Source organism: Candidatus Babeliales bacterium (assembly GCA_040879965.1).
GTDB lineage: Bacteria > Babelota > Babeliae > Babelales > JACPOV01 > JBBDJI01.
This window is the reverse complement of sequence record JBBDJI010000007.1, coordinates 1-57,671: the sequence shown is the minus strand read 5'-3', so window position 1 is coordinate 57,671 and position 57,671 is coordinate 1. Positions and strand designations below refer to the sequence as shown.

56 protein-coding genes and 2 pseudogenes (1 of these 58 running past the window's edge) are annotated in these 57,671 nt (G+C 31.9%); 20 read left to right on the top strand and 38 right to left on the bottom strand.

The features are described from left to right. The 7 genes from WDZ41_00830 to WDZ41_00800 form a co-directional block, all read right to left on the bottom strand. A protein-coding gene (locus WDZ41_00830; protein ID MEX0939885.1) for an EndoU domain-containing protein crosses the window boundary here: on the bottom strand, window positions 1-115 show its start. The gene continues 479 nt to the left of window position 1, outside the view; only the first 115 of its 594 coding nucleotides appear in the window; the start codon lies at window positions 113-115; the stop codon falls past the left edge of the window. Between the two features lie 15 nt (window positions 116-130). Next, window positions 131-1,993, bottom strand: coding sequence for a transketolase (locus tag WDZ41_00825; GenBank protein MEX0939884.1), 1,863 nt, complete (start codon window positions 1,991-1,993; stop codon window positions 131-133). 1 nt (window position 1,994) lies between these two features. Beyond that, entirely contained in the window at window positions 1,995-2,222 is a 228-nt protein-coding gene (locus WDZ41_00820) for a hypothetical protein (protein ID MEX0939883.1), read from the bottom strand. 82 nt (window positions 2,223-2,304) lie between these two features. Then, on the bottom strand, window positions 2,305-3,012 hold the full coding sequence (locus WDZ41_00815) for a hypothetical protein (protein MEX0939882.1): 708 nt from the start codon (window positions 3,010-3,012) through the stop codon (window positions 2,305-2,307). A gap of 66 nt (window positions 3,013-3,078) precedes the next feature. Then, on the bottom strand, window positions 3,079-3,264 hold the full coding sequence (locus WDZ41_00810; GenBank protein ID MEX0939881.1) for a hypothetical protein: 186 nt from the start codon (window positions 3,262-3,264) through the stop codon (window positions 3,079-3,081). Between the two features lie 150 nt (window positions 3,265-3,414). Next, entirely contained in the window at window positions 3,415-3,600 is a 186-nt protein-coding gene (locus WDZ41_00805) for a hypothetical protein (GenBank protein ID MEX0939880.1), read from the bottom strand. Between the two features lie 28 nt (window positions 3,601-3,628). Further along, complete coding sequence (locus WDZ41_00800) at window positions 3,629-4,243, bottom strand: hypothetical protein (GenBank protein MEX0939879.1); 615 nt, start codon at window positions 4,241-4,243, stop codon at window positions 3,629-3,631. A gap of 423 nt (window positions 4,244-4,666) precedes the next feature. Here WDZ41_00800 and WDZ41_00795 point away from each other — a divergent pair, with 423 nt between their 5' ends. Both WDZ41_00795 and WDZ41_00790 read left to right on the top strand, forming a co-directional pair. Beyond that, window positions 4,667-5,653: a hypothetical protein gene (locus WDZ41_00795; protein MEX0939878.1), complete on the top strand. Its 987-nt coding sequence runs from the start codon at window positions 4,667-4,669 to the stop codon at window positions 5,651-5,653. A 48-nt stretch (window positions 5,654-5,701) separates the two neighbouring features. Continuing rightward, entirely contained in the window at window positions 5,702-6,262 is a 561-nt protein-coding gene (locus tag WDZ41_00790; protein MEX0939877.1) for a DJ-1/PfpI family protein, read from the top strand. Between the two features lie 5 nt (window positions 6,263-6,267). Here WDZ41_00790 and WDZ41_00785 read toward each other — a convergent pair whose 3' ends face one another. From WDZ41_00785 to WDZ41_00760, 6 genes are all read right to left on the bottom strand, one after another. Then, window positions 6,268-6,894: a cyclase family protein gene (locus WDZ41_00785; protein MEX0939876.1), complete on the bottom strand. Its 627-nt coding sequence runs from the start codon at window positions 6,892-6,894 to the stop codon at window positions 6,268-6,270. A gap of 212 nt (window positions 6,895-7,106) precedes the next feature. Beyond that, the gene (locus WDZ41_00780; GenBank protein ID MEX0939875.1) at window positions 7,107-7,616 is read right to left on the bottom strand and encodes a hypothetical protein; all 510 of its coding nucleotides are present in this window, start codon (window positions 7,614-7,616) and stop codon (window positions 7,107-7,109) included. 39 nt (window positions 7,617-7,655) lie between these two features. Next, window positions 7,656-8,549, bottom strand: coding sequence for a decarboxylating 6-phosphogluconate dehydrogenase (gnd, locus tag WDZ41_00775; GenBank protein ID MEX0939874.1), 894 nt, complete (start codon window positions 8,547-8,549; stop codon window positions 7,656-7,658). Next, on the bottom strand, window positions 8,546-9,949 hold the full coding sequence (gene zwf, locus WDZ41_00770; GenBank protein MEX0939873.1) for a glucose-6-phosphate dehydrogenase: 1,404 nt from the start codon (window positions 9,947-9,949) through the stop codon (window positions 8,546-8,548). The genes gnd and zwf overlap by 4 nt, the downstream gene beginning before the upstream one ends. After that, entirely contained in the window at window positions 9,946-11,259 is a 1,314-nt protein-coding gene (locus WDZ41_00765; GenBank protein ID MEX0939872.1) for a hypothetical protein, read from the bottom strand. The genes zwf and WDZ41_00765 overlap by 4 nt, the downstream gene beginning before the upstream one ends. 111 nt (window positions 11,260-11,370) lie before the next feature. Next, the gene (locus WDZ41_00760) at window positions 11,371-12,423 is read right to left on the bottom strand and encodes a glucokinase (protein ID MEX0939871.1); all 1,053 of its coding nucleotides are present in this window, start codon (window positions 12,421-12,423) and stop codon (window positions 11,371-11,373) included. 129 nt (window positions 12,424-12,552) lie between these two features. Between WDZ41_00760 and WDZ41_00755 the strand changes: the two genes are divergently transcribed. Next, the gene (locus tag WDZ41_00755) at window positions 12,553-13,569 is read left to right on the top strand and encodes a M50 family metallopeptidase (protein ID MEX0939870.1); all 1,017 of its coding nucleotides are present in this window, start codon (window positions 12,553-12,555) and stop codon (window positions 13,567-13,569) included. 320 nt (window positions 13,570-13,889) lie between these two features. Here the strand turns inward: WDZ41_00755 and WDZ41_00750 are convergent, their stop codons facing one another. Further along, window positions 13,890-16,601, bottom strand: coding sequence for a cation-translocating P-type ATPase (locus tag WDZ41_00750; protein MEX0939869.1), 2,712 nt, complete (start codon window positions 16,599-16,601; stop codon window positions 13,890-13,892). 171 nt (window positions 16,602-16,772) lie between these two features. On the opposite strand from WDZ41_00750, the gene WDZ41_00745 reads away from it, so the two are divergent. The 4 genes from WDZ41_00745 (at window position 16,773) to WDZ41_00730 (ending at window position 21,421) form a co-directional block, all read left to right on the top strand. After that, window positions 16,773-17,465 carry a hypothetical protein gene (locus tag WDZ41_00745; protein MEX0939868.1) on the top strand — a complete coding sequence of 231 codons (693 nt, stop codon included), beginning with the start codon at window positions 16,773-16,775 and terminating at the stop codon, window positions 17,463-17,465. Window positions 17,466-17,792: 327 nt separating this feature from the next. Then, complete coding sequence (locus tag WDZ41_00740) at window positions 17,793-19,139, top strand: sodium:solute symporter family protein (GenBank protein MEX0939867.1); 1,347 nt, start codon at window positions 17,793-17,795, stop codon at window positions 19,137-19,139. Window positions 19,140-19,254: 115 nt separating this feature from the next. After that, window positions 19,255-20,241, top strand: a complete 987-nt coding sequence (locus WDZ41_00735) for a hypothetical protein (protein ID MEX0939866.1) — start codon at window positions 19,255-19,257, stop codon at window positions 20,239-20,241. 604 nt (window positions 20,242-20,845) lie between these two features. Continuing rightward, window positions 20,846-21,421, top strand: coding sequence for a hypothetical protein (locus WDZ41_00730; protein MEX0939865.1), 576 nt, complete (start codon window positions 20,846-20,848; stop codon window positions 21,419-21,421). A gap of 322 nt (window positions 21,422-21,743) precedes the next feature. Here WDZ41_00730 and WDZ41_00725 read toward each other — a convergent pair. Next, window positions 21,744-22,220 (bottom strand): annotated as a pseudogene (locus WDZ41_00725) (IS1595 family transposase). A 90-nt stretch (window positions 22,221-22,310) separates the two neighbouring features. On the opposite strand from WDZ41_00725, the gene tnpA reads away from it, so the two are divergent. Beyond that, a complete protein-coding gene (gene tnpA, locus WDZ41_00720) occupies window positions 22,311-22,769 on the top strand; it encodes an IS200/IS605 family transposase (GenBank protein ID MEX0939864.1) in 459 nt (152 codons plus the stop codon). 35 nt (window positions 22,770-22,804) lie between these two features. Here the strand turns inward: tnpA and WDZ41_00715 are convergent. The 6 genes and pseudogenes from WDZ41_00715 to WDZ41_00690 all read right to left on the bottom strand — a co-directional run bounded on the left by WDZ41_00715 (window position 22,805) and on the right by WDZ41_00690 (window position 29,206). Beyond that, window positions 22,805-22,951: pseudogene (locus tag WDZ41_00715) on the bottom strand (IS1595 family transposase). Window positions 22,952-22,984: 33 nt separating this feature from the next. Next, window positions 22,985-23,572, bottom strand: coding sequence for a hypothetical protein (locus WDZ41_00710; protein MEX0939863.1), 588 nt, complete (start codon window positions 23,570-23,572; stop codon window positions 22,985-22,987). A gap of 78 nt (window positions 23,573-23,650) precedes the next feature. Then, the gene (locus tag WDZ41_00705; GenBank protein ID MEX0939862.1) at window positions 23,651-24,820 is read right to left on the bottom strand and encodes a glycoside hydrolase family 57 protein; all 1,170 of its coding nucleotides are present in this window, start codon (window positions 24,818-24,820) and stop codon (window positions 23,651-23,653) included. A gap of 20 nt (window positions 24,821-24,840) precedes the next feature. After that, window positions 24,841-26,055 carry a glycosyltransferase family 4 protein gene (locus tag WDZ41_00700; protein MEX0939861.1) on the bottom strand — a complete coding sequence of 405 codons (1,215 nt, stop codon included), beginning with the start codon at window positions 26,053-26,055 and terminating at the stop codon, window positions 24,841-24,843. Continuing rightward, window positions 26,052-28,073: a glycoside hydrolase family 15 protein gene (locus WDZ41_00695; protein ID MEX0939860.1), complete on the bottom strand. Its 2,022-nt coding sequence runs from the start codon at window positions 28,071-28,073 to the stop codon at window positions 26,052-26,054. The genes WDZ41_00700 and WDZ41_00695 overlap by 4 nt, the downstream gene beginning before the upstream one ends. 2 nt (window positions 28,074-28,075) lie before the next feature. Beyond that, the gene (locus WDZ41_00690) at window positions 28,076-29,206 is read right to left on the bottom strand and encodes a fructose 1,6-bisphosphatase (GenBank protein MEX0939859.1); all 1,131 of its coding nucleotides are present in this window, start codon (window positions 29,204-29,206) and stop codon (window positions 28,076-28,078) included. 204 nt (window positions 29,207-29,410) lie between these two features. Between WDZ41_00690 and WDZ41_00685 the strand changes: the two genes are divergently transcribed. From WDZ41_00685 to WDZ41_00670, 4 genes are read left to right on the top strand one after another with little or no spacing between them, the layout of a single operon-like run. Then, window positions 29,411-29,953 carry a hypothetical protein gene (locus WDZ41_00685; GenBank protein ID MEX0939858.1) on the top strand — a complete coding sequence of 181 codons (543 nt, stop codon included), beginning with the start codon at window positions 29,411-29,413 and terminating at the stop codon, window positions 29,951-29,953. After that, window positions 29,934-30,191, top strand: a complete 258-nt coding sequence (locus WDZ41_00680) for a hypothetical protein (GenBank protein ID MEX0939857.1) — start codon at window positions 29,934-29,936, stop codon at window positions 30,189-30,191. The genes WDZ41_00685 and WDZ41_00680 overlap by 20 nt, the downstream gene beginning before the upstream one ends. 41 nt (window positions 30,192-30,232) lie before the next feature. Then, window positions 30,233-30,970, top strand: a complete 738-nt coding sequence (locus tag WDZ41_00675; protein MEX0939856.1) for an ABC transporter ATP-binding protein — start codon at window positions 30,233-30,235, stop codon at window positions 30,968-30,970. Window positions 30,971-30,974: 4 nt separating this feature from the next. Further along, a complete protein-coding gene (locus tag WDZ41_00670; protein ID MEX0939855.1) occupies window positions 30,975-31,757 on the top strand; it encodes an ABC transporter permease in 783 nt (260 codons plus the stop codon). 72 nt (window positions 31,758-31,829) lie between these two features. On the opposite strand, the gene WDZ41_00665 is transcribed toward WDZ41_00670, so the two are convergent. The 4 genes from WDZ41_00665 to WDZ41_00650 form a co-directional block, all read right to left on the bottom strand. After that, entirely contained in the window at window positions 31,830-32,009 is a 180-nt protein-coding gene (locus tag WDZ41_00665; protein ID MEX0939854.1) for a DUF1328 domain-containing protein, read from the bottom strand. 35 nt (window positions 32,010-32,044) lie between these two features. Further along, window positions 32,045-32,620 (bottom strand): hypothetical protein, encoded by a 576-nt coding sequence (locus WDZ41_00660; GenBank protein ID MEX0939853.1) that lies wholly within the window; start codon window positions 32,618-32,620, stop codon window positions 32,045-32,047. Window positions 32,621-32,755: 135 nt separating this feature from the next. Then, on the bottom strand, window positions 32,756-33,760 hold the full coding sequence (locus WDZ41_00655; GenBank protein ID MEX0939852.1) for a ribonucleotide-diphosphate reductase subunit beta: 1,005 nt from the start codon (window positions 33,758-33,760) through the stop codon (window positions 32,756-32,758). A gap of 20 nt (window positions 33,761-33,780) precedes the next feature. Beyond that, complete coding sequence (locus tag WDZ41_00650; protein MEX0939851.1) at window positions 33,781-36,255, bottom strand: ribonucleoside-diphosphate reductase subunit alpha; 2,475 nt, start codon at window positions 36,253-36,255, stop codon at window positions 33,781-33,783. A 436-nt stretch (window positions 36,256-36,691) separates the two neighbouring features. Between WDZ41_00650 and WDZ41_00645 the strand changes: the two genes are divergently transcribed. Then, on the top strand, window positions 36,692-37,801 hold the full coding sequence (locus WDZ41_00645) for a thioredoxin domain-containing protein (GenBank protein ID MEX0939850.1): 1,110 nt from the start codon (window positions 36,692-36,694) through the stop codon (window positions 37,799-37,801). Between the two features lie 47 nt (window positions 37,802-37,848). On the opposite strand, the gene WDZ41_00640 is transcribed toward WDZ41_00645, so the two are convergent. The 7 genes from WDZ41_00640 to WDZ41_00610 all read right to left on the bottom strand — a co-directional run bounded on the left by WDZ41_00640 (window position 37,849) and on the right by WDZ41_00610 (window position 47,722). Next, window positions 37,849-39,105, bottom strand: a complete 1,257-nt coding sequence (locus WDZ41_00640) for a hypothetical protein (GenBank protein ID MEX0939849.1) — start codon at window positions 39,103-39,105, stop codon at window positions 37,849-37,851. A gap of 176 nt (window positions 39,106-39,281) precedes the next feature. Further along, entirely contained in the window at window positions 39,282-40,649 is a 1,368-nt protein-coding gene (locus WDZ41_00635) for a family 1 glycosylhydrolase (GenBank protein ID MEX0939848.1), read from the bottom strand. Window positions 40,650-40,765: 116 nt separating this feature from the next. Further along, window positions 40,766-42,739: a sodium-translocating pyrophosphatase gene (locus WDZ41_00630; protein MEX0939847.1), complete on the bottom strand. Its 1,974-nt coding sequence runs from the start codon at window positions 42,737-42,739 to the stop codon at window positions 40,766-40,768. 157 nt (window positions 42,740-42,896) lie between these two features. Next, complete coding sequence (locus WDZ41_00625; protein MEX0939846.1) at window positions 42,897-43,883, bottom strand: hypothetical protein; 987 nt, start codon at window positions 43,881-43,883, stop codon at window positions 42,897-42,899. Window positions 43,884-43,916: 33 nt separating this feature from the next. After that, window positions 43,917-44,840, bottom strand: coding sequence for a hypothetical protein (locus WDZ41_00620; protein MEX0939845.1), 924 nt, complete (start codon window positions 44,838-44,840; stop codon window positions 43,917-43,919). Between the two features lie 143 nt (window positions 44,841-44,983). Next, window positions 44,984-46,390: a UDP-N-acetylmuramoyl-L-alanyl-D-glutamate--2,6-diaminopimelate ligase gene (locus WDZ41_00615; protein MEX0939844.1), complete on the bottom strand. Its 1,407-nt coding sequence runs from the start codon at window positions 46,388-46,390 to the stop codon at window positions 44,984-44,986. 12 nt (window positions 46,391-46,402) lie between these two features. Further along, window positions 46,403-47,722, bottom strand: coding sequence for an amino acid carrier protein (locus WDZ41_00610; GenBank protein ID MEX0939843.1), 1,320 nt, complete (start codon window positions 47,720-47,722; stop codon window positions 46,403-46,405). 101 nt (window positions 47,723-47,823) lie between these two features. Between WDZ41_00610 and ruvX the strand changes: the two genes are divergently transcribed. From ruvX to WDZ41_00585, 5 genes are all read left to right on the top strand, one after another. Beyond that, window positions 47,824-48,273: a Holliday junction resolvase RuvX gene (gene ruvX, locus WDZ41_00605; protein MEX0939842.1), complete on the top strand. Its 450-nt coding sequence runs from the start codon at window positions 47,824-47,826 to the stop codon at window positions 48,271-48,273. 496 nt (window positions 48,274-48,769) lie between these two features. Then, on the top strand, window positions 48,770-49,450 hold the full coding sequence (gene tsaB, locus WDZ41_00600) for a tRNA (adenosine(37)-N6)-threonylcarbamoyltransferase complex dimerization subunit type 1 TsaB (protein MEX0939841.1): 681 nt from the start codon (window positions 48,770-48,772) through the stop codon (window positions 49,448-49,450). A 21-nt stretch (window positions 49,451-49,471) separates the two neighbouring features. Next, window positions 49,472-49,891: a hypothetical protein gene (locus WDZ41_00595; GenBank protein MEX0939840.1), complete on the top strand. Its 420-nt coding sequence runs from the start codon at window positions 49,472-49,474 to the stop codon at window positions 49,889-49,891. Between the two features lie 17 nt (window positions 49,892-49,908). Further along, window positions 49,909-50,592: a DUF2608 domain-containing protein gene (locus WDZ41_00590; protein ID MEX0939839.1), complete on the top strand. Its 684-nt coding sequence runs from the start codon at window positions 49,909-49,911 to the stop codon at window positions 50,590-50,592. A 148-nt stretch (window positions 50,593-50,740) separates the two neighbouring features. Further along, the gene (locus WDZ41_00585; GenBank protein ID MEX0939838.1) at window positions 50,741-52,117 is read left to right on the top strand and encodes an FAD-binding oxidoreductase; all 1,377 of its coding nucleotides are present in this window, start codon (window positions 50,741-50,743) and stop codon (window positions 52,115-52,117) included. Here the strand turns inward: WDZ41_00585 and WDZ41_00580 are convergent. Then, window positions 52,114-52,881 carry an RsmE family RNA methyltransferase gene (locus WDZ41_00580; protein ID MEX0939837.1) on the bottom strand — a complete coding sequence of 256 codons (768 nt, stop codon included), beginning with the start codon at window positions 52,879-52,881 and terminating at the stop codon, window positions 52,114-52,116. The two genes, WDZ41_00585 and WDZ41_00580, sit on opposite strands and share 4 nt — an antisense overlap. A gap of 6 nt (window positions 52,882-52,887) precedes the next feature. After that, a complete protein-coding gene (locus WDZ41_00575; GenBank protein MEX0939836.1) occupies window positions 52,888-53,559 on the bottom strand; it encodes a hypothetical protein in 672 nt (223 codons plus the stop codon). Between the two features lie 87 nt (window positions 53,560-53,646). On the opposite strand from WDZ41_00575, the gene gpmI reads away from it, so the two are divergent. Next, a complete protein-coding gene (gene gpmI, locus WDZ41_00570) occupies window positions 53,647-55,185 on the top strand; it encodes a 2,3-bisphosphoglycerate-independent phosphoglycerate mutase (protein MEX0939835.1) in 1,539 nt (512 codons plus the stop codon). Then, entirely contained in the window at window positions 55,178-55,384 is a 207-nt protein-coding gene (locus WDZ41_00565) for a hypothetical protein (protein ID MEX0939834.1), read from the top strand. Before gpmI ends, WDZ41_00565 begins: the two co-directional genes overlap by 8 nt. A 12-nt stretch (window positions 55,385-55,396) precedes the next feature. Here WDZ41_00565 and WDZ41_00560 read toward each other — a convergent pair whose 3' ends face one another. The 4 genes from WDZ41_00560 to WDZ41_00545 form a co-directional block, all read right to left on the bottom strand. Continuing rightward, on the bottom strand, window positions 55,397-56,116 hold the full coding sequence (locus WDZ41_00560; protein MEX0939833.1) for a hypothetical protein: 720 nt from the start codon (window positions 56,114-56,116) through the stop codon (window positions 55,397-55,399). 46 nt (window positions 56,117-56,162) lie between these two features. Further along, window positions 56,163-56,729, bottom strand: coding sequence for a GNAT family N-acetyltransferase (locus WDZ41_00555; GenBank protein MEX0939832.1), 567 nt, complete (start codon window positions 56,727-56,729; stop codon window positions 56,163-56,165). Continuing rightward, window positions 56,722-57,459, bottom strand: a complete 738-nt coding sequence (truA, locus tag WDZ41_00550; protein ID MEX0939831.1) for a tRNA pseudouridine(38-40) synthase TruA — start codon at window positions 57,457-57,459, stop codon at window positions 56,722-56,724. Before truA ends, WDZ41_00555 begins: the two co-directional genes overlap by 8 nt. Then, a partial coding sequence (locus WDZ41_00545; protein MEX0939830.1) for a translational GTPase TypA occupies window positions 57,460-57,671 on the bottom strand: 212 nt, incomplete at its 5' end.

Sequence of the window (57,671 nt, the reverse complement as noted above, 5' to 3'; positions counted from 1 at the left end):
GTTTTTTAAAATAATGCTCAGTAGCACGAATATGCTCTATTACATTACTACTTCGGCCATGGAGCCCAATTGAACACAAAAGAATAAAAATTGATACAATTTGAAAATAACCCATAGAAACCATCCATATTTATAGTTTTTTCTTTACTGCTTCTATTATAGCAGCTGAATCAATTTTTTCCCAGTGCATCAATATTTCTGGCAAACCAGACCGTGGGAGCTTTTCTACCGCTAAGCACTGAATATCTAAGTTATCATTCCGTAAATCATAGGTTACGGCTTGACCAATGCCCCCTTCTAGATAATGATCCTCTACGGTAATAATCCTTTTTTTTGCCTGTTTTCCAACCCGTAAAAGCACTTCATGCGCGAGTGGTTTAATCGAATATAAATCGATCACTGCAATATAAATATTTTCCATTTTTAACTGATTATATGCTTTTAACGCTTCATGCAAGGTGACACCAGCACCTATAACACAGGCAGCATCATGATCGCTCTGATGCAACACTTTACAACTGCCTATTGAAAATTGCTCGTCATTTTTATATAAAATCGGAGTTGCCATTCGAGTAGTCCGTAAATAGGTAATCCCATCATTACGATTTGCCATAAGCTCAACCAATTTATAAGTACTTACCGCATCACTAGGATAAAGTACTACAGAATCTGGTAGCGTACGCATGATGGCAATATCTTCAAGGGCCATCTGAGAAGGGCCATCTTGTCCTATCGAAACACCGGCATGTGAACCAGTTAATCGTAAAGGTGATTGGCCAATAGCAGCCATTCTTATTTGATCAAAAGCACGCGTGAAAAATGCACCAAACGTTGAAGCAAATGGAATTTTGCCAAGTCTAGCCATGCCAACTGCCATACCAATCATATTTTGTTCTGCAATAAAACACTGCACAAATCGATCGGGGTGTTTTTCTTCAAAAATTTCCGCATAAGTAGAATTTTTAACTTCCGCATCCAAACTTACAGCTTGCTTGCTTACATCACCCACTGCTGCAATTGCTTGCCCATAAGCCTTACGTGTCGGCTGTTTATCATCTTTTTTGTAATCGGATACTGGTAAAGTAATTGGCTTATGTTTTGGTATTGAATCCATTTCAGGCAATGTTGGTTTCCATTCAAATCCACCGGTGTAATGTGCAGCCTCTTTAAAGTGTTGTTCTAAACTATTTAAAACCTTATCTAAGTTTTCCTTTTTGAATGGCTTGCCATGAAACCCTTCTTCATCTTCTGCTTTTGTAACGCCATATCCTTTAATAGTTTTTGCTATGATAATTGATGGTTTATTTTTAACTGTTTTCGCTTGATCTAAAGCTTGCATTAATTCTTGCATATTATGGCCATCCACAATCAGCACATGCCAACCAAATGCATCAAATTTATTGGCATACCGATTTACATTATGTTCATGAATTGTTGGTGCACTTTGTCCTAAACGATTACAATCAAGAATTCCAATGAGTTGATTTAATTTATAAAAGGCTGCTATTTCAGTTGCTTCCCAAATAGAACCTTCCATGCTTTCCATATCACCAATTAAACAATAAGTATAAAAATCTTTTTTATCCATTTTTGCTACATAAGCCATACCAGCAGCAATAGAAAGCCCCTGCCCCAAGGAACCAGTTGCCGCCTCAGTACGTGAAAAACGTAGCGTGGGATGGCCTTCAAGAACTGATTCAATTTCCCGATAAGTCATTAAATCTTCTTCGCTCAATAAGCCCAATTCTTTCCATATTGCATATAAAACTGGCGCAGCGTGCCCTTTTGAAAGAATAAATCGGTCATTATTTGGATTATTTGGATTTTTAGGGTCAAAGCGCATTGCATAAAAAAATAATGCTGCCACAATATCGGCAGCAGAAAGTGCTGAAGTTGGATGTCCTGATCCTGCTTTGGTCGTCATTTTTATAGAAGAAACTCGTACATTATAAGCTATATATTCTAAAAATTTTTGTAATTGTTGATTGTTCATCTTACTCCGCTTGTTTAGCTTTCTGAAATATATTAACTATACGTTTTTGCAAACGTTGCATTTTTTGCTTGCGCAACATGAGCTGCGCAATATTATATACTTGCTTATTTGGAGGTAGTTTTTGAAAAAAATTATTTCGGACTTTTTGGTGCAACAAATCAGTTTGACCAGTAGAAATTATCCATTGAAAGACAAAAAATAGTGGTAAACAAATAATATATCTTAACATTATCATCCATACTTTTTGTTTTACCATAAAAGTTTTCAAATAATAACGCAATATTCAGGAATTAAAAATGATTTTTATTTTATTAGCCACCCTCCATCATACCACCTGTCATCATTGTTGCCATGGCTTGCGCTTCTCGTGCAAATGGTACTGGTTGATAGGTGTCTAACTGGTCATAAAGTGCACGCGCTTCAATGCTGGTATCTTTTAAGTGAAATAAGAGCGCTTGTGCTCTAGTAATTAATTGTAAAGCTTGTTGCGGTACAGACATTTCCATATACAATGTTTGTTCCTGTTGCGGAACTCTTAATAGCGATAATGCTTCTTGATAAAGCTCCCATGCTCTAAGAAACAAAGTAGATCGAAATAACCTATTCATTCGAGTAAAAATTTTATGAGTCAAACCTGATGAATGCCTAATCAAGGTATTAAAATATTGCTGCATAAGACTAACGGTGGGTACTAATTGCTGATAAATACCAACCGAATCTTTATTAATTAAAGTTAAACTTATACCCATATTCATGAAAACAGCATTAAGTTCACGATTACCACTATTTAACATTCCTATTCTTCCTAAGGCGATTAACCGCCCTTCCCCCGTATCTCTTCGATACGCTTCTCTAATAATTTGCTCTAGTAAGTCACGATGGTTTGCATCAATATTATACAAAACTTGAGGAGTAACCATCGCTTCATATTTCATACCCATCATTACATTTTCTGCCATTGGATAAATAAAAAAAGAGATTGATATACTAAAGAAAAAAATCAAATTCATGATCTTCATATATACCAACCCCTTTTAAAATTTAGCTCTGGGACAAATTAATGTCCCAGATAAAGCGTACACATCTTAATCTGTGTCTGTTTCAAGCTCAACTTCCTCTTCAAGTTCAACTTCTTCATCATCCAAATCATCATCCATCTCTATATCGTCGTTATTATTATAATTTCCGGCTCTAATAGCAGCTGCTAAACTTAAGTTTGACATCATGCTAACAAGACCAACGAGTAAAATTGCCTTTTTAAGATTTTTCATTTTATCTCCTTATGATTACTTAATCTCTATTTTTGATGCATTTGTGTAAACTACCTCTTCATAGTTAATCATAATAGAAAATAACGCTTAGTTTCAAGGGTTTTTTTGCTTTTTATACATTTTTCTCTTTTTTAAAAACCCAATATCTTTTTAGGAAAAAAAGGACCATATACGATCCCAAAATTTTCCAATTATACCTTTTTTCTTTTCTTTTATATATTTGACATCAGAACGCATCGGCACACCACTTCTTATTAAAACTGAAGGCAACATAGGACTTTTCCCCAAGTTTTTTAAATAATTTTTAATTGTTTGTAACGTATTTTGTAACTTCATATTTTTTTATCACTATTAATATGAATATTTATTCTTTTAATTCAATTATTTTTTGAACAGTTAACTCAGATTCACCTAGCTTATCAAAATACGGGCTTAGTAATTTAAGCCATGAATTTGTTTGATTTAAGACTTCCATGGCAGCTTTATTATTACCAGTCTTTAACATAGCCAAGCCTTTTTTGTGTAATTCATGTGCTTTTTTAAATATTGCAGCATTTGTTAAATTGTGAATCTCTTCAAAAGCAGGATGCGCATCAGCTAAAATAGTAAAATCTTTATGCAAATCAGAAATTTGTTTTTCAGTTAATGTGCCACCTTGTAAAACAATGCCTATACGTTTTTTTATATTATCATAAGTTTTGTTAAGTTTTGCATTACCAGTCGTAACCTTATGTTCAGACAATGTAGCTAAAGCACCTTCAATATTCCCATCTTCCAAATTTCCCTTAATCATGGTTGCATGCTCTATGAGATTTTGTTCACCATTTGTAGATACTTTTTCTATAATAGGACCCGGGCTATATTGCGTACCATTAGTTCTCATAAAACGAGTCGGCTTTTGAGAAGATACAAGATTTGAAATATTAAAAACACTGAAAAAAATAGTAAAAATAATTAAATTTTTTTTTATACTTTTCATAACTTTTTCCTTTTTTTACCCTAAATTTACTTTAAACCCGAGGACAGACGTTTCTACAAAATGATATTCAAAGACCTGCTTTTACTAATCAAAAAACATCCGCCCTCTACCATATATTCTAATTTGAACTGAAACAAAAAATCAATGGTTGCCGCAAATACCACATTATTCATTTTAAAATTTCCAATAGAATATAGGGCAAAGGTATCTATTTATTCTTATTTTCAGTAAACTGAGAATAAATTTTTATGAAACCTACAAGATTATTTATATTTATTAAGAAGAAGAGGACAATACCCACAATCCCAAATTGGTTTCACCGTATCCTTTGGGGCTCTACATGAGCATCGTCCTCATTAGTTATCGTAGTATACTTTCAACCAAAAAGGCAATAGTTGAGGATTTTTTTAGGTTTATTCTTTTATGAAAATATTAACGCAATATACATCAAAATATTTTTCCTGGATTATCCGTGCTCTTGAAATACAGCTTTGTATAAGCATTATTTCATTACCGATTTTAATCTATTGGGGACAGGCTTTTTCTTTTATTGGCCTTATGAGTAATATTTTTTTTGGACCCTTTTTAATGCTTTTTTTATTCTTGGCTTCCTTATTATTTTTCACTCAAGTTTTTTATTTGCCAAATCAATGGATTGTTATCGCTCTTAATACATTATCTAATTTTATTTTTTCTGTTCTTTGTAAAGGCTCATCTTCTTGGCTTATAAGCTTTGCAATTCCACCTTTTTTTATCATTTTTTTTATTCTTTTATCTGCTTTTGCACTCATCCATAAAAATAAATTTAATCAAATCAGTAAAACCTTATATTGGATCCTATTATTTATAATGATTGTCATATCTTTAAAACAGCTCTATAAGCCAAAAAATGATGTTGTTCCTCTAAAATGCAATAATGGTGTTGTTACCGTTATGTATGAAAATAATAATGTTATTGTTATTGACCCTGGTTATCTGGCACAACGGCCTTCTGGAGAAACTTGGCTTGAATATATTCTAATGCCAACATTAAATAAACTGTATGGAAAAAGCACTATTGATCATTTTATTGTAATGCAACCATCGATTCGTATTTTTGATTGTATTAGTAGGTTATCCGAACTTACTGAAATTAAAAACTTATATTTCCCATATTGGAGCGGTACTGCAGATAAAAGATTTCTTACCGCATTTGGCAGAATGCGCAAAAACTTATCAGACAAAACAACGATTAAACGAATAGGTAAATATAAGCAGTCAATTAGCGCATCAATATACCTTGAATCAATAGATCAAAAAATCCCCTATAAAGATATATTTTTTAATGCATTAAACATGGTAAGTAATATATCGAATCAGGATTTAAAAATATATTCGGCAAAATATAAGAATGTTGACACTCATACCTAAAAATCCTTAAACTCCAGATTAATAATAAATTGATTTAAAAGGAAAATAATGTCGATTAATTTATCTGGAAAAAAAGTGGTGTTTATTGTGGCAAGCGAGGGTTATCATCCCATAGAATATGGCGTTCCAAAAAGAATTTTAGAAGAATCAAAAATTCGTGTTTTCACCGCAAGTGATAAACCAGGTGGAGCCATAGCCAAAGATAAATCAACAACGCCAGTCGATCTAACTATTGATAAACTTGATGTAACTGATTATGATGGCGTATTTTTTATCGGTGGCCCTGGTGCAATGGATTGCCTTGATAACCCAACAAGCTATCATATCGCTGCGCAAGCAAAAAAGCATAAAATTCCTTATGGCGCTATTTGTATCTCAACCCGCATTTTAGCAAAAGCTGATGCATTACGAGGATTAAAGGCCACTGGTTGGGATGGTGATAATGCACTCGAAACAATTTTAGTTGGAAATGGCGCTATTTATGAAAAAAATCATGATATTGTAACTGATGATTTAGTAGTTACTGCAACCGGACCAAAAGCTGCTGAACAATTTGCTTTTGGTATTATGCGGGTATTAACTAAAAAAATGCTTGGGCAAGAAAAATAAAATTACTATAAATCTTCTATTAATATCGCGCGAGCTGGTGCTGAATCGATACCGGTACAATTAAGCGGTAAACAACAAAAAAAATAATTTCCTGATGATACAGCACCCAAACGTAATCCTTCCACAATAGGAATATTGAATTGCATAAAGGCTTTATGCGTTTCATGCTCTGGTTGATTACGTTCGATTCCTAAATAATCGAAGCCTATGGCTTTTATATTTTGAGCAACTAAATATTCAGCTGCTTCTTTATCAATATAAACAAAACTATAAGTAAAACGATCGGTAGCTTCTCGAAAACTATTAGTGGTTTTTAATAAAATAATCTCATGCTGAGAAATATTAAATCCTTCTAAATCTTGCGGCGTAATTTTATCAACCACAGAAGTTAAATCTAATACACGGCATGGGCCCACAAGCAAAGAAAGTTCAATGCGGTCAATAGTTTGACCAGTGGCTAAAAAATGCGCGGCTGCATCAACATGCGTACCTGTATGATTACTCATACTTAAATTATATTCACGCGCTCCATTATTTTCCATACTCTTTACGGGGGTTAACTTTACTGTTTTACCGTCTTTGTATTCAGTCATTTTCTCACTAATAGGCCAACTTATATCAATAACTTTCATTAATAATCTTCCTATTTTTAATTGATAATCAATTATCTTATTCTATCAAACTTCTTGCATGAATAAAAACACTCTAAAACCTTTTTTTACTACACTAATTAATGATTTTGTCAGTAAAATTATTCTGAATTATAAGTCTATTATGGGCCAAGAAAAAAAATTCAATATATAAAAAAACAAAAAAAAGGCTATCTCAAAGATTCAGTTAATAACTAAGAAGACAATAAAACCAACTTAATAATAAGCGAAGCAAAAACCCCACCGGCGATACCAACACCCAATCCTTTGCCAAAATAAATTTTCATATCATAGTCAGTATATTTGTAATCTTCATTTCTTGGCAATTTTTCTAGTATTTTCAATCGTTCTAAATTAAATTTTTCTGATGATATATTTCCTGAAAGAAACCTGATCCACAAATCTTTAAAAAGACCATCACTTTCTTCAAATATCCTTTGGGCTGCTCCAATAGCAATATCTACTTGTTCACCATTTCCATTTTTTTTAGCTTTTTCACTTATTCTAAATTTTTCAAAAATAAGCTTTAACATTCCTCTTTGAGCATTTTTTATTTTTTCTGCTACAGCTTGCTCTTCATCTGATTTTTTTTCTTCAAAAATATCTTTTTTCGATGCTTCGAAATCAAAAGTTATTTTACTATCAAAACTTTGCAACGATAAAGTTAAAAACAATAAAACTACAAGTAAAGAAAATTTTTTCATTATAATCCTATAAAATAATTAATATTCAATATGACTATCTTAAAGCTTTTTTACCGCATGTCCACCAAATTTATGGCGTAACAAAGCCACAATTTTTGTACTGTAATTGCCTCCCGTTTTTTGTGACCAATATCGAATTGCAAGTGCATCTTCTATAAGCGGTATCGGGATGTTATGTTCTTGCGCATCTTCAACCGTCCAACGTCCCATGCCACTTTCAGCAACCTCTCCAGAAATATCTTTCAAGTCTTGATCATTCATTAAAATTTCATGAATTAATTCTAAAAGCCAAGAACGGATAACTGAGCCATTTCGCCAAACTGAAGCGATATTTGCTAAATCTAAATTTTTAAAATGACCATTTTTTAATAAGTTAAAGCCATCAGCGTATGCTTGCATTAATGCGTATTCAATACCATTATGTACCATTTTTACATAATGCCCTGTGCCAGATTCACCCATATATCCATAACCATTCGGTGCCGCAATTGCTTGCAGCAAAGATTTAATTTCTTCATATGCATTATGATCACCACCAATCATTAACGAAAATCCGGTTGTTTGTCCACGTAACCCACCGGAAGTACCACAATCTAAAAAACGAATGCTTAATTTTTTACATATTTCAGCTCTTTCAATTGATTGCGTAAATTTACTATTACCGCCATCAATAATTATTGAACCAGCGGGTAATAATTTATGTAATTTAGTTAAAACCGCATCGACGGTATCACCGGGTGGAACCATTATCCAAATTATATTCGTTTGTTTTGTTATTTCTTCTATGTTTTTTGCTGGGCTTACACCAATTTTTTCTGCATCACGCAAAACTGTTTCATCACGATCGTAGCCAATAACTTCATGATTTGCTTGCAAAACACGATATGCAATCGCCTTGCCCATTTTGCCGAGCCCAATAATACCCAATTTCATGCACGCCATCCTATCTTATTTTTCTTATCAAATTCTTGCAGTTCCTCTGGTCCTTTGCTTCCTTGCTTATATTGATATTGTGGAAGATTCATTTTTTCTATGTTATCTACAACCTCCCAAGAATACTCAATTTCATCAAACCGTACAGAAACTGATTGTTCACCATTCATAATTTGCTCAAATAACACTTCGTAAGCTTCTGGTGTTGTTGTACCAAAAACGTAATTATGACTGAAATATAAATTGATTGGGGTAACCTCATGAGTTGCGCCAGGTTTTTTAGTATTTAATTGTATTGAAAAACTCGCATCAGGCGAAATTTGAATAGTGAGGTAGTTAGAAGTATAAATACAATGGTTGCGCAAACTGCATGGCACTTCTTTGAATTTAATATGAATTGAAGTATCTTTTTTATATAATGCTTTTCCAGTCTTCAAATAAAAAGGAACTCCTTGCCATCGCGGCGTATCAACCATCATTTTAAGCGCAGCAAAAGTTGGTGTATCTGAATCGCGCGCAACATCTTTTTCACTTCGGTATCCTTCATATTGACCTAAAATACCATCTACGCAACTTGTTTGTTGAAGCACTGCCGCTTTTTGATCCCGAACATGCTTAGCAATGATCTCTTCTGGAAGTTCCATGGCTACTAAAGCTAATAATTGCATCATATGATTTTGTACTACATCTTTTAAAGCACCATATTTATCATAATAACGACCGCGCCCTTCTACGCCCAGCGTCTCACTTAAAATAATTTGGATATTATCGATATATTTTTTGTTCCAAAGTGGTTCAAAAATCATATTGGTAAAACGCACTAAAACAATACTACTTACTAATTCTTTGGTTAGGTAATGATCAATACGATAAATTTGGTTTTCGTTAAAATAATCTACTATGCACTCATTAGTTTTACACGCAGATTGAAGACTTACACCAAATGGTTTTTCATATACAATGCGTTGCCAAACACCATTAACTAAACCATCTTCACCTGCAGTTTTAACCAAACCAGATTTGCCAATTTGTTCAGTAATATCACAAAAAAAATGTGCTGGAACTGCTAAATACACAATACGATTTCCTGGCAAATTGTGTTCTTTTTCTAATTGATTAACAAATTTTGTTAAATGTATAAAATCCGATGGCTTATTAAAATCAAGTTTTTGATAATAAGAAGCTTTTTTTAATTGCGCCCAAATGTTCTCATCGATAGTTGAAATAAAATCTCGCCCTCGCTCAATAAATTCATCAGCCGCAACTTGATCAATCGCGGCACCTACAATTAAAAAATTATCAATTTTTTTATCTTGAATTAATCTATAAAGTGCCGGAATCAGTTTTCTTTTTGTCAGATCACCGGTAGCACCTAAGATAACAAATGTACAATTTTTCATTGCGCCAAAATCTTTCGGGTCTCTTTTTTATACAATTCAACATTAGGCTGATCAAATGGATTTACTTTTAGTAAATAACCAAGATAAACCATTTCAATCATATACATTTGTAATAATTGTCCAACATAATAGGCTGATAATTCAGGTAGCTCAATTGAATAAAAAGGACGATTATCGTTTTGATATGCAATTTTGACCCCCTTAACTATTGCATCCAGTATATATGATAACGATTTACCTTGAATGTTGGCAACACAATTATCAAATTCTTTGAAAGTAGGCAATGTCAATTCATTCTTGAGTTTTTCTATTGTTAAAAAAGTAATAAACTTATCGCGCGGACCACCTAAATACAATTGTCCTACTGAGTGTAAATCGATACTACCTACCGAAACAGTCGGTGTTATACCAGTATTCACTCGCTGATTTTCCGTATCAAATTCTTTACCAATACTTTCACCCATTAGTTGGCGATACCATTTACCGATTGATTCTAATTGCACCGAAAAAACAAATAAGTCATTAATTATAATATCATTTTTATAATGGAGATATTTGATTATGGCACTTTTAGCGGCATAATTATTTTCTATTTCTTTTGAAATACAAATCGTAGTTATATCTCGAGCTCCGGCAAGTAAGCTTCTTATATCGATATCAAGCATAACAAATGCAAACAATCCTACAGCAGAAAAAACAGAATAACGACCTCCCACTTGTTTTGGTATTGATAATATTGCAAACTTTTTTTCTTGCGCAATTGCTTCAAGACAAGAACCTTGATCGGTTGTTACTACAACGTATTGCTGATAATCAGCCGGGCGATATTTTATAAGTAAATTAAGAAAAACTTCAAAATTAGCTATTGTTTCGGTTGTTGTGCCAGATTTAGTAACCGCATTAATTAAAATGGTATTATCATTTTCAAGCTCACGCTCACACAATTGATATATGGCATTGATATAATTAGTATCTACCGTATCCGCAAAATAAATCTTTGGTCTTTTTTGATCTTCATTATAGAATTTTCCTAAAACACTTTCGATAATTGCGATAGTACCTAAGTTAGAACCACCAATACCAATCACTACTATTAGCGTTGGCTTTAGTTGTTTTTTTTCTGATACTAATTGCTCTATTATTGCTTGATATTGTTCATCGAAAGGCAGATTAATAAAACTATAAGGTGTTTCATAGCCGGCATGAAGATCTCTAACTGTTTGTATTTCTGCATCCAGCCTCTCCCCTTCTTTTTCAATCAATTCTTTATTTAAAAGCGTATTTTTAAAATTGATTTTTATTTCTTTCATTACTATGCTCCTTTTTGAAAATAACTAAAAATTGAAATAGTTTAATTAAAAAGCTATGAACAAAAAAAGAATTATTTGTCTTAGATATAATTTAGAAAATTATCAATTATTTCATCTTTTTAAAAATGCTGCAGCACCAAAAAGACTTACATTATAATCAGCAATTACCTTTACTGGAATATTCTCTAAAACACCTTGTTGTTTTTTACAGTTAATAAATTCGGCCATAAATTCAGGTCTTTGAAAAAGAGGTAAATTTTTCGCGGCGATCCCGCCTGCTATATATAATCCATTAAGCGCTAGTGATTCTAATGCAAAATTTTTTGCACAGCGTGCATAAAAACGACTATAGCAGTTATAGGTCTCTGCACTTCGTTGGTCTTCTTGCCAATATTTAAAGATTTGATCTGGATTAGCACCACTTTCTTTAATTTTTCTGGTATATTCCGTTTCTTGGTATTGATTTTTTGTACCTAAATAATTGTAAAGTCGAATAATACCACCACCAGAAAGTACATTTTCCCAAGAAACCGGAAAATTTGGATCAATATTATTTTTTATAAAACTCATAAGATCAAACTCTTGCTGCGTATATACTGGAAAATCTGCATGGCCCCCTTCTGAGGGTATCGGAATATATTTTTTTGAGTAATCATTCCATCCTAAAACTCCTTTACCTAATCCTGTGCCCGCTCCAATTATTGCACGATTGGCATGATCATAAGAACTTCCTTCATTAATAGTTATTAATGATTCAGGGCTTATATAATCAACCCCATAACCAACGGCCTCAAAATCATTAATAATTATGGCATATTCTAAATCGGTGCGCGCAATTATTTCTCGCGCATCGATTATAAATGGCAAGTTCGTTGGCTTACTATACAAATTATCTTCAGAAACTACGCCGGCTGCAGCAAAACATGCACGAGATATATGAATTTCATAATTACTTTTTAAATGATGGATAACTTGATTTACTATCAATGGAAAATCGGTTATTTCTTTGCTTTTTATATGGATCGAAAGCAATAAATTAATTTTATTTTTTTCAATTTGGCACACACCAAAATTACTGTTCGTTCCCCCAATATCGCCTGCTAAAACAAATTGAATATTGCGCGGCAATACATTAACATAGGCAACTTCTCGTAATAATCCCATATTCATCCTTTTTAACTTAAGCTTTTTTTAGGATGCAATCATACCGTAACAAAGGTTTAATTGATTTGTAAATATTGTTTGCATTATTATGATTAATAGAAAATTAATATATTTTAAAAAGGATCAAATTTGAATATTAAAAAAATCGCATATATTGTTGGTTTTATTTTTATCCTTGGTTTTATCATTGTAATACATGAATTTGGCCATTTTGCAACTTGTCAGCTCTTTAATATTGATACGCCAACATTTTCTATCGGTTTTGGTCCGGCATTATTTGAAAAAAAATTAAATGGCACAACCTTTCAAATTGCGTTGTTACCATTAGGTGGCTATGTAAGCATGGATATGGAAGACTTAGAAAAAGCACCATATTGGCAGAAAATGGTTATTATTTTTGCGGGAATTTTTAATAATTTTTTATTAGCACTCATAATTTTATTTATACTTTTTTTGATTAATCGTACAAATTTAAAACCAACAATCAAAACTGTAGCCCCCGATTCTCCTGCTCAAAAAGTAGGGCTAAAGACGGGTGATAGAATTATTAGAGTAAATAACGTCTTAATAGAAAATGATATTGAAAAATTTTTTAAAAAAGTACAACAAAATCCTGAAAAAACAATATCATTCGTTATTGATCGTTCCGGAACTATTGAAGAATTTGATATTGAACTTGATGTACATACATTATTTGGTGAAAAAATTGGTTATTTAGGCATAACCTTAAATCAAAACTATGCTCATCAGGAATCATTCTTTTCATCTTTGTATCATGCATGGAAAACTTTTATCGCAATGATACGGCGAAGTTTTTATTTTTTAACAACACTATTAAAACCTAAACAAAATTCATCTATTGTTAGTATTTCGGGCAGTGTTTCACCTTATGCTTTGCAACATGGATTGAATTTTATTCTATTTTTTATTGCTGCAATTAATATTGAACTTGGCCTATTCAATATAATGCCCATTCCATTATTAGATGGCGGGCAAGCTCTTTATTATACACTTGATGCTGGGTTAGGAACTCTTTTTAAAGAACATAAAGAAATGATCATACATTTCGTTTACCTACTCCTCTTTATTGTTTTTATTCTTATTTTAAATCGTAGAGTTCCAAAAAGCAAAATACAAAAATCATAACTTTATAATTTAATTTCCTTTCCATGATAGATTATTTGTAACTATAAATCACTCGAACGCTGTATGCGCTGCATCAACTTTTTACAACCTTCGTCTTCCGATCCCCGATGAGCTACCGGAATCATTTTATAAAAATTTATACCATGAAGCGAACCTGTTTGAAGATCTGAAAACGAGGATTTTAATCCGCAGTATGAATGGTCTGAGTTTTTCGCGATAAACGATCCAACGGAACGTTGGTGCCCTTGTGTTAAGGGTATTGGGCATGCAATACCCTTATACTTTAACCGGCATGAGACCAATTCATTAAAATATGCGTTTTAATTAAATTTGTTACGTACAAATTTCTCTAAAACTTTATTTGCAAAAATAGATAAAATCCACCCGCTAAGCACGCAAGCTAAAATTACTCCCCATTCAATAAACCCTAAAGTTGTTAAGCCAAAAATATATTGAAATATTGGAATATAAATTAATAAAAGCTGCAAAGTAAAAGATCCAATTAAGGCAGCTATTAACCACCAATTAGAAAAAATAGAAAGATTATATTCAGCACGAATCATTTGTATACGAACAAATTCCAATAATATTAAACTGGTAAGTGCCATAGTATGGGCAGTTTTAATATTTTTTGTTAATCCATAATAACTCGCAATCAATGTAATAAAAGCAACAATCATTCCGGTTATAATTAATCTAACTATAAAATATAATGTTAAAATTGGTTTTGCTGGATCACGTGGTTTTTGTTCCATAACTTTAGGAGTCAATGGGTCAGCGGCGAGCGCAAGTGCGGGCAAGCCATCACTAATTAAATTTATCCAGAGTATTTGTATTGGAGTTAATAATACGTAATATTTACCTCCCGGCACTATAATACCAATCAAAATACTAAAAAAAATAAATAATATTTCTCCAAGATTTGTTGAAATTAAGTAATTCACCACTTTAATAATATTATCGTAAATACCACGCCCTTCTTTAACCGCATAGACAATTGAAGCAAAATTATCATCCAAAATAATCATATCAGAAGCTTCTTTTGTCACCTCAGTACCGGTAATCCCCATTGCAATACCAATATCAGCAGCTTTAATTGCTGGTGCATCGTTAACACCATCTCCAGTCATTGCCACAATATTGCCCCGTTCTTTCCATGCTTGGATAATACGTATTTTATGCTTAACAGAAACACGTGCATAAACTACAATATCCTCAATTTTTTCTTTTAATTGCTCATCACTCATTTCATTTAATTCCCGACCAGTAACTGCAATAAAATGACTATCGATTAAACCTAATTGTTTTGCAATTGCTATTGCGGTTCTTTTATGGTCACCGGTAATCATTATAGTGCGAATACCAGCTTTACTACATAATGCAATTGATTTTTTTGCTTCCTCACGTGGTGGATCAATCATGCCCACCAACCCAACAAATATTAAATCTTGCTCTAAATCAGCAGAAATATTGTCTGTTGATATTAGCGCATATGCGAGCGCCAATACTCGTAATGCTTGATCTGCAAAATCATTATATGTTTCTTTAATAGTCGCTTTTAATTCTTCGGTTAATGATTCTTCTTTGCCATCAATTAAAATTGATTTTGACCGTTCAACAATAATACCTGGTGCACCTTTGATATATAATATCTGCTGATCGTCTTTTTTACGAACTATACTCATACGCTGCCGTTCTGATTCAAAAGGAATTTCTTTAATTAATGCATTTTCTTCTTCTAATGGGTTTTTTTCTAATCCTACTTTTTGGGCTAGAACTAATAATGCTCCTTCAGTTGGATCACCAATAATTTCCCAACCTTTTTGTTCATCTTCATATTGCAACTCAGCGTTATTACACAAAACACCAATACGCATAAGTTGCATTAATTCTTCATAATTTTGCACATCTATTTTTTGCTCATTTTCTAAAAAATCACCTTCCGGCTCATAACCACTTCCAGTGACTTCAATTCCTTTTTGATTTACCCAAATTTTTTGTACCATCATTTCATTTTTAGTTAAAGTACCTGTTTTATCGACACAAATAACCGAAGTGGATCCCAATGTTTCTACTGAAGATAATCGTCTGATCAGTGCATTATGTTCAGCCATTTTTCTCACACCAATCGCAAGTGTTATAGTAAGTACGGCTGGCAATCCTTCAGGAATTGCGGCAACGGCTAAACTTAACGCAGTCAGTAACATTGTTAACCAATTAATTTCTTGCCATAATCCAAGAAAAAAAATAATTATAATCACACCACATGATAATAATAATAAATGACGACTCAGTTGTTTTATTTGTAATTCAAGTGGCGTTTTTTCTTCTGGTTGCGCTTTAATCATGGTTGCAATGGATCCTAATTCAGTTTTCATACCTGTTTTTGTTACCACCATTACACCATTCCCACGTACCACAACAGTTCCCATAAAGAACATATTTTCTTGATCTGCTACAGATAACGTTGCATCGGATAAGGCGTCAGCATTTTTTGAAATAGGCGCGGATTCACCCGTCAAAGCTGCCTCTTGGGTCGACAATCGATCTTCTTGTATTATCCTTCCATCAGCAGGCACTTTATTGCCCGCCTCAATTTGCACAATATCACCAGGCACTAACTCTACTGCTGGAATTTGTCTAACTTCACCATCACGCACAACTATTGCTTCAGGTTGTGTTAATTCACGTAATGCTTCCATCGTTCGCTCAGCACTATATTCTTGGAAAAAACCAATAGCAGCATTCAATAAAATGATAATTGCAATTGCCAAAGCATCTATATGATGAAATAGAATCATATTTATAATCATTACCGCAATAAGCACCCATATAATTAAACTTGAAAATTGCCGTAAAATTAAATAAAAAATCGAAGGGCCTTCTTGTTTTGGCAGCGTATTTTCACCAAATTTTTTTAATCGCTGAGTAGCTTCTTGCGATGATAAGCCTTCTTGCTGATTTGTTTGCAATTCATTAATAACTTGATCAACTGATAATGTCCACCATTTTTTATTTTCATTTTCTTTCATTTATTTTTTCCATAATTACAAGTTTTACTCACCGATAATTTAGATTATTTGAGTGATAAAAATAAAGACCCTTATAATTCTTTTCAGATAGAAAATATTGACTTGTTTTGTAATTGTATTACAATTATTATTATTGAATATGTTTAGGTTTTAGAATTGGTAGGTTTCATTATGAAAAAATTATTACTTATTATCATTTTATCATCCTTAAGTGTTTCGTGTTTAGGTATGAAAACTCCAAAAGAAATAACGCCTTTGCAGGGTGAATTATTTTTAATACCTACGGCACCCATGTATGCAGGCAGCGGTTTAGATGCTAATATAAAACCAAAAAATGTCGAGAAAGCATTAGGTGTAAAATTGGACCCAAATGAGCCATTATTTGATGTTAAAGTTAAGAATATAGATAACGAGAAAACAATAGAATTCCCTAACTCTTTACCTTATTATTTAATTAAAGACCTAAAAGAAGGTGGTCAATTGTTTTTAACAGTCTATGGTCAACCTATCATTTTAACCGCGAAGCAAAAAGGATGCAACTATAACCAATATACAAATGGTCTTTTTGAAATAATTAGAGATTATTATTTCCAAGATTTCAAGAACGATCCTAATTATTTTTATTGTGACAAAGAAGACTTATTACAAAAAGGAATAATTGCAACATCTTCAGATAAGATTATACATGGACCAAATGGTTATAAATTTGAGGAATTTTCTAAATTTACTTGGTTATCCAACAAATTTACTCTAAAAAATACGCTCACTTTTGGATTGCTTGGCGCATTAACTTATTATAGCTTAACAAACTATGGTCAAAGTATTTCCAGTTGGGTGCAAACTATTTGGCCATTTAAAAAATAAAAAAAATATAAATCTCAAAATTAACTTTTATAATCAATCCGGTAGCTCATCGTAGACCTGAAGACAAAGGTTGAAAACCTGAAGTATGAGTGGTCTTCTATATGAGCGGAAGAATGTTCCAACAGCTGTTGGGGTATTTTTAACCAATTTTTTTGTACAAGCAAAAAGGTTGGTACTGTGCGCATAGCGTTATAAGAATTGCAATTCAAAGTAATCTATTAAAAAAGATATTCGGTTTATAAAATAATTTCTTAAAAAATTGTCTCCATTCTACTCAATATGCTATGCAAAAATAAAAACCATAATTTATAAAAAAGGTTAGTGAATATGAATGAACTATTATTTTTTAGTGTACTATTCGGTTTTGGTATTATTTACATTCTGTTAGCCATCATTCCTTCGCGACAAATTAAAGATAAAAAAGATTACTTTTTGGCCGGTCGTAATTTAGGCCGTTTAAAAGCAACTGTCACTTTAATTGCAACACAGTTAGGCGCCGGCTTATTATTAGGAACTTCTCAACAAGCGTATCATCTTGGATTTTATGCACTTATTTTTACAGTTGGCATCACACTCGGCCTTATTTTGTTAGGTTGTGGTATTGCAAGCCGTTTACGCGCACTTAATATTGTTACTACCACTGAAATTTTTGAAACAAAATATAACTCACCCATGCTACGCCGTATCGCTTCATTTATTGTTACTATTACTTTAGGTGGTATATTAATTGGTAATATTGTTGCATCAAAAACATTATTACTTGGACTTGGCATTAAAAATGAAATTTTCTTTTTAACTTTTTGGTTGTTTCTAATTATTTACACGATGATCGGTGGCTTAAAAGCAGTTGTACTTACTGATGTTTTTCAAGTTTTATTCATTATTGCTGTATTTGTTCCATTATTTTTTTACAGTATTTTTAAAAATCCCTCATTTTTTGATCTAGCGAATTTAAAAATGATGCAACAGCATTTTGCACAACATCCACCATCAATAATTATTATGCTCCGCACATTATTAATGCCGGCCTTATTTGCTTTATTTGAACAAGATCTTGCTCAAGTTTTTTTTGCCGCTCGTACAAAACAAGTTGCCACATTTGCTGCATTTGCGACAACCGCTTTTATTTTGATATTTGGTATCATACCAATTTATTTTGGCATACAATCGCAATTAATTGGTATTTCGGTTGCTGCAAACGCAAGCCCACTTATTCCAATGATCGCTCATTTAACGAACGATTTTATCGTCATTTTAGTAGCGGTTGGTATTTTGGCAGCCATTGCTTCCACTGCCGATGCATTATTGTGCGCAATTAGCGGCAATATTTGCCAAGATTTAAATTTATCTTTTTTAGGCTTATCGCCGGTGGTTGAATCAAAAACAACGATTATTGCTTCTGGATTAACTATTTTAGGACTTTCTTATTTTATGCCGCCAGATATTATAAAGATTTTGGTAACCAGTTATGGCGTGCCGGTCAGTTGCTTATTAGTCCCATTACTTTTTGCCTACTTTAAAAAAGAAGTATCACGAGAAGCTGGCATTTGCAGTGTTATTGCAGGAGTTTTAGGCTTTGTTCTTTTCAATTTAATGCCGCTGCCAATTCCACCAGAACTTCCTACTTTGGCTCTTTCTTTAATTGGTTATGCGGTTGGTGAGCATATTTTATAAGTATTTTCTTTGGAAGTTAGTTTTTAATAGTAAAATTGATTTTATTATTTTTAAATCTTAAAATAAATCATAAATTAAATTCTATTTTCTTCTAGTATTTTATTAAGGTATCAATATGAAAAATAAGATAATAACCTTTATTATATTAATCAGTATATTTAATCAAACATTATCAATGGAATTATGCAATTCAATTTTAGATAAGAATAACAATATTAATAATGAAAAAATACGTATATTTAGCGGAAAAAAATATCAGAATATAAGAATCAATTTTGATAATTATGAAGTAAAAACATTATCAGAGATGCTTGATTCTCAATCCCCAAATTCATATTTTTTAGCTACAACTTCTTATTTTCAATATGAATCGGATAAAGATAATTTTATTCATCAAGGACAACTTGCTTCTCTATCAACAGCAGATTGGATAAAGATTCGGCAAGGCAATTGGGTATATGTCAACTTTTACGAGCGAGGCGGTTATGGAGAAAAGCTTGGCGCACTCATTCTAGGGACAACGGATAGAAATAAAGTAAAAAAGTTTACTATACAAAACAAAAGCAACCGAATAACTCCAGGAGAAAAATTTCTACAAAAAACACACCAGATGGTAATACCAAATAAAAATGATTATTCTTCAATCGAACTTTCTAGTAGCAATGACGACGAAAAAGATAAAACAACTGAGAGTGAAAGCAGTACCGATTTGGATATAGGTTCTAGTGAAGAAGATAATAAGATAGATTCAATCACAAAAAAAAGTGATAGCGAATATAGCCTTAATACATCTGATATGTCTTCTACAGAAAGTGAAAGCTTCAGCTCCTCTGTGTTATCAGAAACTGAAGAAGAAAAAAAAGAATATCTTACGGCAAACAATAAAAAAAATGAACTAAATGATTCAGAAGGAGAAGAAGAAGCTTTATTAAACCATGTAAACCATCCTAATGAAAAATCAAGTATTGAAAACATTTCTAAAACCCAATCAAATAAATCATTTTCTATAAAAAATTTCTATAAAATTAGTGTAGGAATTGGCTTAACTGGATTAGCAATTTACGCGGGCTGGTTTGGATGGAAATATTTTACTCAAAGATAGAGTAATAAAAAAGAATTTTATAGAAAACTTCCCTAATCTATAAAAACGAGATGGAAGCTTATAGGTTTAACCCTATATCCCTCGCATGTACTTGCGCACATGAGAGAGCAAGCTTTCAACTACCCTCCCATCTCTTAATTTCAAGGTAACAGATTCATCAAATTAATGTCAAGTATTAAAAAAAACATTTTTTACAAAACTAAATAGCAATTTTTTATAATCTCAAAAAAAAGACAATCAAACAATAAATAAAAATCGTCAATAATATAATGCAAGCTATCAATCTTTTATTATAAATTTTTACTCTAACCAAATCATTCTTGTATTTCTTCGGTTATATTAATTGATTGTTATACACTCTCAAATCTAATTTGAATGATCCGGTTTTTTTATTAACATTGACTGAGTAATTAAAATACAAAAAACAGCTTCTTTTAAATTACAATCATTATTCTCTTATGAATACTATAATAAAATCGATACTTGATACTTTAAAAACAATTCTTAATTTATTCAGTTAAAAATCATATTTGACATGGTTCAATAGTCATATTATTATCATATAGAAATTTATTTAAACTATTTTACCACTTAAAGGAATTAAGTGATTTTATTAAATATGCGCAAACTAACTTTTATAAAATTATTATTCTTAACTAGCATAACTTTCCCTATTTTTCCTATGGAAATACCTAAAAAAATAGAGATAAAAACAACACCTAGAAATGGTAAGCTTATTAATAATATAAATCAAATAATTACCAGCAAAGATAATGTTTTTTTAATCTCTGAAGTGTATGGCTTAAAATGTATAGAAGAAGAGCTATACTTATTACATTATTTATATAGATCAACCTGCAATGTGCCTTGCTTTAAATATAATTCTGAAACTGGCAAATTAATAAATTTGGAAAAAACATTTCAAGACCTATCTGAACAAGAAATCAATTGGTCAAAATGGATCTATAACCCTCGCTATACAGATTTTTCTGATGTTGAAAGTGGACGCACAAGCTACCCCTCTATAAAACCAGCTTTTATTTTTGGAACCAATGATATACATATTTTTGATAAAGAACGTCAAACTACAACTGATTATCCAAAATTGCAAGTTAAGGATAGGCATACTAGGAAAAAATTAAGGTTTTTCAAAAAAATTATGAGTTGGGAAAAACGTTAAGATTATTAATCTTAGTAAGTAAAGGAAAGCCTTGTTTGCAAAGCCTTCCTTTACTTATTTTCTTCGTTGTATAGCTGCAAATAACGCCAAATGAAAAATAGGATCAATTTGATTTTTGTGCATATTATATGGCTTTGGACAATTCATTTCAACATAATACTGCTTTAATAATTTCTTTTTTTTGTATTTTAATTGGTTATCTCGATCTATGCGTCGATGCTTATATTTAGTATATCCAAGTTTTTTGATATGCGTTTTACACTTCGACCACTTTTTTAAATAACAATACAATAATTTTGGGGCTGTCCTAGGTTTTAAGTAATTATTTTATTGATTTTATCCACTGAGTCAGCATATCAATTTGTTTTTTTGGTGATGAAAAATTGAACCGCCATTCACACTCCTTTAAGAATAAATAAAAATTTTTTTTTGGTATACCATTGAACTTTCGCATGTGTCGTTTTGCTTGATTCCAAAAATTTTCAATTCCATTGATATGGTTACGATTTTCAGCAAATAATTTACTATGATTTATTCGAAGATGTTTAAATTCAGAAACATCAAGAGCATTGTAACTGGGTAATGAGTCAGTATATACGATAGAGTCGGGTCTCACTTTTTCTTTGATTATAGGAATCAAAGTCTTACTTTTTGCATCTGGTATTATTTCAGCAAAAACTTTTCCTCCACGCTTTAAAAGGCCAAAAACAGGGACTTTTCCCGCTGAACCTCTTCCTCGTTTTCCTTTTCTTTTTCCTCCAAAATAGCTTTCATCCGCTTCAACTTCTCCTTCAAAAACAATTCCTGATTTTTGTTTTTTAACCGCGTAGCGGAAATCTAGGGAGCTTGCTCCCTAGCTGGATAGCGTTATAATGAGCGAAAGCTCATTATGAAGGATCCGGCTAGGGAACTAACTAGGAATTCGCATCACGTATTTCGTATAATGTATCATTTTGTATGGATTCCAAAATACAGACATAAAATTTTTAGAGAACCATACAGATCAAATTTGAAGGAAATAATATACAAAATAGGATATGATTACAATATTGAGATTGTAGAATTAGAAGTGCCAACGGATCATATACATATGATAGTAAAATCTGAGCCAAAGCAATGTCCATCAAAAATTATGCAGATTATAAAAAGCATATCTGCAAGAAATTTTTTCAAATTATATCCCGAAATAAGGAAAAAATATTTTTGGGGTGGAAAACTTTGGACTCAAAGTTTTTTTGTAGAAACGATTGGTAACGCGAATGATGAAGTAATTCGGAAATATGTTAGAAATCAACTAAAGAAAATGGACGCTCAAGAAATATGGGGAAAGCAACTCAAAGTAGTTTGAAAGCTCGGTTGCTTGCAGCCGAGTTGTTCTTTACCTATAATTTCTCGTAATTTATGAAAAAATAATTGTGCAGTATTTTTATTTACACCAATAATAGAAGCCGCCGTTCTCGCTGTTGTTCCTGCAACAAAATGTTCTAATAATTTTCTTCTTTTATTTTTACTTAATTTTGAACGTCGAATATTCATGTTTCCTAGTATAACCTTTTTAGTTATCTAGGACAGCCCCATAATTTCATCGGTTGCCCAACCAATATTTAATTGTGCCCATTGCTTTATCATTTCTGGAATTTCTTCATAAGAAGTCACTCCAAAAATATCTTGAAAAGTTGATCCTTTTGCCGCATTATAACACATATAAATTCTTGGCTTATAAAACCAATATGCTCTACTTTTGTAAATAACAAATCGATCATCAGATATTTTGGTTACTTTATCGATGAAAAATTTTTTCTGTAATGGAATCAAATCGATATCGGCAAGTATACAGCCATCTGCAGGAAATAAGCAAGGCAAAAGCAAACGAACACATTGCGCATACAAAGATGTTGGCACTCCTTCAATTGGTGTAAATCGAATTACATCACCGTATTGCTCATCAATAGGAATTTCATTATTGCCAATTAATGCAAGTGTTGGTCGCACGCCAACTATCTCTTGCCATGCACGCGCTGCAAGCGGCCAGAATTGAATATAAAGCGGATTATCATTAGTAGATAAAATTACTCGATCAATTTTAAGTGGAAAAATAGTTTGTACAAAAAGAATATTGAATAAATAAAAATAAATACAAAATTTTTTCATAGCCTCTCCCTCCCAATCTTATATAATATACAAATTGAAAAAATCGAGTGGCAATAAATTTGATTTTATATTTTACTTTTACAAGCGAGATTTTAGATCTTTAAGCACATTCATATAATAGATAAAGCCTTCATACGGACTATCATAAGGATTAAAATATTTGTGTACATCACCATCATTAAACCATTTGGTGCACATATAATAAAAATGATCAGAGGTTTGCAGCTTACGCCAATTATTAAGTAAATTCTCATCACCCTTTTGCTTAATAATATTTTCAAGCTCATAAAGCTGCGTAATCGCTGATTGTTGCAAATCATTACCAAGCCATGCACTCACATCACGCTCGATATCGGCCCAAGAAACATAATCAGGAATGTCGAGCGCATCAACTGGCTGATATTTTTGTACCAACTCTGAAGGCCATACAAATTCATTATCAGAATGCTTTAATATTTCTTCTGGCAAGAGTCTAAAAAAATTGAAAATGCCAGAATCTTCCCATTGATGCTCGCCAAATGTTTCGTAATCCATAAATAAATTAATGGTATTACCATTGCCGTGCGTTGCATTAATCCATTGCGCATACTTTTCAACCATTAAAGGATGCTCTTGCCAACCGCGGTCAGAAAAACGAAAAGCAATATCATCTGAAAGCCGATAGTTTTTAAGTAGCAATGGCATTTCTGTATCGATTGCTTTGTATAAAAAATTGGGCGAGCGCCAACCTAAAATTTTATCGGCACCTTCAATTAATACTCCTTTAAAACCCATCTGCTCGGCAATACATGCTAATTCATTATTATAAATTAACTCGGTATTGCGTAATATAGTTGATTTTATATCAAATAATGATTTGATTTTTTGCTGTTGTTTTTTTATTTGTTCCTGGAATTCTTGCTTAGAATATAATAAAGATAATGAATGATAATAAGTTTCTGCTAATATTTCCACTTGCCCGGTATTAACCAATTTTTGAAAACTTTCTAAAACCTGCGGCGCATATTCTTGTAATTGATCTAATAAAACACCTGAAAAACTAAAACTAATTTTAAATTCGGGATAGTGCTTACATAAATCTAATAACAATTGATTTGTTGGTAGGTAACATTTACCCGCTACTTTATTGAGTATTGCTTTATTTTTTTCTTCATCAAAATAATTATTGGTATTTCGTACATCAAAAACTTGAAATCGTCGTAAACGATATGGCTGATGCACTTGAAAATAAAAACATATGCTGAGCATTTTCTTTTTCCCCTTTTTTTTTACCTCCCAATGGCCAATGCACGTTCATACACATTGATACATTTTTTTGCAGCTTTATCCCATGTTAATGCCGCAATATTGTGTTGCGCATTATTATTTAACTCGTTCTGCAATTCCTTATGTTCTAAAACGCCTAATATTTTATTGGCCAATTCATTAATATCCCAAAAATCCACCGTTAAACAATGTGAAAGCACTTCACACACACCAGCATTTTTTGAGACTATAACTGGTGCTCTTGCTTTTATTGCTTCAAGTGCCACTAAACCAAATGGCTCTGATACTGATGGCATTACAAAAACATCTGCCATTTTTAACATTCTTAATGCTTCATTACCTTTTAAAAATCCGGTAAATAAAACATTATCAGCTATACCAAGGGCTGCCACTTGTTCAATTAATCGTTTTTCCATATCACCAGAGCCCGCAATAACAAAAGTAACATCATTGCGATGCTCTAATACTTTTTTTGCTGCTGCTACAAAATAATCTGGACCTTTTTGTAATGTTAATCGTCCAAGAAATAAGACAATCGGGCCCGATTTTTTTTCTATCGTAATTTCATTAATGCGTTCTGCATGAATTGGCACACCATGATGAATTACTTCAATTTTATTTGCATCAATACCATAATGAGTAATAATGTTCTGTTTTGTTTTATTGCTTACCGTAATCACTTGATCGGCCAATATCATGCCACGTTTTTCAATTTCATAGACTTCTGGATGATAATTATTGCCACCCGTCCGATCAAATTCAGTCGCATGAATATGCACAATAAGTGGTTTGTTTTTTACCCGTTTTGCTTCGATACCTGCTAATATTGAAAGCCAGTCATGTGCATGAATAATATCAAAATCATAATTACGTGCAATGTCTCGTGCTGCTTGCTCATAACGATATACTTCAGCAAAAATATCCGCGCCATACAAATGAATATTACTTTCTGCATACAATTTTTGATCAAATACCGATCGTGTTATTAAATATGGTATTAAATTACATTTTACTCGTTTAATTTGTAATAAATTATTATCATACGGATAAAGTACATCATAATCAGTTTGCTCACCTTCAAATCGATATGGCAAAACTAATAAAATGCGTACTCCTTGCTCAACTAATCCATGTACTAAACCTTGGCATGCAACACCCAATCCGCCATAATTATGTGGCGGAAATTCCCAACCAAATTTTAATACCGTTATATTCATTGGTTTGAATTTCCTTTTTTTCGTTTTAATCCAGGAGGGCTACACATAGCACAAATACCAAGATCGTCTAACTTTTCTAAATATTTAACAATTGCGATAATATAACCAGCATGGCTCCAGGTGAGTGGTGCTACCGATAATGGTAACCCCGAGCACGGCTCAAGCTGTTCAGGAAGAATACCCGTCGATAATGATCGCTTTACTACCCATTCAAATAATTCCACTGCCGGTTTTAAATCGCCAAGACTTTTTGCTTTTGCAATATAATATTCTGCTAACCACATAGTAGTAATGAACCACGGGTTACCGGCACCGGTACATTCTTCTCGGAAATAATTATCACCTTCATACCGAGCATAACCGCCAATAGGAAATTGATTTTTCAATCCTTTTTTCATGTATTCATAACTTGAACGCACACGCTCATCATCCACGGGCAAAATATGAAACTCAAATACCCCATAAAAACTACTTGCATCGTTCGTCATATTTTTTTTTAATTGCCCTTTTTGATAATATAAACCTTTTATAAAATAACCCTTTTCTTCATCATATAATTCTTTAATGATTGTATTACGAATAATCTCCGCGCGCTCTTCACATGCCTTAGCTCGTTCATGCGTGCCCCACAATGCTTCGAACTGTGCTGCTGCTTTTAATCCTGCATATACGGCACAACAGGTATATGTATGAATTCCTAATTTTTCTTCCCAAACATCATAACTTTCTTTAGGCAAACCAGTTTTTTCATCAATAAACTCAAGCATGAAATCAGCTACTTTTTGCACGAATTCAGCGCAAAGATCTTTCATGTATTCTGGTTTATTATTGTCGATACAATGTTTCCACAATGCATCAATCACAAGGCCAATCTGATCTTCTTGAATTGGTAATTGAATGTGTCCTTCTTCAACCCAAGAATGCCAAGAGCTTCCCCAAGAACCATCAGGACGATATTTATGAAACAAATATCCAAAAGGTGTTAATGCTTTTAAACAAAAGCGAAAAAACTTTTCAGTTATTTCTGGATAGCCAGAACGATCTAATGAACGAACAATTAATGCACCATCGCGCGGCCACATATAGCTATATGTATCCCGCTTATAAAATAATACATCTGAATCACTTGAAGCAATTATAGAGCCATGTTGATCAACATGAGAAGAAATAACAAGTAATGATCTTTTAAATAAGTTAATTATATCATCACTTAATTGAAAAAATTTAAACGGTGTACGATTTGCCCATTCTATCCAATATTTTTCAGTACGCTCACAAAAAAAACTTGGGCCGCTTTTTTCAATATAGCCATTAAGCTGAGAAACTTCTCCTAAATCTTTCCCAGCACAAAGCCAGTAATGCATTACATGACTTTTTTTTGCCTTAAGTGGAATACAAAATTCAATAGTAGAATCGACTGCGCCATGCTCAATAGGATTTTCACTTAACTGACCATCCCGTGCATCAACATAAGTACCTTCTCGCCCATATTCTCCAGCCAAACCGGTGGCATAATGCATTATGCCGCGTTTAATACCATTTTCTTCAAAAAGACCGCTTGCTAAAAAATAGCGTTTACCTTTATAATGTACAATCGCTTTTATGAATGGATTATAAAAAACCGTATCACCTATATTTGATTCAAAAATATCAAATTTCTGATGAAAAAATACACGTATTTCTCGCTCATAATCTGCTTTATTTAAAATAGTTAACTTACGAATAAAAATATCACAATCATGAACAACAATATCATTAAATTGGACTAAAATATTTAGCTCTTTATTTTCTGCAACAATATTAGTTGTTAATGTATCTTTTTTATAACTTAACTCTTTTTGCCAAGAAGTAGATGAAAGCCAACTAAATTGACCTTCTATCCAAAAGCCTATCCGGTGAATTTGACTATTCACATGATTTTCTTGTCCCACAAATGGATAATAAAAGTCACGCACTTGCCCATGGCGATCAAGATCAATAAGAATTGAACGATTTCCAAGGACAAATAATCGAGTCATTATTATCCTTTTGATTTGATTATTTTGAATTCTTTCAAAAGCATTTGAAGTGTATCTTTAAAACCACTGTATTCTAATTCTTGATAAGGCAACATGGCAGGGCCAGACCATCCTTGACTGCGTATTTCTATCGCTTTTTTTTGTGCTTTTAACCTGACATAATCCCATGCCGGGTTATCAAAAAAATCAGTATAAAAATTAGAAAACCCGCCATTTCGATTGAGAGAAAAACCTATACAAGAAACAATAGGTATACAATATACGCCAGTAGCAGCAGTATTTATTGGAACCGGCATAAATGGCATGTTATGGGAACCGCGAGCATCACCACCAACATAATGCGCTTTTACATACGGTGAAATTATTTCTTCTGGCGCAGGAAAAATACCTTGATTACGTACTAGTGCTACAGGATCATCTTTACCGGTATATTTTCCAGCAACGGTATGTAAGCGATCGGTTGAAACTGCAACACATTGCTCATCATAAGTTCGTGAATAAATAGCTTTTATACCAAATCGCTCATTATCACGTAACAACATCGCAATTTTATAATTATCCTCTGGTGCATTAAGTTCAATAATACTATCAGCTCCTTTGTGATCCATATCAATAATCAAAAAGCGAAATCCTCTTATTAATTTTGGCAACATAAGCCCGGCACAATACATTGGATCGGCAAAAGCTAAATACAATGGTAAATTATAGGCTCCGGGCCCACATTTATCTGCAGCAAATATCATAAATGATTCTGCCGGTCGTGGTTCTTCACGATTAAACTCAAAAGTTATTTCTGCTACACCAGGCCCTGCGCCACGCACATTACCTGACGGTGCCTCTGCAAGTAAATCCTGTCCTGCTCCATAACAACCACATTGATCAGCATATTCTGTAACTTTCAAGAAAGTATCCCATGCAAATTGATGAACCGCAGGATAATCATTGCCATGAATATGAGTCATAATTAATCCAATATCATCACCAAAATGCAAAACAAATCCATCAATCAAAAGATTATTTTTAATTGCTGTTTTTACTGCATCTTTAGCTGCTTGCATCATTTGCGAAGATGGCTGTGTATGGCCACCAATAGAACCGACATCCGCTTTAATTACAGAAATTGTTATTTTCATATTTTTTCCAGTACGATTTAGTTTTTTTTTAGCACTATCATAGTAACTATTAAAAAAGCAATAAGATTAAATAAACTAACCGTAATTTCTTTTATTTTAATTTTTAAGCAATAAGAAGTTTTATTCTATTGATAAAAAGCACATTATCGCTATAATAAATGATATATTCACTCCTTGCGCAATCTATTTTCCCAAAGGATAAATATGAACTTTTTTAAAAAAATCATTTGCCCTTTGCTATTATTGACTGTTAGTAATTATGGGCTCTCACATTTCTCACACCCTATTGAGCATGAATTAAAAAAATTCAATAAAAAAAGCTTTTCTTCTTTACCGCAATGCGCTAATCCAAAAAGCAAACAATGTCAGCAACTCAAAAAAGACCTTGAACGCTTTAGAGAAGCTTTTATAAAACCGTATATATCTCTTACCCATCAACCTTATGAAGGAATACCTTATTTTAAAGAAAAAATAAATTATGCATGCAGACAACTTAACATCTCTATTGAGCAAAAAGAATTAATTATAAATAAAGCTATTCATGAAAGATTTTTCCGATTAAATATAAAATATGACTTGCAAAGTTATGTAAAATTAATCCAAGAATTTGCGATACTATCAAAAGAATATCCAACACTCACATTTGATAATTTTATTCAAGATAAAATTAATGAACAAGTATACAAAGAAAAACAAAAATTAGAAACTTCTCAAAAAGCGATTAGAAATGGTGTCGATAAAAAATAAATTTATTTTCTTAATAATATTCATATTATTCTCAACAAAATCTTTATTTGCAGAAAGATCATCCTGGGCTTCAATATTAAAAGAATCAATCGAACAATCGACCGTATGCAAAGATAATCGATTTGAATATCAAAAAAAAATAGAAAAATTGAGACAATTTAAAAAATGGTGTCAAAAAAAGATAGAAGCAATATATAATCATGGCTTTGAGAAAAAAATTGATAAGAAAAATGGTTAAAATTAAGAGAGTAAAACTATCACTTCTTAAAATAGGGCTACATGAAAAATAAGTTACTTTCAATTCAAAATATTGAAAAACGATACAATAATATACAAGCACTAAAAGGTGTTTCACTTGATTTATTTGCCGGAGAAATTATTAGTTTACTCGGCATAAATGGTGCCGGGAAAACAACACTTTCTTCTATTATCGCAACACTTCATCCACCTACTTACGGTGATATTTTATTTGAAGGTTCTTCAATTTATAATGATTTGCCCAATTATCGTAGCAAGATTGGCTATAATCCACAAAAACCAAATTTAAATCCATTATTGACTATAAAAGACAATCTTTATTTTGCTGGCAAGTATTACGGAATGAGCGACCAAGCAGTTAATAAACGTTTAGAGGAATTAAACGAACGATTAGGTATCAATGAATATCTTAGTTATTACTCAACACAACTTTCCGGCGGTTGGAAACAACGCTATATGATTGCCCGTACGCTTATTCATTCACCTAAGCTTGTTATTCTTGATGAACCAACGGTAGCACTAGATCCTGATATTAGACATCAACTCTGGTATTATATCAAGCACATTCGAGATACTGGAGTATGTGTATTATTAACTACGCACTATTTAGATGAAGCTGAAGTTTTAGCAGATCGCATTTGTTTGCTCCATAGAGGAGAAATTAAACTCGTTGATTCTCCACAAAATCTGATTAAAACTTTTGAAAAAGGCAAGCTAGAAGAAGTATTCTTACAGCTAACAAAAGAGCAAAAGGACTAAAAATATGGGAATACTTTCTTATTGCAATACCCTCTATTATCTTTTGCTTACTGATTTAAAAATCTTTAAGCGCACTATTCAAGATAAAATTATTGATTTACTTATCTGGATTGTCACTGTGGTATTAGTAACAGCATATCTTATGCCTGCTTTTGGTTTAGAACAATCATATAGCAGCTTTATGATTGCCAGCTTAACAGCAAGTGCCGGTCTCTTTGAAATGTATACCGGTGTTACCAATTTAATTACCGATTTTGAAGGCAATAATATTACCTCGTTTTACTTAATCTTACCCATACCAACATGGCTTGTTTTTATACGCAACATTTTGTTTTATGCATTTAATAATGCCGTACTAGGAATATTGGTACTTCCAATCAGCAAATTATTATTATGGCATCAATTTGATCTTTCCCAATTTAGCTTGGTAAAGTTTTTAATTATTTTTAGTTTAACAAACATTTTTTATGCAACATTTACTATCTGGATAACTAGTCGTATTTCTAGCATTGAACAAATTGGCAGTGTATGGATGCGTTTTGTATACCCATTATGGTATTTGGGTGGCTTTCAATATTCTTGGCAAGTCCTTTATAATTTTAATTATTTTCTCGGTTACCTTAGTTTAATAAACCCTATGATCTATATTATGGAAGGAACACGGGCAACAATTTTAGGCCAAGAAGGTTCTTTACCTTTCTGGTTATGCGCTTTCTTTTTAGGTCTCGCCTCAATTATTTTTGGCTGGCATGGTATTATTAAAATGAAAAGAAAATTAGATTTTTAAATTAAAAAGCGAAACTTTCCCTATCAAATAAGACAAAAGTTCGCTTTTTAAATTTTTAAATAGATATATTTTTTAATCAATATGTGGTGGCGTTCCTCTAAACAAATGCATAATCAATGAAACAACAAAGAGTACTAAAAATAAGAAAAATAAAATTTTTCCAATACCAGCAAAAGCCGCTGCAATACCAGTAAATCCAAATACACCTGCTACTAATGCTAAAACAAAAAAAATGATAACCCACTCTAACATAATACTCTCCCTTAATTAAAGGTTAACAATTCACTTTAATCTATTAAATTAAGTTCCTGTTTTGCTTGTCTAATTTGTGGCCAAATTTCAAGCGTTTGTGGTTGAATTACAAACTGATTGCGACCAAATTCTTTTAATTTCCAACTATCTACTTGTGAAGATAATTTCATCATTTTTGCTGCTTGATTGATACAGTTTAATTTATCTTCTCTTTGCTCAACTTGATAAGCTGCTTCTAAAAAGTTAAATGCTGATACAAATGTTTGTTCTTGCGCTGCATCATATAATTGTTTTTTAATTTCACGATTATATTGTTTTTCTGCCTGTTCTTTTAATTTATTAGATGCATTTTCAGCACTTAAAGCGATATCCAATACATTAGAATGATTTTTAGTAGAAAATGAAGGTAAAATTGATTTGCATTTAGGATCACTAATCATTAATGGTTCAATTTTTCGTTGTTTTGCAAAATATTGAACAATAGGTATCATCAATTGCGTTAATGATTTACGACGTATCTTTCGGCCATCTTGAAAAATAGATTGATTTGCAATAAGATCAAATTTAAAAGTAAATAAAATAAAAAGTAAAAAATAGATAGAATTCTTCATGTACTTAGCTCCTTAAATAAATAGTATTATTAGGCATCTTTACACTATCTGAAAAATAAATCAAGAAAAATATAGCCCCTAATGCAATCAGGGGCTATAAAATCAAAAATTATATGGATAATTAAATAATTTATTTTAATCCCATTCTAACATACTTGCAGATTGATATTCAGTAACACGGGTTTCAAAATAATTTTTTTCTTTATTTAAATCTACGGCTTGAGACATCCATGGAAATGGATTTTCTTTTAAATATATTTTCGGCAAATTAATACGCTCTAATCTTCTATCAGCTATATATTCAACATAATCAGAAAATTGATTTGCATTGATACCAAGCAAACCTTCTGGACATGCGTCGTGTGCATAATTTTTTTCCAATTCAACTGATTGCTGAATTAATGTTACAATTTCATTTTTAAATGCTGATGTCCAAATCTCAGGATTTTCCGCTATAATCGTATTAATAAGATCACAACCAAATGCCAAATGAACGCTTTCATCACGCATGATATATTCAAATTGTTCACCAATACCAATCATTTTGTTTTGCCGTTTAAGTGCAAGCATCATCGCAAAACCTGCATAGAAAAAAACACCTTCCATAATTACATAATAACCAATTAAGTCGTGTACAAATCGACGAGTATTTTCTAAACCTTCAGTTGTAAAATTTGGATCAAAAATTGATTTAGTTAAATTAATAACAAAATTATCTTTTGCAGCGATGGATGGAACAGTATTATACATATTAAAAATCTCATCAGGATCAAGCCCTAATGAATCACAGCAATAAATAAAGGTATCTGTATGTACCGCTTCTTCATAAGCTTGCCGCAATAAATATTGACGGCACTCTGGGTTTGTTACATGACGATAAACAGCTAATACTAAATTATTTGCGGTTAATGATTCGGCAGTAGAAAAAAAGCCAAGATTCCATAAAATTAAGCGTCGTTCTTTATCAGTAAGCACATCAGAAGAACGCCATTGTTCAACATCTTGTTGCATTGATATTTCTTCGGGCGTCCAATTATTTGCAATACCATTTTTATAATGCTCACGCGCCCACATATAGGTCATTGGCAATATTTTATTTGGATCGGTTTGTGAATCATTAATAATTCTTTTTTTTGCCATAATAAAACTCCTGCATTAATTTATTGACAAGATTCGCATTCATTATCCATTAGATTACATGCTGCATCACGCATATAAATCATTGGTTCTTCTTCTTTTGGTAATATATCAGATTCTTTTGCATTGCTGTATTCACGTTTTTGAGTAAATCCATATTTTGCTGCATCTAAAGTTGATTTCTCAATTTGTGTTGCTCCTAATGTACGCAAATAATAGCAAGTTTTATTGCCAAGTTCCCATGCAGACATAAAAATATCATCTAATAATTTCCCCGAAACACCCTTCATAAATATATTATGTGATTGACTTTGATCAATCCATTTACCGCGGGTTGCCGTCATTTTGAGTAACCATATTTGATCAATCTCAAAAGCTCCTTTATATTTTTCTTTCAAATTCTGCGGAATTTCTTTAATATTCTCTAGTTCACCATCATAGTATTTAAGCTGCTCAAGCATTGATGTATTCCAAAGATTTAATTTTTTTAAATCATGAATTAAATAACGGTTAATAACGGTAAATTCACCCGCAATATTAGATTTTACATATAAGTTTCTATACATAGGCTCAATACTTGGAAAACAGCCGGCAATATTAGCAATGGTAGCTGTAGGCGCAATCGCCATCACATTAGAATTACGCATACCCCATTTTTTTACATGTTCACGAACTGGCTTCCAATCTAAGCTTGAATTTCGTGAAATATTAATTTTCATGCCACGTTCTTTTTCTAAAAGATCGAGCGTATCAATAGGGAATATATTACGATCCCATTTAGAGCCTTTATAGCTTTGATATGCACCACGTTCTTCTGCTAATCTTGAAGAAGCAAAAATTGCATGATATGAATAGGTTTCAGCAATATAATCAGCAAATTCTAACGCCTTTGGTGAATTAAAAGGAATATCTAATTTAAATAACGCATCTTGAAAGCCCATCATGCCAAGACCAATAGGACGGTGTCTTATATTTGCATTAGAAGCTTCTTTAGTTGGATAAAAATTTAAATCAATTACATTATCAAGCATACGCATCGCGGTATTAATTGTCGCACTAAGTAATGTAGTATTCAACTTATCATCCGCAACATGTTGTGCTAAGTTTACTGAACCTAAATTGCAGACTGCAGTTTCATCCGCTGAAGTATTTAACGTAATTTCGGTACATAAATTTGAACTATGTACCACGCCAACATGATCTTGTGGAGAACGTACATTGCATGGATCTTTAAAGGTAATCCATGGATGACCAGTTTCAAATAAGCGACTCAATATTTTCCGCCATAATTTTTTAGCTGATAATACTTTATAATATTGCATTTTCCCTTCACGAACCATAGCCTCATATTCTTCATATCTTTTTTCAAAGGCTGCACCATATAAATCATGCAAATCTGAAACTTCATGAGGAGAAAAAAGCATCCATTCGCCATCTTGTTTTACGCGCTTCATAAATAAATCTGGTATCCATGCCGCGGTATTCATATCATGTGCACGACGTCGTTCATCACCAGTATTTCTACGCAAATCACAAAAATCTTCAAAATCAATGTGCCAAGCTTCTAGATATACACAAGTACCACCACGCCGAATACCACTGCGCGTAATAGCAACTACTACATCATTTACAATTTTTAAATAAGGAATTACTCCTTGACTTGTGGCATGAATACTTTTGATAAAGGCACCAGTCCCTCGAATATTTGTCCAATCATTACCAATTCCTCCAGCCCATTTTGCTAATTGCGCATTATCACCTACTACTTTGAAAATATGACCAAGATCATCATTAACGGTAGAAAGGTAACAAGAACTTAATTGAGATACTTTATAGCCTGAATGGAACAAAGTCGGTGTGGAAGGAATATAGCGCAACGTAGATAATACCTCATAAAATTCTAATGCTCGCTCTTCTTTATTTTCTTCTTGCAATGCAAGGCCCATTGCGATACGCATCCAAAATGTTTGTGGATTTTCAATTTTACGTTTTTCTATTTTCAAAAAATAACGATCATATAATGTCTGTAAACCGAGATAGCTTAATAAATTATCTCGTTCAAGGCGCAGACCTTCTGCTAATTTTTCTAAATCAAACTCTAACAATGCAGAATTAAATACACCATGTTCTATGCCAAATTGAATACCACCAATAAATGCCTTGCGATAATTTTGCATAAATAATGCATCATTCGTAGTTTTTCCACATGTTTCACGATATGATTTTTGTAAAAGCAATCGCATGGCAATATCATTATAACCTGGATCAAATTCAATAAATGAAACGGCTGCTAATATCACTGCTTTTTCAAGTTCTTGTGTAGTTACACCATCATAAATATTTTTTATTACTTCTTTAAGAATCAAATCGATAGAAATATATTTTTCAAATCCAATTGCAGCACGTTTTATTGTATTGTGAATTTTTTGTTCATCAAATAATTCCACCGCCCCACCGCGTTTTTTGATATAAATACGTGCTTGTCCTAATATTTGCATATTTGTTTCCTCTTACTGCATTAATTAATTTTTTACTGACAAGAAAACTCTTTGAACGAACAATAAATTCACCTTCTTAAAATACTCCTTTTATTCATACTACTCCCTTTATTTTACCTACTGAAAATTAATTTAAATGAAAAAGCCCCCTCATGCAGCAATTGCAGCTTTTTAGTTTTCATAATAATTTTTTTTATTTTCAAACTGACAAATCAATGTTCTTATGTGCTAAACATACATTATCACCTTAAGTCCTTAGAAGCAAGGAAATTATCTATTTTTTTCGAGAAAACATATTCTAAAATTTTTAATAAAATAAGCTTGCTCAACTTTTCAAATTGAAAGAAAATCAGAAACATTCTTCTTGACATTCTTAAAGAGCGATATGTAAGATTTCATCAATAATTAAACCCCCCATTTCTCAAAGGAGATGCCCATGAAACAACGTAGAAATTATTCTTTATTGAGTATGAGTTTTCTCATGCTCAATCTGGTATTGTGTAATACTATATATTCACGAATGACCGAGATTAATAATACAAGCCATTTTAATCAAATGATGGCACAAAATAAACCAATGGTCGTTTATTTTTATGCTGATTGGTGTAGCGTATGCAAACGAGCAAAACCTAAAATAGAACAAATTTCCAATCAATATAGTAACATTGGATTCCTACAAGTAAATGAAGCAAATAATCGAGAATTAATAAATCAATATGGTGTAAATGCTTATCCAACTTTTATTTTTTTTGATGCAAATGGCATGGAAGTTGAGCGTCTCAAAGGAATAAATGAAGATAAATTACATATAAACATTAAAATGATTCAACAAAAACCAAAAATGCCAAAACCGGAGCCAATTAAAAAAATGGAACCGGCTGAGCCATTAAGAAAAATTGAAAATGAAAGACTCGCACAAAAAATGAAGCCGGTACCAACTCCTATGAAAGAACCTGCTGAACTGCTAAGAAAAATTGAAAAGAAAATGCCAACAAAAGTAAAACCGGTAGAAAAACCAAAGCCTATGCCAACTCCTGTAGAAAAACCAAAGCTCACACCAATGGAAAAACCAGCACCGGCAGGAGAAGTTATTGAATTGCAAAGCTCACAACATTTTGATGAATTACGCGCCAAAAAAAAACCAATAGTTTTAGATATTTATACCACTTGGTGCGGGCCCTGCAAAACAATGAAACCAATATTTAAACAATTAGCTCAAGAAAACTCTGAAGCAATTTTTATTGCTATTGATGCAGAAAAAATTGCTGGCGTATGTTCACAATATGGCATTAAGGGCTATCCAACCTTTATTTTCTTAGATGGCATGGGTAATGAAGTTGATCGGATTTCGGGTTCAAATTCAAAAATGTTGATGCAAAATAAAATTAGTAAAGCGACTGGTAAAAAAAGCAGTACTATGATTTTAGAAGAATATACTGAAACAGTCGGCGGCCCAGCAAGACCAGCTACAAAATCAATGGCAGCAGAACAACCGATGATGGAAAAAAATTCGATGAGAAGAAGAGCTAAAAGATATAGACGATAAAAAATAATAAAAAGGGACGCATTTTTGATATGCGTCCCTTTTATAAATTATTGCATAAGCTTATTCAAATCACTTAATGCATTGTTTATAGTTATAAGTTGCGTAGAAAGATCCATAAAATTTAATCCATATTTTTCTGCTTCTTCAAGAGAAATACGGATCATGCCAAGACAGCCATTTTCTTTTATACCCTTTTGTTTATCTTGTAACCACGCATCATAAATCTCTTTACTCCATTCATCACCAATAAAATATCTTATTTGACGATATTGCTTACCAAGCAATTGTTGCTCATCAGTACACTCATCACATTTTTCATTTATATCTTTTAATGTTTTTTGATTCCATTTTACACCTTCTCCAAAAAGTTGTTGGTAAACTTTGTCTTTTTGAATTTCAACTTTTTCCAAATAAGATAATTGATTATCTACATGTTCAAATAAAGAAACATCATCTATTGCAATTCTTTCAGTAACTTTGCTTACAGAATTCTTCACTTCATTTAATTTTTTTATTTTTTGACTTATTATTTCTTTATATTTTGCTGTCTCTTCTGAGATATTTGAATAAAGATTTTTTATTTGATTAAATAATGCATTTAACGTTTTTTCAAGTCCATCTAACCCTGATTTTCCAGGCTTAACTTTTTTTCTCATTAATCTTTGTTCAATTTCATTAACTTCTTTATCAACAACTTGGATTAATGCTTTAAAATATGCTTCTACCTTTTCTTTTTCATCACGCCATCGTATTCTTTGTTTTGTACGATTTTTTTTTTGCTTTTTTCCTGTTGCTAACTTATTTAACCATTCTAGATTTTTTGACGGTTGCTCAGGGGAATCAACTTCTTTTTTTCCTTCTTTTTTTTCGTGATCGCTTTTTTCCTCAGTTGATAAACTATTCTCTACAGAATTGTTATTAAGATCTTTTTCTAAAACCGTATCACTAAGAGTGCTTGGAGAATCTTCTCTTTCTGATTTTTGACCATTATTTTGATCAAGTTTATTTTCTTCTCCACTGCTGCGATCTTTTTCGTCATCTTGAGGTATTCTGATCACATCTTGTTTTTGAACTGGCTTTCCCCAATATCTATATAATTTATAACCTGCTAAACAAAAAATACCGGTAACTGCTGCAGCACCTATGAGTTGTACGCCAGAAATGTTTTTTATTTTTTCTGAAAAAGAACTCGTTGCTTTTGTAAATAATGATCCAAAAGAAAATGCTTGCATTGTTTGATTTATATTAATCGAACTGAGTACAAAAATACTCAATAAAACTGTGAATAACTTATTTTTTTTCATTTTTGAAACCCCATTTGATCATAATATTAAACCGATAAATTCGGAAAAAAATCTTACTTCTAATTAAATGAATTATAGCACAAAATGCCAAATTGTCAATTTAGCCCTGGGTGAAAAATAAGAAAAAAAAGCTGATTTATTTAATTTTTAAATAATACTGATTTATTAGGCACCAACTATACCATATCTCTATAAATTTCAGCGCCTTTTCTCAGCGTTCGTTTTTGCGTAATAAAATCGACATCATACAAACCAAACTTCATAGAAAAGCCATCATTCCATTCAAAGTTATCCATAAGCGTCCAATAATAATAACCACGGACATCATAACCATCGGCAATAGCTTTTTGCACACTTGAAAGATATTCTCTGATGAAATTTTCTCGCAAACAATCTTTTGCATCAGCAACACCATTTTCAGTAATATAAATTGGCTTGCCTAAATCGGATAAATCTACAATAGCTTGATATAATGTTTCCGGGCTCATCGGATAATCCATATCGGTCATTTGCTGATGAGGATAACAAGTAGGCCCTGGTCCAAAAACAACCTTTGAATAAAAATTCATACCAATAAAATCATATGAATTCGGCGCATCTGGGTTATATAATTTAACAGTAGTTAATCCAGGAATACGATATTCAAACTCACCAGTTTTTAAAAATTTCTTAGTAACATTGTGCGCAAACACTTTATTTAAAAATTGCGCCAACGGGAATCCCGTATATTTACGCATTAGACCAATTAACCAATTTGTTGCAAAAACAGGATTAAATGTCTCTGCTTGCAATACTTGATGAATAATACCAATTTGTGCTTGATTACCATTGGGCATCTTTTTTAATGCACAATAGGTTTCTACATGCGCATTTAATAAATTGCATAACACCTGCGCTGACTTAGTAAATCTTAAACATTTGCCTGGTGGATGAATACCAAGCACATAGCCACATGCTGCTACAACGGTTGGCTCATTAATAGTACCCCAAAACTTAACTTTTTTCCCTAATCTCTCAAAAACTTTTTGGCAGTATCTCACAAATAATGCAATATTTTCTTCACTTTCAAACCCACCCATTTTTTCAAACCACAATGGATGCACAAAATGATACAAGGTAATCATAGGCGTAATATTGTTTTTGATAAGCTCATCAACATACCGCTCATAAAAATCTAATACTTCATCATTAAAAACGCCCTGAATTGGCTCAACCTCTGGCCATTCAATTGAAAAACGAAAAGCATTACAACCAAGTTCTTTTATTAATTTGATATCATCAAAAGCAAGATCCCAAAAACCTGCTGCTCTACCAACTTTTTCATCATTTTTAATTGCAGGACCACAAAGTTGTTTTGCATTCGCATACACAAATGCATTTTCAAAATTACTCCAATTACTTTCACCAATTAAATGGCCACCATTTTGATAGACTGAAATACCAGTTCCTTTATGGAACCCCGCAGGAAACTTTATAGAATTAGTAAATGCATTAACAAATAAAGATATAACAAATAGAAATAAAATTGAACGATTAATTTGCATAATAGAATACCCCCAAACAATACAATTATAAAAAAAGCTTAACAAATCCGTAAAATTAAGCAATAAAAAAGGAGGACTGCGAAATCTGTCCTCCTAATATTTTTTTTCTTATTATTTTATTTTGCTACTAGTAACAATGAAACGATAGACATAAGTTTAATAAGAATATTTAATGCGGGTCCTGAGGTATCTTTAAATGGATCACCAACTGTGTCACCGATAACGGCTGCTTTATGTGCATCTGATCCTTTACCGCCGAAATGCCCTGCTTCAATATATTTTTTTGCATTATCCCAAGCGCCGCCGCCATTAGCCATCATGAGCGCGAGTAATACACCTACCAATGTTGCACCAACAAGCAACCCACCAACTGCGGTCTTACCAAGAAAATGATACGTCACTACTGGTAATGAAATAGTCAAAATACCAGGTAAAATCATTTCTCTTAATGAAGCTTTAGTACTAATCGCAATGCACCGTTTATAATCTGGTTCGGCTTGTCCTTCCATAAGCCCTGGAATTTCTTTAAATTGACGACGCACTTCCATCACCATTTGTAATGCTGCTTGCCCGACTGAACGCATAGTTAATGCGGAAATAATAAATGGTATAGTACCACCAATAAACATACCAGAGAGCACAAAAGGATCAAGAATATTAAGCACTGAAATACCAGCTTGCTCTGCATAAGCATTAAATAATGCAAGTGCGGTCAGTAATGCAGAACCAATAGCAAAACCTTTACCCATTGCTGCCGTGGTATTTCCTAATGCATCAAGTTTATCAGTAATTGCACGAACTTCTGGGCCAAAGCCAGCCATTTCAGCTATGCCACCGGCGTTATCTGCAATAGGACCATATGCATCAACGGTCATGGTGATACCAACAGTAGAAAGCATAGAAACTGCCGCAATTGCAACACCAAATAAACCGCCACCAATTGCATAAGCAATTAAGATAACCGCAACTAAAACCAAAACTGGTAATGCGGTGGATTCCATACCAACTGATAATCCATAAATAAGATTAGTTGCTGCGCCAGAGCGTGAGCTTTCAGCAATATTTTCTACTGGTTTGCCGCCCGTATAATATTCAGTAATTAAACCAATAATCATACCGGAAATACATCCTAAAACAACGGAAACAAATAGATGGAAATATAGGCCCATTATAAATAAGTACAATGCAACAACCGTTAAAAATACGCCTATCGCAATATAAGTTGCATTGCGTAACATTGCTGCAGGACCTGCCTTAATAAAATTATTAGCTACTAAACCTATTATTGAACTGCAAAGACCAATTGCTGCTAGCATGAGTGGTAATATTTGATATGAAAAACTATTATACATTGTAGATGAGGAAGCAAGAATAATAGTAGAAATCATGGCACCTATATATGATTCATAAATATCGGCCCCCATACCTGCCGTATCACCAACACAGTCACCAACATTATCGGCAATAACTGCGGGATTACGCGGATCATCTTCTGGAATGCCGGCTTCTACTTTGCCAACTAAATCAGCACCAACGTCAGCAGATTTAGTATAAATACCACCACCAACACGAGCAAAAAATGCTACTAAACTGGCCCCTAAACCAAAAGCAGTTAATAATTGAATAAAATCTTTATGATCAGCATAAAAATAAAACAATGTTCCTAATCCGAGTAATCCAAAACTTGCAACGGCAAAGCCCATTACACCACCACCAAAAAATGCTACTAAAAATGCATCGTGCTCTCCGCGTAATTTTGCCGCCATAGTAGTGCGCACATTCGCACTTGTTGCAGCACGCATACCAATAAAGCCGGTCACTAATGAAAATATTGAACCAGTAATAAAAATACTTGCTGCCAGCCAAGACATATATAAACCGATCAAGACGGCAATACCAATTACCACTATTGCGATAATTTTATATTCTTCTTTTAAAAAAGTCATCGCACCTTCACGAATTGCAGAAGCTATATGTTCTGCTTTTTCATTATCAACAACAATATCGGTAATTTTTTTGAATAAAAAACTTAGTACCGTGAGACCTAAAAAGGTGGTAACTAAAATAAAGATGTAGTATTCCAACATCATGAAAAACTCCTTGTGCAATAAATAAAACTTTTTTCAATATCCTAGAGTGAATTATGTGTTTTGTAAAGGGAAAAACAATTGAAATAAAGAATTAATTAAACAAATGAAAAATACCAAACTACAAAAATATTTTTTATGTATTTCCTTAGTTGTTTATTTACCACTTAACCCTTGTAGTACTTTGCAAATTCTTGCATACACCTTTTTTATAAAATAAATACGCAAGTTTATTAGCCCATTTTTCTAGATCAATCAATTCGATTTCATCGTTCTGGTATCTTATACCAAGTTTAGAACCTTGCTTATTGAAATCTATAGCCGCAAATTGTTTCTTATGGGTATACCAATCATCTATACGGTAATTATTATCCACCGCTTTTACTGGTAATTCTTTGATTATTTTAAAAGCACCAATTTGATCCAAAACATACACTTGGTGATTATTGGCAAGTGCTATTTTATTTGCATTGTCAGTTATGGCACATAAACGAAAAAAATTATTTAATTTATCTTTAGATCCATGCGAATAACCTTTATTGATACCTTCAATTATGACATCTTTTGTTTGCGCAGTAATGATTAATGGATACATTTTTTGCGGCCATGTCATACACTTATATTTACCCGATTGTATATCAATAAGATATAACCCTTCTTGATCTTGTATCATATAACACGATAAAAAACTCTGAATACCAATTAATGAATGGAAATTGCGCGAAACGGCAAAGTAAAAAAATTCTTTTGTGTCATCTCGAGCCCTCGTTGATATTGAATGTGCACTTGATTTGGGCAAAATATCATTTGAACACTTAATAGTTATGCCTGTTTTTTTGAATGATGATAGCCAATTGGCCCATGAATTTTCAGCTTTTTCTTTTTCTTGAATTTCTAATGTTCCATCTTTTGTTAATGAAACCGTATGTTTTTCTCCTGATAACTCTTTCAATTCAGGATTTTTTCCTTTCATAAATTGTATAAAATCTTCATCTAATTCAAAAAAACCCAAATATGAAGCGATATGATTTTGTATGTCGATTGGCAAATGTGTTAAATAATTAATCTCACTCAATGGATCAATTTCCATTGAAAATGCAGGTTGATTAAATAGAAAAATGAAAAAGATTGCAAGTAATTTACTCATCTCTACCCTTCATTATAATTTTTTCTTGCTTGCTTACCCAATTAAATTTTTGCAGATACCTCTTTTATAAAAATACTCTTCTAAGGTTTTCGCTTCTTTTCTTATTCTAATTAATTTAACTTTTTTATCATTAAAAATAAACGCCAACTGTGTTCCTTGTCCATTAAAATGCATAGAATCGAAATCACTTTTTACAGATCGTGCCACTAAATAGAGTCGAAGTGGATTTGTATTATTTGTTTTCAGTATTTTTTCTGAGTAAATATTATTTGTTTTTAAATTAATAAAAAAAATAGTATCGTTATCAAGAAATGCTACTATTTCACCTTCATTATCAATAGTTACTGCATGAAAAAACTTAGTTACATCACATACTAAATCGTCATTTTTTGAATAGATAAACGCTTGCTCGTAATTATTTTTAAGATAATCTTCAAGCTCGCTTGATTTTATTGTAACTTTTCTTTTCAATAAATTATTAAATAAATAAAATTTTTTTTGCTCTTTTTTTAAATCAATTATATAGAAGCCCAATTGATCATATTCATTTGGTGCATAGCGATAACTCTTAATAATACTTTTAATTGCAATAATTTTCGTAAAATCTCGTGATATACCATAGTGCATAACACCTTCAATAATTGGTTTTTTTTGAGAATCGCAAAGAATTTCTTTTTCTAATGATAAAATTTTATATGTTTTATTTTTAATTTCATCATGTACTAGTAATCCAAAATTATACCCTTTCTCTATTGAAAGTTTTTTACGTGAACGTTCACTTTCTGTTGTTAAATATTTTTTAAAAGATTCTTCACTTTCATTCAAGTATGAAAAAATATGATTACCAATATCAGGAGGAAGCTTCAAAAGATAACTATTTTCATTAGATTCCATTGCATTCAACAAAACAACATTTAGGAAAGATAATAAAAAATACACTATTCTTTTGTTTACCATAAGTACCCAATCTTAAAATACAATTAAAAATTACAATGCTTAAAATGAAGCAAAAGTATACTTGATTTGAATAAAATTGAAAATAAAGTTTTTTATTTATGCTTAAATATAAGTACTTTTTTGGTTTTTTTTAATTAGATTTTTTAAAGACTATGTACTATTTCTCGTTCACTAAAAAATAATTTTTTCCCGTTAATCAATTGATATTCATCAGTGCCTTTACCAAGCAATACAATAATTGAATGTGCTTTAGAATGTTGATATGCCATTCTGATAGCTTGTTCCCGATCTATTTGGCATATAATATTATTTTTATAATTGTCAGCAATACCGAATAAAATATCATTGATAATATCTTGTGGATTTTCTGTACGCGGGTCATCAGAAGTTAATATAACTAAATCTGCATATTCACTGGCAATTTTGCCCATTAAAGGTCTTTTGCTTTTATCACGCTCACCGCCAGCACCAAAAACTACAATTAAATGTTGAGTCATTGAACGAAGTTCGCAAAGCACTGCTTGGTATGATGAGGGATTATGCGCTTTATCAATAAAACATTGTGCGCCATTTGATAATATATATTGTTCTAAACGTCCTGGCACACCGCTAAATGTTGTTAATCCTTGTTTAATAACATCATCTGATAGATTTAATGCTTGAGCAAATGCAATAACACCAAATATATTATAAGCATTAAATTTTCCAAGCAATGTTGGACATTTAAAAACACTATCATTAATTTTTACTATTATACCTTCATTTTGCTCAAAATACCATTGTGCTTTTGTATTAACCTCAGTATTTTCAAAACCAAAAGATTGCACACTCTCATTTAAAAGCATTACTTTTTTACACCATTCATCATCCCCATTTATCAAAATTGGTGCATTTTTTTTAGCTTGTAAAAAAAGTTTACATTTTGCACTGAAATATTCTTCTAATGATTGGTAAAATTCTAAATGTTCTAATGAAAAATTAGTAAATAATATACCATCAAATATAATGTCATAAACTCGATCTAAACTTATTGCTTGTGCAGCAACTTCCATTACCACAATCTCTATGTTTTCTTTGACACATTGATCAAAAAAAACATGTAAAAAATCAGGATGAGGTGTCGTCAAATTCGTATGCAAAATCGTGTCATTAATTTTATTATAAATGCTACTTATTAATGCAGTTCTATATCCAGCAGTACGAAATACATGTTCGAGTAAAAAACTGGTAGTTGTTTTACCTTTTGTGCCAGTAATGCCAATAATTCTTAATTTTTTAGCAGGATAAAATAATGCCTGCGCACTCAGCTCAGCAAGTGCCTGCCGTGTATTAGATACCTTAATGAGCAATGCACTATGCTCACAAACTAATTGTAAAATTTCAGTAGATAAATATGCTGTTTGTTCAACTACAATTTTTTTTGCACCTTTTTTTAACGCTAAAGGAATAAAAGAAATACCATCAGAGCGCATTCCTTTTATAGCAACAAATGTAGATTCAAATCCAATATTATCAGTATGACAAGCAACCGGATATATTGCAGGCAACATAATAACTCACTTTTAAGCTGTTTTTAAAAGTTCTCTGCGTACCGTTGGCAAAAGCCAAGCAATACCAAATAAGTTAACTATTAATAAACCGGCATTTGCTAAATCTGCAGCATTCCATACCGCTTCCACTTGCGCTAAAGCACCTAAAAAAGTAACAGTACAAAATAAAATTTTAAAAACAATTTCAAATTTACCATTTGTTAAAAATAACCAGCAGGAGCGTGCAATATAACCATAAGTAACAAGAACACCCATACCAAAACTTACTGATAATAACGTAACAACCCAGCCACCAAAAGCACCGAAAACCGTCTCATAAGCTGAAATAGTTAAATCAAGACTCGTTTGTCCATTATCCCATACTCCACTTACAATTATCATTAATGCAACCATAAAACAAACTAGATTCGCACTAATAAAAACACTTACCATAGACATAATGCCATTATTTTTAGGATCAGTTGCACCAGTTCCACCAAATAAAACAGCTGCTGTGCCAAGACCCGCCTCAGTGGCATTTACTGAACGCACAATCCCATAACGCAATGCATGTTGTACCAAAAATCCGCTCACTCCACCTGCTAATGCTTTTGGATAAAAAGCACCAATAAAAATAAGTTTAATGGCATGCAATAATGATGGTGCATGATAAATTAAAACAATCAAGGCAGAAATAAAAAATAATCCAACTTTAATTGGTACAATTTTTTCAGAAACTTGTACTATTCGTTTTGCACCGCCGGCCATAACATAAGCTATAAAAAGCAATAAAAAAATTGCAACAACAAGAGGCTCCGTATTTAAAATACGTCCAAAGCCAATACGAATAGAATTCGCTTGCATTGCATTCCCACTTGATAACCCTAAAAACAATAAGAAAAATGCAAAAAAATATGAAAGTACTTTACCACCAGGTACTCGTTGCAAATAAATCATCGGACCACCAATGGTATTACCTGCTTCAGTTAATGGCTTAAAAAAAGTTGATAAAAATACTTCTGCATAACGAATTGACATACTAAGAATACCAAAAACAAAAATCCAGAATGCCGCACCAGGGCCGCCTTGATAGATAGCAGTTGCGATACCGGCAATACTACCATTACCAATACTAGTACTAAGAGCATTTACTAAAGCTTCAAAAGGTGTCATATCACCAATTGCAGCACCTTCACTTGGAAAAAGCATTAATTTCCATGCTTTAACAAATTGGGTAATTTGAACAAAATTTAAGGATACCGTAGCCACAATTGATACTCCTACTACAAAAATAAGAAGTGGCCATCCCCAAATTGCATGATTAATAGTCATGAAAATATCATTGAGTATCATTCTGAACCTTTTTGTTGAAAACTATTGGAAATATCTTATATACATTACTATATTTATGCTAAAATTATAATAATCTTAATCAATTTATTTAATGGATTTTTATGAATGCTTATAAAAGACCAAATCCGGATGTCGCAAGAATTTTATGTTTAGACCTTGGTGATGAATGGACTGGTGCCGCTTTATCTGATCCAGTCGGATTCACTGCAAAACCTTTTGCCACAGTACCAACTGGGCAATTAGAAGATTTTATTGTAAAGGCAATGCAACAAGAAAATGTGATGGAAGTTGTCATTGGTTATCCTATTACTTTGCGTGGTACTGAAAGCTTACAAACTAAAAAAGTAGTTAATAAAAAAGAAGAATTGGAAAAAGCATTTCCAACGGTTACTTTTCATTTATGGGATGAACGATTAACAAGTCAAAAAGCACAAATGCTCAAAAAAGCAAAAACAAAAGAAGAAAAACTACAAAGTCATTCAATTGCTGCTGCTTTTATTTTGCAATCTTATCTTGATTACTTATATCAAAAAAAATTAAGTGGTACTTAACAATTATAGTCAGTTGTATTGTGCGAAATTCTTTTAAAATCAACCTTATTTGGTTAGCCGTTTTTTAAAGTTTCTTGATTCTCATAAGAGAACGGTTAGTTAATGAAGAAAAAAACTTTAAAAAATACTCTTCATTCATTTTCAATTTTAAAAAATAAATATTTTTCTGGCGTAGGAAAATAAGAAGCTTGAGGAATAAGGCTTGTTATGCTCTTGTAAAGAAAAAAAGATCCTTTTGCCCTTCAATTTTGGTATGCTAGGATTGAAAGGTGTGTTTGTCTTGGACAACCTACCAAAAAAAAGGAGAGGCTATGAAGTGCAAAAAGTGCCAAGGACTTATGGTCCTACAGTCATTTTTTGATCATTTTTTAAATTTTGAGGCATGGAAATGCTTAAACTGTGGAAAGGTGATCCCAAAGAAGGAAAAAACTATAGAAAATGATGCATTTAGTATTTTTTATCAACAACAAAAGTGTAAAAATAGGAAATAATTGCAATGATTGATTTTTTGGCTATGCAAACCACCTATGATCATCTTGAAATAGGTTTAGTGCACGATACTGAAATTATAGATAACATTACAGAAGATAAAAAAAAGGCGAGTAGCCTAATAATTTTATGCATAGAAGAATTATTAAAAAAAAACAATCGATCTTTAGATGATCTTTCATTTATAGCTACTAATCAAGGCCCTGCACCATTTACCTCTTTACGTGTAGTTATTGCAACAGCAAATGGTTTAAGTTTTGCTTCTCAATTACCACTTGTTGGCGTTGATGGCTTGCTTGGATTGTTCGAAGAATATACAAGTAATGATTGGCCATATACCGTTGCTTTACTTAATGCTTTTAATAATGATATTTATTTTGGTATTCAGCAACCTCACAAACCAATTGAAACAGGCTATGAGAACATTGAAGTTTTTATTTCTAGATTAAGCGCCCAATTAGAGACAAATAAAATTCGCTTTATTGGAAATGGTGCCGCGCTTTTTAAAGATCATATTTATAAAGTATTTGAAGAACGTGCATTTTTTCCTGAACCATTACCTTTTTATGTTTCATTAAAGCAACTTGCACAACAAGCTTTTTATAAGTGGCAAGAAAAAAAAATATCTTATCAACTCTTGCCACTTTATTTAAAACAATTACGCTATAAAAAATCTATCAGCATTTGATGCCTAAGGAAATTTGGATTGATGTTTTTTTATTTTTTATTGTTATTAATTAATTTTACTTTTTTATCATCTGCCATGAATGTTCCTGCTGAAATAATGACCATTGATCCTGCCTTAAAACAACCTTCAACTATTGTTCTAAAAATTCCTCCTGCTTGCACAAGCTATAACTTTTTTGAAGACCTTGAAATGGAAAGTTCTTGTGGTAACTCAAAAACTTTAGAAATTGACTATGAATTACACCGAGCACTAGCTTTTGAAAACGAATTAAAAATAAACATTCCATTATCCATAGATGTTAATAGTGAATATTTCAATAAAGAAATTCAAAAACAAAAAAAATTATATATTATAAAACGCAAGTTATTAGGCAAAACAGCATGCTGTTCTCTTTCAGTATTATTTGTAATAGGTATGTCTGCTTTAACATGGCCATTTTAAAAGGAAAAAAATAAGTAATGAAAGACATTATTTCAACAAAATCTATTAAAGATGTATTAAATTATATTACTTCTCAAAAAGATTTTATTCTTTTTGATATTGATAAAACACTAATAGTACCAAAAGAAATTGAAAGTTTTGAATCAGTTATCGCCCAAAAACTTATCAATGAAGGTAATATTGATCTTCATACTCTTACAAGTGCACCAGAAAAAATTTTTGTTGAACTCCTAGAAACACAATCAATTTCAGTAAAACCGGTTGAACAAGAAACTCCTTTGGTTGTCCATGAAATTCAAAAACAAGGTAATCCTACCATAGCAATTACTTCTCGATTTCCTTCATTAGCGTCATATACTTTAGAACAATTACATTCCGTTGATATTAACTTCGCACAATCTCAACTCGCTCATGAGAATATTATTTTAAAAACAAATAATTGTTATTTTAAAGACGGTATTTTATTTTGTGGTATGCAAAATAATAAATCCAATTTATTGCTTGAATTACTTAATCAATCTTCTATAAAACCAACTAAAATAATTTATATTGATGATGAAATATTGCATCTTCTTTCTATGCAAAAAATGCTTATTTCTAGTGCTATAACATTTCAAGGCATTCATTATACGCGCATTCCCACTTCACCTGCAGAAAAACAATTAAAAGAATTATATCTTTCATTCATTAAAAATAATTAATTTATTTCTCCACAACAAATCCCAAATAGAAAATTTATAAAATTATTCTTTTACCCGTATTGCTTATGGATTTTGCTTTAGTATTAAAAAATGCTAAAATAAGCCCAAATAACCACATTATTTATTAATAAAGAATATGGAAATAAATATGAAAAAAATTTTGATTTTATTTTTTAGCATTATAAACCCGTTACTTAGTATAGAAGAAATTAAAGATCGCGCACAAAAAACAACGTATTATGTGCATGAAATTTGTAAACCAAAATCAGTTAATGAATTGCAAAAGTTTGTTTTAACCGCAAAAACACCGATTGCTATTGCTGGATCTCGCTTTAGTCAAGGAGGTCAAACCGTTTCTGATCGCGGAAGTGTCATTAATATGAAATACCTCAATCAGGTCATGGCACTTGATGTTGAAAAACAATCTATAACAGTGCAAGCCGGTATTACGTGGCGTGAAATTCAACAGTTTATTGATTCTTATGACTTATCAATTCTTGTAATGCAATCCTACAATGATTTTTCAGTAGGTGGTTCTTTGGCAGTCAATGCACATGGTAGAGAATTAAGTCATGGACAATTAATAGATACGGTACAATCACTCAAAATAATGCTAGCAGATGGCAATATTATTACCGCAAATCGCAATGAAAATTATGAATTATTTAGAGCAATTATTGGGAGTTATGGAAAATTAGGCATTATTATTGAAGCAACATTACAATTAACCAAAAATGAAAAGGTTGAACGTCATATACAATGGTTAAAAGCAAAAGATTATCCAACTTATTTTTTTGATTCAATTAAATCTGATCCAACCGCACTTTTACATAATGCAAATTTATATCCAAATGATTTTTCCCATGTATTATGTATTACTTGGCACGAAACAAACAAACCTTTGACCATTAATAAACACCTACAAACCAATCAGCCTTTTTATCCAAAAATGATATTTTTTGAGCAAATACTCCGTAGAATTTCTCATAGCAAAGCAATTCGGCCTTATTTTGAACGCTGGCAATTATCTTCTGCTGACGTAGTAATGCGTAATTACGAAATGAGCTATTCAGTAAATACACTCAGACAACCTATTCATTTCCCTACCGTATCTATTTTGCAAGAATATTTTATTCCAATCGAATGTTTTGATCAGTTTATTGAAGTTTTACAAAAATTAACAAAAGAATATAATATTAATATCATTAACGCATCCATTCGGCATATTCCAGCACAAACTGAGTCATTACTTACCTATGCACCAACCGATTCATTTGCATTCGTTTTATATATCAATAAATGGAATACTATTAATGGAACCCGTTATCAAGAAATATGGACTCGTGAGCTTATTGATGCTTCACTAAACTTAGGCGGTAAGTATTATTTACCCTATGAATTTTTAGCATCGAAAGAACAATTTAATCGGGCATATCCAAATATTGCATTATACAAAGAATTAACTCAGAAATATGATCCGGAAAATATATTTAATAATTTATTTTGGACTACTTACGGGTATTAATTTTTATTTAAAAATGATCTAAAAATACCAAGTGATAATGCAGCTGCTTGTTGTGCACGCAAAATAGTAGGGGTTAATGTACAAAACACTACCCTTTTTTCTTGCAACTGTTCTTTTTCATTATCAGTTAAATCGCCTTCTGGGCCAATCATCAAACCAATTGAGAAGTTTTTATTTGATGAAAATTTAATACTTTCAAGACAATGCAAGATATCTTTACCATTCATATCAAAAAAATATACTACATTAAATGAATCAAAAGTTGGAATTGCTTCTTGCAATAACTTGGGTTCATGTAAAATTGGAAAAGCAAAATTCTTAGATTGCTCTGCTGCGGCAATCATAATATTTTGTAATCGATCAAATTCTTTTTGATTTAATTTTCGTTGTACTTTTTGTGTATACAATAATTGAACTGTTGTTGCGCCACACTCTACCATGCTATATATCGTATGTTCGAGTGCATCTTTTTTTAATATGGGCAAAAAAAAGGTAATTGCTGGCTCAAGAATTTTATTTCGTTGTTTTTTTACTACAATAGCTTGTATCTGTTTCTTTTTTGGTTCAGCAATAATCAGCTCAAATTGCATATGTTGTTGACGATCAAATAACAAAAAAGTATCCTGGATCGTCAAACGAAGAATTCGCGTTATACGATGAAATAACAATTTATCATCAATAATTGCTTGTTGATTTTCTTTGTAAATACTTAATTGCTTCAAAAGAGCCGGCTCATAAAAAGCAAATTCATGCGCTTTTTGCATAGATCTTTATGCTCTTTTAAATCGTTTTGTTATATATTTTTTAACTGATGACCATTGGTTGGAAACATAGTCTTTAATTATAAGATATTTTAAAAAGAGTATTACACCAATTTGCCTCGCATAAATAACTGCATTCGATGGTTCTGATTTAGCGGCAAAAAATTCATTCATTTCTATTTCATCTTCTTGATCAAAGTAATCATCAAATTCATAAGAAGGAATATTTCTTTTTTGAATTGCTTTTTTTATACGATATTTTTCAACACTACATTCTTGTAAAAGCTCATTTAATACACACGTTCCTTCTATAAATTGCATAGGTGAATCGAACGTGATAGATATAGAATTATGGGGATCAAAAGGTGAAACATATTCTATATTATTTCCTTTAACTTGATGTCCTAAAATTGCATAACAACCAATATCTTCTGGCCGTGATAAGTCTTCCCATAATTCATTAACTTCATGCCAAAAAGAGGATAGATATGTATAACGATCTTGTGGAATATGAATCGAATTTTTAGAAATCTCATCACCAGGAATAATTATGACTACTTCTTGCTGATGTTCATCCTGTAATTTAATTACTAATGAATAATTATCTTTTAATGATGCTTGCATATCCGTATACAGATTATTTATTAATCCAAAAGCTAAAAAAAGATATATTTTTTTCATTATTATTAATCCTTATTTTACATTGTATTTAAAGAGTAGTTTTTGCCATGATGACACAGTATAACAACTTTTTATAAAGGGTAAACAATGCCAGATAAAATATCTAGCCCAATCGTACTTGTTATTTTGGATGGATTTGGTTATTCAGAAGAAAAAAAATATAATGCTATTGCGCAAGCTCGTAAGCCAAATATTGACTATTTTCTTAAACATTATCCTCATACTCTTCTTAAAGCCAGTGGAACTGCGGTAGGGCTTATGCCTAATCAAATTGGTAATTCAGAAGTAGGCCATTTAACTATTGGCAGTGGTCGTATCATAAAACAAGATGTAGTTCGTATTAATGAAGCAATTGAAAATGGCTCATTTTTTAATAATCCCGTATTGCTTCGCGTCCTAAAAAAAGTATCTAGTTCAGATAATCGCTTACATTTGATGGGTCTGATTTCTGATGGCGGTGTTCATAGTTATGAAAAACATACATTTGCACTCATTAAAGAAGCTCAACAACATAATATATCAAATCTTTTTATACACGCTTTTCTTGATGGACGAGATGTGCCACCGAAATCAGCGATTACTTATTTAAAAAAACTTGATGAGATATGCCGTGAATATCAATTAGGTATTATTGCAACGCTGCATGGTCGGCTTTATGCCATGGATCGTGATCATAATTGGGAGCGTACTGAAAAAAGCTACAATGTTTTAACTGAACCACAAAAACTATTGTTTAGCTCATGGCAAGAAGCTTTAGATTTCTATTATAAAGAAGGAATCACGGATGAATATATTCCACCAACGCAATTGCTACACAGCGGAATTATAAAAGATCATGATTCAGTTATTTTTTTTAATTTTAGGCCAGATCGGGCACGTCAATTGACCGCTGCCTTTACGGATTCTTCATTTGATAAATTTCCAAGAAAAAAAATTAATTTTACTGAATTTGTTACTATGACTGATTATAATCATCAAAAATATAAAACGTCAGTATTATTTTCCCGAAATGTTATTAATAATACCTTCAAAGAAATTTTAGAAAAAAATAATAAAACAATATTTAGCATCGCAGAAACTGAAAAATATGCCCATGTTACTTATTTTTTTAATGGCGGCAAAGAAGAAAAACTTCCACATGAAACTCGTGTTTTAATTCCTTCAATTGTAGTAAAAAATTATATTGATTTCCCCCAAATGTCTGCGCAAGAAATTACTAATACGGTATTACAATCACTTGAAAAAGATCCAAAAAATTTTTATTTGATAAATTATGCAAATCCAGATATGGTAGGTCATTCAGGGAGCTTGCAAGCAACAACACAAGCAATTGAATGCATTGATTATGAACTTGGACGTTTATATAAAGCCGTTGTACAAGATATGAATGGTGTGTTATATATAACGGCAGACCATGGAAACGCTGAGGATATGTTTGATGAAAAAAATATGCAACCAAAAACATCACACACGAATAATCCCGTATATTTTATTATGATAAAAAGAAATATAGAAAAAAGTTATTTGAAAAATTATCAACTTGAAGGGCTTTCTGATATTGCACCATTTATTCTTAAACAAATGAATTTACCAATAGCAAAAGAAATGAGAAGAAATAATGATTAAAAAATTTTTTATTATACTGTTAATAACCATTCTTTCAATCAATACTGTTTATAGCTTCCCACCGATATACATTTTTGCACCAAATCCTCCAGAACCTGGAGAAAAGCCTGAAAAAGAAGACAAGGAAGAAATTTTGGGCGATGTATTTGAGCCAGAAATTCTTGGTGATGACACTGAAGAAATTATGCAAGGTGACTAATTAATTTAATTATTACTCTTCCGCTTTTGATTTTTGCTTATATTTTTTCAATGTTTCCTGATTTGCCATTAAATACAAAAGATCTGAAAGCTGTGCTTGAGCTTTTTGACTTAACTTACTTCCTGAAATTAAATTATCAATCGATTGACCATTTTTATCAGAAATATTTTGATCTATTTCTTCATTATATTCCGTTAAAAGTGCTACTAAATTTTTTCGTGCATCAACATGCTTTTTATATGCATGCTCATATTTTATAAAAGTTGCGATACAATGTTTAACACCCGTAATCAATGGTGTATCACCATCTACCGGTTTATTTATATCTATCTTTTTCCCTTTCAGAATACCGTTTACTTTTTGCGAATCATGTTTTTTTATTGCTTTTACTAATGGCTTAGGAGAAACTTTATTTTCTTTACTTTTCTTTTCCTCTTCCACTAATGGGATCGAAAATAATAATTGTTGTTCTTTATTTTTATTAAAAAGCCCCGGCAAGTTTGAATCTGATAAAGACATTCGTTTGCCTTTATCTTTAGGATTTAATTTATGTTTTCTGCCAAATATTGCTGATTTTGTATGTGCCAATTTTTTCACTGGCTTTTCTACTTCATTAAGTATTACTTCTTGAGAAAAAGATAATTTTTTTTCAGATTCCATGCCAATTAAGATATTTGTTAAAATCAAGCCTAAAGACAATAATGTCATATTTTTTTGAAATTTGTTCATCATAACTTTCATTAAAATTAGTTAATTTATGGGAAAAATTGGCCTTAGTTTACACGATATAAGAAAAATATACAAATCCATTAGTACGATGAGTTTCTTTAAAACCAACTTTCTTGTAGACTTTTTGAGCTGGATAATTATTAGTACGAGTAACTAATGTTATTTCCGCACAGCCGCGCGCAATAAGATCATTGACTGCATATTGCAATAATTGTAAGCCATACCCTTTAGAACGGAATTCTTCACGTACCGCTAAAAAATGCAACATACATTTGAAAAAATTTATCTTATGATAGGCTACAAATCCAACTGGTTCATTGCCTTCATAAAGAACTTTAATAATCTCTTTGCCATGATCTTTGGAGCTATCTTGCGAAGATGCGCGATATTTGAGCATATATTCAGGAGAAAAGGTTGTGCCTTCTGCTACCAGCCAATGCCAATTTTTTTTGAATAAATCTAAAATAAATTCAGTATCGCGTGCTTCATCAAAATTAGAAATTTTAACTTGCGGCGTATAAAAATAAGAACTACCAAAAATTACGAGTACTGCTATTGCACTTGCAGTAAATAAACGAGTAATAATTCGATTTTTATTTATTTCTATATTATTCATAAATAATTTTATTTAACATTAAACCTTTTGCGTGCGCATTTGGCAATCGTTGATTTGGATCTCGTTCTTCTAAAACTTTTTGCAATAATGCAATAGGTAAATTTCGAGAAGCAACATCCATGCACGCGCCTACTATTCTACGTATCATAAATCTTAAAAAACTTTTTCCTCTAATTTCAACTCTATAGATATTCCATCGCTTAAAATACTGCAACGATATGCTATCAATCGTACGAATAGCATTCTTTTGTTCATTTCCGGTATAAAAAGAACGAAAATCATGTGTACCAGTAAATACCGTAAAAGTCTCTTTAAGTTTTTCAATATTTAATGCATAACGATAGTAAGAACCATACCGCTCTACAAAAGGCAATGGGCGTGCTGTAAAAAAATGATACCAATAAGTTTTTTGTTTTACATATGCTTGTGGATGGAAAAATGTTTCTGTTTTTTGCAACGAACGAATAACAATGCTATTCGGTAATAAATTATTCCATGCTACTTGCAATTGATAAGGAGATATTAGAATATTAGTGGAAAAGGAAGCAACTTGACCTAATGCATGAACACCTGCATCAGTACGAGAGGCACCGATTAACTTAATTGGTTTTCCGAATGTTTTTGCAAAAGTATTTTGCATGATATTCGCAATTGCCAACTTTTCTGGTTGGACTTGCCAACCAGCATAATCAGTGCCATCGTATGCAATAATTGCTTTATAATGGTTCATTTACTTTCTCAATGAAGCTTTCAATACCTTTTTTCTTAAACGAATAGTATTTGGCGTCACTTCAATTAATTCATCAGGCGCAATCCATTCCATACAGCGCTCAAGCTCCATTATTCGTGGTGGTTCTAATTTAATTTGATCATCTGAACCAGACGCACGCATATTAGTTAGCTTCTTTTGCTTACATGGATTTACTGACTTATCTCCTTCAC

What these genes read in the sequence shown, in the direction of transcription:
- WDZ41_00780 (MEX0939875.1), bottom strand. Translation starts at nt 7,616, where the DNA reads ATGAAAAAATTTTCTTTACTTGTAGTTTTATTGTTTTTAACTTTATCG.
- WDZ41_00735 (MEX0939866.1), top strand. Translation starts at nt 19,255, where the DNA reads ATGAAAAATAAGATAATAACCTTTATTATATTAATCAGTATATTTAAT.
- WDZ41_00675 (MEX0939856.1), top strand. Translation starts at nt 30,233, where the DNA reads ATGAAAAATAAGTTACTTTCAATTCAAAATATTGAAAAACGATACAAT.
- WDZ41_00555 (MEX0939832.1), bottom strand. Translation starts at nt 56,729, where the DNA reads ATGAATAATATAGAAATAAATAAAAATCGAATTATTACTCGTTTATTT.
- WDZ41_00700 (MEX0939861.1), bottom strand. Translation starts at nt 26,055, where the DNA reads ATGAATATAACGGTATTAAAATTTGGTTGGGAATTTCCGCCACATAAT.
- WDZ41_00580 (MEX0939837.1), bottom strand. Translation starts at nt 52,881, where the DNA reads ATGCAAAAAGCGCATGAATTTGCTTTTTATGAGCCGGCTCTTTTGAAG.
- WDZ41_00705 (MEX0939862.1), bottom strand. Translation starts at nt 24,820, where the DNA reads ATGCTCAGCATATGTTTTTATTTTCAAGTGCATCAGCCATATCGTTTA.
- WDZ41_00560 (MEX0939833.1), bottom strand. Translation starts at nt 56,116, where the DNA reads ATGATGAACAAATTTCAAAAAAATATGACATTATTGTCTTTAGGCTTG.
- WDZ41_00815 (MEX0939882.1), bottom strand. Translation starts at nt 3,012, where the DNA reads ATGAAGATCATGAATTTGATTTTTTTCTTTAGTATATCAATCTCTTTT.
- ruvX (MEX0939842.1), top strand. Translation starts at nt 47,824, where the DNA reads ATGAATGCTTATAAAAGACCAAATCCGGATGTCGCAAGAATTTTATGT.
- WDZ41_00695 (MEX0939860.1), bottom strand. Translation starts at nt 28,073, where the DNA reads ATGACTCGATTATTTGTCCTTGGAAATCGTTCAATTCTTATTGATCTT.
- WDZ41_00785 (MEX0939876.1), bottom strand. Translation starts at nt 6,894, where the DNA reads ATGAAAGTTATTGATATAAGTTGGCCTATTAGTGAGAAAATGACTGAA.
- WDZ41_00660 (MEX0939853.1), bottom strand. Translation starts at nt 32,620, where the DNA reads ATGAAGAATTCTATCTATTTTTTACTTTTTATTTTATTTACTTTTAAA.
- WDZ41_00610 (MEX0939843.1), bottom strand. Translation starts at nt 47,722, where the DNA reads ATGATACTCAATGATATTTTCATGACTATTAATCATGCAATTTGGGGA.
- WDZ41_00645 (MEX0939850.1), top strand. Translation starts at nt 36,692, where the DNA reads ATGAAACAACGTAGAAATTATTCTTTATTGAGTATGAGTTTTCTCATG.
- WDZ41_00665 (MEX0939854.1), bottom strand. Translation starts at nt 32,009, where the DNA reads ATGTTAGAGTGGGTTATCATTTTTTTTGTTTTAGCATTAGTAGCAGGT.
- WDZ41_00625 (MEX0939846.1), bottom strand. Translation starts at nt 43,883, where the DNA reads ATGAGTAAATTACTTGCAATCTTTTTCATTTTTCTATTTAATCAACCT.
- tnpA (MEX0939864.1), top strand. Translation starts at nt 22,311, where the DNA reads ATGAAGGATCCGGCTAGGGAACTAACTAGGAATTCGCATCACGTATTT.
- WDZ41_00655 (MEX0939852.1), bottom strand. Translation starts at nt 33,760, where the DNA reads ATGGCAAAAAAAAGAATTATTAATGATTCACAAACCGATCCAAATAAA.
- WDZ41_00740 (MEX0939867.1), top strand. Translation starts at nt 17,793, where the DNA reads ATGAATGAACTATTATTTTTTAGTGTACTATTCGGTTTTGGTATTATT.
- WDZ41_00640 (MEX0939849.1), bottom strand. Translation starts at nt 39,105, where the DNA reads ATGAAAAAAAATAAGTTATTCACAGTTTTATTGAGTATTTTTGTACTC.
- WDZ41_00810 (MEX0939881.1), bottom strand. Translation starts at nt 3,264, where the DNA reads ATGAAAAATCTTAAAAAGGCAATTTTACTCGTTGGTCTTGTTAGCATG.
- zwf (MEX0939873.1), bottom strand. Translation starts at nt 9,949, where the DNA reads ATGAAAAATTGTACATTTGTTATCTTAGGTGCTACCGGTGATCTGACA.
- WDZ41_00615 (MEX0939844.1), bottom strand. Translation starts at nt 46,390, where the DNA reads ATGTTGCCTGCAATATATCCGGTTGCTTGTCATACTGATAATATTGGA.
- tsaB (MEX0939841.1), top strand. Translation starts at nt 48,770, where the DNA reads ATGATTGATTTTTTGGCTATGCAAACCACCTATGATCATCTTGAAATA.
- WDZ41_00795 (MEX0939878.1), top strand. Translation starts at nt 4,667, where the DNA reads ATGAAAATATTAACGCAATATACATCAAAATATTTTTCCTGGATTATC.
- WDZ41_00650 (MEX0939851.1), bottom strand. Translation starts at nt 36,255, where the DNA reads ATGCAAATATTAGGACAAGCACGTATTTATATCAAAAAACGCGGTGGG.
- WDZ41_00590 (MEX0939839.1), top strand. Translation starts at nt 49,909, where the DNA reads ATGAAAGACATTATTTCAACAAAATCTATTAAAGATGTATTAAATTAT.
- WDZ41_00820 (MEX0939883.1), bottom strand. Translation starts at nt 2,222, where the DNA reads ATGTTAAGATATATTATTTGTTTACCACTATTTTTTGTCTTTCAATGG.
- WDZ41_00825 (MEX0939884.1), bottom strand. Translation starts at nt 1,993, where the DNA reads ATGAACAATCAACAATTACAAAAATTTTTAGAATATATAGCTTATAAT.
- WDZ41_00750 (MEX0939869.1), bottom strand. Translation starts at nt 16,601, where the DNA reads ATGAAAGAAAATGAAAATAAAAAATGGTGGACATTATCAGTTGATCAA.
- WDZ41_00630 (MEX0939847.1), bottom strand. Translation starts at nt 42,739, where the DNA reads ATGATGTTGGAATACTACATCTTTATTTTAGTTACCACCTTTTTAGGT.
- WDZ41_00765 (MEX0939872.1), bottom strand. Translation starts at nt 11,259, where the DNA reads ATGAAAGAAATAAAAATCAATTTTAAAAATACGCTTTTAAATAAAGAA.
- WDZ41_00565 (MEX0939834.1), top strand. Translation starts at nt 55,178, where the DNA reads ATGATTAAAAAATTTTTTATTATACTGTTAATAACCATTCTTTCAATC.
- WDZ41_00790 (MEX0939877.1), top strand. Translation starts at nt 5,702, where the DNA reads ATGTCGATTAATTTATCTGGAAAAAAAGTGGTGTTTATTGTGGCAAGC.
- WDZ41_00620 (MEX0939845.1), bottom strand. Translation starts at nt 44,840, where the DNA reads ATGGTAAACAAAAGAATAGTGTATTTTTTATTATCTTTCCTAAATGTT.
- WDZ41_00690 (MEX0939859.1), bottom strand. Translation starts at nt 29,206, where the DNA reads ATGAAAATAACAATTTCTGTAATTAAAGCGGATGTCGGTTCTATTGGT.
- truA (MEX0939831.1), bottom strand. Translation starts at nt 57,459, where the DNA reads ATGAACCATTATAAAGCAATTATTGCATACGATGGCACTGATTATGCT.
- gnd (MEX0939874.1), bottom strand. Translation starts at nt 8,549, where the DNA reads ATGAAATTGGGTATTATTGGGCTCGGCAAAATGGGCAAGGCGATTGCA.
- WDZ41_00595 (MEX0939840.1), top strand. Translation starts at nt 49,472, where the DNA reads ATGTTTTTTTATTTTTTATTGTTATTAATTAATTTTACTTTTTTATCA.
- gpmI (MEX0939835.1), top strand. Translation starts at nt 53,647, where the DNA reads ATGCCAGATAAAATATCTAGCCCAATCGTACTTGTTATTTTGGATGGA.
- WDZ41_00760 (MEX0939871.1), bottom strand. Translation starts at nt 12,423, where the DNA reads ATGGGATTATTACGAGAAGTTGCCTATGTTAATGTATTGCCGCGCAAT.
- WDZ41_00670 (MEX0939855.1), top strand. Translation starts at nt 30,975, where the DNA reads ATGGGAATACTTTCTTATTGCAATACCCTCTATTATCTTTTGCTTACT.
- WDZ41_00800 (MEX0939879.1), bottom strand. Translation starts at nt 4,243, where the DNA reads ATGAAAAGTATAAAAAAAAATTTAATTATTTTTACTATTTTTTTCAGT.
- WDZ41_00635 (MEX0939848.1), bottom strand. Translation starts at nt 40,649, where the DNA reads ATGCAAATTAATCGTTCAATTTTATTTCTATTTGTTATATCTTTATTT.
- WDZ41_00710 (MEX0939863.1), bottom strand. Translation starts at nt 23,572, where the DNA reads ATGAAAAAATTTTGTATTTATTTTTATTTATTCAATATTCTTTTTGTA.
- WDZ41_00805 (MEX0939880.1), bottom strand. Translation starts at nt 3,600, where the DNA reads ATGAAGTTACAAAATACGTTACAAACAATTAAAAATTATTTAAAAAAC.
- WDZ41_00575 (MEX0939836.1), bottom strand. Translation starts at nt 53,559, where the DNA reads ATGAAAAAAATATATCTTTTTTTAGCTTTTGGATTAATAAATAATCTG.
- WDZ41_00680 (MEX0939857.1), top strand. Translation starts at nt 29,934, where the DNA reads ATGGTGTCGATAAAAAATAAATTTATTTTCTTAATAATATTCATATTA.
- WDZ41_00685 (MEX0939858.1), top strand. Translation starts at nt 29,411, where the DNA reads ATGAACTTTTTTAAAAAAATCATTTGCCCTTTGCTATTATTGACTGTT.
- WDZ41_00745 (MEX0939868.1), top strand. Translation starts at nt 16,773, where the DNA reads ATGAAAAAATTATTACTTATTATCATTTTATCATCCTTAAGTGTTTCG.
- WDZ41_00585 (MEX0939838.1), top strand. Translation starts at nt 50,741, where the DNA reads ATGAAAAAAATTTTGATTTTATTTTTTAGCATTATAAACCCGTTACTT.